Genomic DNA, 57,671 nt, shown 5'->3' with positions numbered 1-57,671 from the left:
CCCTTCGCTTTTAAAACTGCCGGCACAATTCAGCGGCTGTTCCAATTCAACGTAACGGCGGAGTTCAGCGTCGCTGAGATCGTCTCGGAAGTGCACGTAGAACGGCACACAGACTACATCGCAGCTGTCGTTGGCGGCATCATACACACACAAGCCCGTTAAAAAGGTCACCGTTTTACCGACGAAACGTTGTAGCTGTGCAACCGCGTTAGTTTCATTGTGTGGTTTACCCAGGATCTCGTTATCGCACAATGCCACCTGGTCAGAACCAATCACCACCGCGTCGGCAAATTGCGGCTGTCGTTGCACGACAGCTTTGGCTTTTTCAGTGGCCAGTCGCTTAACCAACTGTTCGGCGGTTTCCTGTGGTCGGGCTTGCTCATCAATTTCCGGTTTGCACACCTGGTAATTTAAATGCAGTTTGTCCAGTATCGCTCGGCGATACGGCGACGAGGAAGCCAACACGAGCGTTCTAGGCATATGATGCTCCTATGATATTCGGCAGTTCAGACAAACGACTGATCACGTGATCGGCGCCGGCTGCTTTTAATCGCTGCGCATCGTGTACGCCGAAATCGACACCAATGGCCCTGACGCCTGCCGCTTTAGCCATCTTAATGTCGTGCACGGAATCACCGACCATAACGGTTTGCTGAGGCAGGTAACCAAGTTCCGTCATCAATTCATGGAGCATTTGTGGGTCCGGCTTGCCTTTGGATTCATCAGCACAACGAGAGCCATCAAACAAATGACCGACTTGCGTTTCCAGCCAAACGCGATCAAGACCGCGACGCGCTTTTCCGGTCGCTACGGCCACACCATACTGCCGTTGACGGAGTTGTTCAATGACCTCAATCGCGTCATCAAATAACGGCGTCGGGGTGGTATTCAAATCAACGTACTCATCCCGATAGCGGGCCAAAAACTGTTGATGCTGTGCCGTTGGTAAGCGACCGAACAACAGTTCGATAGCGGGTTCTAAACTGAGTCCAATAATGTCTTTTACTGCCTGCTCGGTCGGTACCGATAAACGCAGGTGCTGCGCGGTCGCCCGCATTGCCGAAACAATGCGGCCAATGGAATCCATTAAGGTTCCGTCCCAGTCAAAAATCACCAGTTGTGAATGGGTCACCAGCTACTCCGTATTGCCATCATCAAATTGCAGTCAGTCGTTGCAGCACCTGCTTTAACGACTCTTCCAGCGGCGCTTCCAGATGCATGGACTGCTCGGTTTTCGGGTGTGTAAAGGTCAACTGCCAGGCGTGCAGGAACAAACGCTTCAGCCCGCACTGCTGCATCAGTTGATCAAATTCACTGTCCCCATACTTAGGGTCGCCGGCTATCGGGTGTCCTGCATGCAGCGTATGCACGCGAATTTGATGGGTGCGCCCGGTCACCGGCGAGGCTTCTATCAGGGTCGCCTGCTGATAACGTTGATTAATGCGAAAACGCGTATGCGACGGCTTGCCTTCAGCGTCTACGCGCACCATCCGTTCGCCCGACTGCAGCGTGTTCTTTTGCAGCGGTGCCTCGACATTACGGCAGCTCTTCTGCCACTGACCACGGACTAATGCCAGATACTGCTTATTGATGGTCTTTTCACGCAGTTGCTCATGCAGTGCTTTTAATACTGAGCGCTTTTTCGCAATCATCAATAACCCACTGGTATCGCGATCCAGTCGGTGCACCAACTCGAGGTGTTTATCATTAGGACGCAGTGACCGTAACGCCTCGATTAAACCAAATTTAAGGCCCGAGCCCCCGTGCACCGCCATCCCGGCCGGCTTGTTGACGACCATCAATGCGTCATCTTCAAAAATAATGGCCGCTTCTAATGCCTGCACCTGCTCCAGCTTTGCTGACGGTAAATCCGGTCGTTCCGACAGTTTCACCGGCGGAATCCGAATCACGTCACCCGCTTTGAGTTTGTAATCCGGTTTGATGCGTTTTTTGTTGGCGCGCACTTCGCCTTTGCGCACAATGCGGTACACCAACGACTTCGGTACTCCCTTCAATTTGGTCATGAGGAAGTTATCGACACGCTGGCCCTGCTCTTCTGTGCTCACCTCGTGAAAGGTGACTTCTTGTTGAATCATTTTCATGGCGCGGATTTTACCACTAAGCTCAACAACATGCATCGAAATTGTCGCTTGTATTGATGGTTGCACTTATGAAATAATGAACTGTCAAAAAATATCCTGCTGTGGGACAAGATGGTAGCGAAAGAGCCAGATGAGCTGGCCGCCCGACAGGTAAAAGAGACACAACGAATAGATACACGTGCAATTGAGGCATTTTGCTTGGATACTCCACGTCTTCATACGGTTCGCCGAGATGAAGAATGCACGGAGCGAACATTAGGAAAGCAAAATGACGATTCAGTTGCTGATTACGTTTAATCGCGACAGTATGACACGTAATATTGGCCATGCCGCCAAGTTACACGCACAGTCAAACCAATTTTTGTTACACGTTGCAGTTCAACGGGTAACGCAGAGGCAGGAAAACCCTATAATTTTCATGTCAATCTGCAAACAAACAATTTAACGATAGTGCATTGGCGCTGCCATTCAGCGTGTCATGCTGTGGCCTAAGCAAGATTGAGTCACAGTAATGAAAAGAATGTTAATTAATGCCACGCAACTGGAAGAGTTGCGTGTCGCACTGGTCGACGGCCAGCGCTTATACGACCTGGATATTGAAAGTCCTGGCCACGAACAAAAGAAAGCGAACATTTATAAGGGTAAAATCACACGGATTGAACCCAGCCTAGAAGCCGCTTTCGTTGACTATGGTGCAGAGCGCCACGGATTCCTCCCCCTTAAAGAAATTGCCAAAACTTACTTCCCAGAAGGTTATACGTTCCAAGGCCGCCCGAACATCAAGGACGTGGTTAAGGAAGGCCAGGAAGTTATCGTACAAATTGATAAAGAAGAACGCGGTCAAAAAGGCGCTGCGTTAACCACCTTTATCTCATTGGCCGGCAGCTACCTGGTACTGATGCCAAACAACCCGCGTGCTGGTGGCATTTCTCGTCGCATCGAAGGTGATGAGCGCTCGGCCTTAAAAGAGGCACTCAGCGACCTTAACGTTCCCAAGGAAATGGGTCTGATCGTACGTACCGCCGGCGTTGGTAAATCTAAAGAAGAGTTGGAGTGGGACCTTAATGTTCTGCTGCATCATTGGGAAGCCATCAGTAAAGCGGCCAACGAACGCCCTGCTCCGTTCCTGATCCATCAGGAAAGCAACGTTATTTTCCGGGCGTTACGTGATTACTTACGCCGTGATATCGGTGAAGTACTGATCGACAGCAAAAAAGTGTTCGAACAGGTTCGCAACCACATTCAGTTGATCCGCCCGGACTTCCTTAACCGCGTCAAGCTGTACGAAGGCGATGTGCCGCTGTTCAGTCATTATCAGATTGAAAGCCAAATTGAATCGGCATTCCAGCGCGAAGTGCGACTGCCGTCCGGTGGTTCCATCGTCATTGACCCGACTGAAGCACTGACGTCAATCGATATTAACTCATCGCGCGCCACCAAAGGCGGCGATATCGAAGAAACGGCCCTGCAAACCAACCTTGAAGCCGCGGAAGAAATTGCCCGTCAGTTACGTTTACGTGACCTCGGTGGTCTGGTGGTCATCGACTTTATCGACATGACTCCAGCTCGTCACCAGCGTGAAGTGGAAAACCGTCTGCGCGACAGCCTGGCACATGATCGCGCTCGCATTCAGGTGGCGCGCATTTCTCGCTTCGGCTTGTTGGAAATGTCCCGGCAGCGCCTGCGTCCATCGTTGGGTGAATCAGCTAACGGCGTTTGCCCTCGTTGTAATGGACAAGGCACCATTCGTTCCAGTGAATCGTTGGCATTGTCCATTTTGCGTTTGATCGAAGAAGAAGCGATCAAGGACAACACGGTACAGGTACAGGCTCAGGTGCCGGTATCCGTTGCCACCTATTTGCTGAACGAAAAGCGCTCGGCCGTTAATAAAATCGAAGAACGCCATGACGTTAAAGCGGTGATCATTCCGAATCACCACTTAGAAACACCACACTTCGAAGTTATCCGTATTCGCGACGACGAAGTGCCGGAAGCGGCCAGTTTCCAGTTGGTTTCTAAACCTGAACAAGATCAGTCTGTGGCGATTACACTGACTAAGGATCGCCAACAAATTGAAGAGCCGGCGTTAAAAGGCTTGCAAGCACCTACGGCACCACCTCCGGCAGCGCCTGCTGCTGCACCGGCTGCGGCTGCGGCGGCACCTGCAGCCGCGCCTTCGTTAATTCAACGACTGGGTAACTGGTTGGCCGGTTTGTTCGGCAGTTCGGAAGAAACGGATAAAGAAAGCAAGCAGGAACAGAATAACAAGCAGCAGCAACGCGGTAACCAGCGTCGCGGCGGACGTAATCAACGGGGCGGAAACCGTCGTTCACGGCAGCGCCCACGCAACGACGATAACCGCAACAAAGCGGCGCAGAGCGATGCGGAGGACAACACTGCAGCGGACAATAAACGTCAGGACGAACGTCAGGACAACCGTTCCGGTAATGGCCGCCGTAATAATCGTCGGGGTCGTGGCCGTGGTCGTAATCAAAATCAGTCTCAAGCACAAGGCCAGCCAAACAACCGTAAAGCTGAACAAGATCAGCAAACTGCTCCTGTTCCGGCTCCGGAACAACAGGCTACCGAGAAAGCACCGAAGCCAGACGCTGATCAGCAGCCGCGGACGCCGAAAAAGCGCCGCCCGCAGAAGAAACTTGAACGTTCTGTACGGGTAACTGATAAAACGACGGCGTCACAACCTGAAGTGCAACCAGAGGCTAAGCAGGAACCGCAGCAACAGGCTGGGCAAAAGCAGCCGGAAGCCGCTAAGCAACAGCCTTCTTCCGCACCTGAAAAGTCGGCAACGGGTGAGCGTGAACCACGTCAGCCTTCGCCTAAAGTACTGGCTTCAAAAGTGAATGATCCTCGTCTTCAGGCCGCCGCCGAACTGGTTGAAGCAGAGCAACATACAGCTGCTGCCCCGGCCGACGAACAGCCGGTAGCTGATGTGAACAAAGCAGAACCTGTTAACGCCGAGAAACCAGAAACGCAGCAACAGGAACAGCAACCGCAACAGCCGCAAGAAGCGGATTCGGAAGCTGCGGAAACGCCGGTAGCCTCTGAGCCGGGCACTGAAGCTGCTGAGCCGGTTAACGACGCACAGCAATCTCAAGCGGCCGACGCAGAAGCACAAACGCCTTCGGCTCCGGTCGAGCAAGAGCCTGCCGCAGCGAGCGAAGACGAGAAGCCGGCGAAGTCGGAGCGTAACCGTTCACGCCGCTCACCTCGCCATCAACGCGCAGCCGGACAAAAGCGTAAGCGCGATAAAGAAGCGGCAAATGCGATTGCCGTGCAGCCGGTTTATCCAAGCCGGGTGAAAAGTAAAGCATTTGCGGACATGACCAAAGCCAGCGCTATGCTGCGTGAAGGTGAATTCTCGCCGTTCCCGGTGGCTGCAGCGACCGCGCGCTCGGAATTTGTTAAGTCCGACAAGACCGCAGCAATTGAGCAGTCGACCTCGCGGGCGCAGGCTGACATGGCGAAATGTTCTCCGTCATCCTGAGTTAACGCGTAAGCGAATAAAAAGCCCCGTTTGCATCACTGCAACGGGGCTTTTTTTATCAGTTATCTAATCGAGCCGTATCAAGCCTTGGTTTTTTTCCAATGTTTTAAGGCCAATGCCTTTCACATCCAATAACTGCTCCAACTCGGTAAAACCACCCAACTGCTCCCGCAATTTGATGATTTGCTCAGCACGCTTTAGACCAACGCCAATCATCACCGCCGATAGCTCCTGAGCACTTGCCGTATTGATGTTTAACCGATTGGTTTTATCGGCATCCTCAGCATTGGCTTCCTGAGTCAGCGGCGCGATGGGCATGACCGGTGCAGCGACCGACGCCGTAGCCGTCATTGACGACAATAATGCAGCCATCAACGACGCGGTAAGACAGGTTTTCCGTAACGTCATAAGGTTTCCTTGTTGTTTCACTGTTTAACACAGCGCTACAAGCATAGATACCTTATGCCGTGGGTTTTAATGAATACGACATCAACCCTGTTGTAATTCGGCCAATATCTCAAGCACGGCTTGATGCGGATTGTCAGCCTGGGTCACCGGTCGGCCAATAACCATAAAATCAACGCCGGCCTGCTTCGCCTGCAACGGCGTCAGCGTGCGTTTCTGATCATCCTTTTGAGCACTGGCTGGTCGAATGCCCGGTGTCATGAGTTTGAACTCGTCATCCAATTCGCGTTTTAGCAGTGGCGCTTCCTGAGCTGAGCAAACAACTCCGTCTAAGCCAGCTTGCTGCGTCAGTTTTGCCAGTCTCAGTACCTGCTCTTCCACCGGCACGGTAATGCCGATATCAGCCAAATCCGACGCGTCCATCGATGTCAGTACGGTTACGGCAATCAACAGCGGAGGTCGTTCGAACGCCTCAAGCGCCTGGCGCGCTGCCTGCATCATTTTTAATCCGCCGCTGGCATGGACATTAACGACATCAACGTTCAGTCGTGCCGCTGCCGCTACCGCTTTAGCGACCGTGTTGGGAATGTCATGAAATTTGAGGTCGAGGAAAATCGAAAAGCCTTTTTCAACTTGTTCAGTAACCCAGTCCGGCCCCTCGGTAGTGAATAATTCTTTACCAATTTTTAATCCCACTTTCGTAGGATCCAATTGCGACACCATCGCGTCAGCTTGAATTCGATTGTGATAATCCAGTGCAATATAGATTTGAGGTAAGCTCATCGTGTTATTCACCATCCAGTCCGATAATGGGTTTTGTTGTGCTCCAGCTTTTGCAGCTTGGGCATTGCCAATATAACGTGTTGCCGGCAAAGCCGCAGTGGCGACAACTGTATCTTGGCCGTTGCTTAATATGCTCGGCGACCATCGCCTGCAAAATTTTAAGGCTCTCGCGGGCGTTGCCGACGTCCGCAGCGCGAATATGAAAATCCATCAGTTGATGAAAACCACGCATGGTTGGGTGATCTTCCATGGTGGCGCGAATGAACTGTTCAGCCGCGTCGCCACCCTGATGTTTGAAAATATACTCTGACAGCGCGATAACGGCACTGGTGCCGGCTCGGCGCTCAACACAAGCGTGTAAAAACTCGATGTAGGGCGTCGTGTCACCGAGTGCCTGGTAATTATGTTCAAGCTCAGTCAGTACTTCGCTGACAAACGCAGGGTCCTGTGCCAGCACCTGCTGAAAATAATCACAGGAGGTTTTTAACTGTTTCTGATCGCGGTATAAACGGCCCAATGCAATGCTGGCTCGTACGCAGTTTTCGTCGTGCTTAAGGGCTTTTTTATAATGTTTAATGGCTTCTGCGGCCGACTCCTGCTCAGCCAGTTCACAGTAGAGCTGTGCCACCACCCGTTCGATTTGAGCATCGTCTTTCGTCAACCGCAACGCCACTTTAATGGCTTTATCCCACTCATGGGTTGCCTGATAGAGTTCAAGCAGGTTTTTGCGGCTGCGTTCGCGGAAATTGCGTTGCCGCTGCAGACCGGAAAACATTTGTTCAGCCCGATCATAGATGCCCGCGGCAAGATAATCTTTGCCAAGTTCGTACATCGCCAGCATCCGGTCGTGCTCGGTAATGTTTGGCCGTGATGTGAGGTTCTGATGAATTTTTATCGCGCGTTCAACTTCGCCGCGACGGCGAAACAGCTTGCCCAGTGTCCAGTGGGTCTCGAGGGTGTCACTGTCAACATCAAGCAGTTCAACAAAAAGGTCGACCGCTTTATCGGGCTGATCGGACAGTAACAAATTGAGGCCGGTGGCATATTGCTTTGAAAACCGCTGTTGCTCTTTCCGTTCTTCACTGCGCACACTGTTACGCCCCATGAACCAACCATAGGCGGCGGCAACAGGCAGTAACAGAAACAACAGCTCAAGCATTACCGGCTATTCCTTCGTGTTCGATTCCGGCGCCCTGCTCTCAAGTGCGCTGAACTTTTTCGACAGCCGGCGGTAGCGGAGCTTCCAGCGCAGTGTCGACAGGAAATAAAAAATAACGGAGATAAAAAAACCAACCCCCAAAAAAATGCCGGCGACCGCAGCGACAGACAACTGCGCCTTAAACAGCAAAAAGTTTACCGTTACCTCGGTTGCGTTTTGCGCACCAAAGGCCAGAGCAATAAAAAAGATAACCAGTATGGGGACAATGATCAGTAGTTTTTTTAACATGTGTGTCCTTACCTGCCCAGAGTGACTGATTGACAGCCATAAAAAAACGGCATGCCAGTATAGCATGCCGTTTTTATCATTCGAGTACAAAGATCAACTAAAATTGTCAACGCGCTCTCGCAGTTCTTTACCCGCTTTAAAGTGAGGAACGTATTTCGCGTCCAACTCAACTTTTTCGCCCGTTTTCGGATTACGTCCGATCCGAGGCGCACGGTAATGCAATGAAAAGCTACCAAAGCCACGAATTTCAATACGTTTCCCGTGAGCCAGGCTCTGCACCATTTGCTCCAGGATATCTTTGACACTCGCCTCAACAACCGTAGGAGGTAAATCCTGATACTTTAAGGCTAACCGTTCAATCAATTCTGATTTGGTCATAATACCTCCAGTTTACGATGTCGCGTGCGCCAGAGGCGCACGCTACGTCATCGAACTATTAGTCGTCGGTTTTAGCCGCTTTAAAGGCGTCAGCCATTGCGCTGTTGATGCCAGAGCTGTCTTGCTGCTTGTTAACCTGCTCAACCGCTTCTTTCTCTTCCGCTTCGTCTTTACCACGAATAGACAAGCTCAGAGTACGGTTTTTGCGGTCAACGCCCATGAAGCGTGCTTCGATGGTATCACCAACAGACAGTTCAGTTGATGCATCTTCAACACGGTCACGAGAGATGTCTGCAGCACGAACGTAACCTTCTACGCTGTCAGCCAGTTCTACTTTTGCACCTTTCGCGTCAACTTCAGTAACGGTACCAGAAACAATAGAACCTTTTTTGTTGGCTGCCAAGTAGTTGTTAAACGGATCTTCTTCCAGTTGCTTGATGCCCAGAGAGATACGCTCACGCTCTGCGTCAACTTGCATGACAACAGCAGTCACTTCTTCGCCTTTCTTGTAATCACGAACGGCTTCTTCGCCTGTTGCGTTCCAGCTGATGTCTGACAAGTGAACCAGACCATCAATGCCGCCGTCCAAGCCGATGAAGATACCGAAGTCAGTGATTGACTTGATCTTACCAGTAACTTTCTCGCCCTTGTTGTGGTTCTTAGCGAACTCTTCCCAAGGGTTAGGTTTGCACTGCTTAAGACCCAGAGAAATACGACGACGTTCTTCGTCGATTTCCAGAACCATAACTTCAACGGTGTCGTCCAGGTTAACAACCTTAGATGGGTGAACGTTTTTGTTCGTCCAGTCCATTTCAGATACGTGTACCAGACCTTCAACGCCTTCTTCGATTTCAACGAAACAGCCGTAATCAGTCAGGTTCGTAACACGACCGGTCAGGCGAGTGCCTTCTGGATAACGGTTCGCGATATCTGCCCACGGATCTTCACCCAGTTGCTTAAGACCCAGTGATACACGAGTGCGCTCACGGTCGAACTTAAGTACTTTGACAGTAATTTCGTCGCCAACGTTAACGATTTCGCTTGGGTGCTTAACGCGTTTCCAAGCCATATCAGTGATGTGTAACAGACCGTCAACACCACCCAAATCAACGAATGCACCGTAATCAGTAAGGTTCTTAACGATACCTTGAACTTCTTGACCTTCCTGCAGGTTCTCAAGCAGTTCTTCGCGTTCTGCACTGTTTTCTTTCTCGATAACAGCACGACGAGAAACAACAACGTTGTTGCGCTTCTGATCCAGCTTGATAACTTTGAATTCGAGATCTTTGTTTTCCAGGTGAGCTGTTTCGCGTACTGGACGTACGTCAACCAATGAACCTGGCAAGAAGGCACGGACGCCGCCCAGATCCACGGTGAAGCCACCTTTAACTTTACCGGAGATAATACCGGTAACTGTTGCGTTGTCTTCGTAAGCTTTTTCCAGCTGCAGCCAAGCTTCATAACGCTTAGCTTTTTCGCGTGAAAGAATCGTTTCACCGAAGCCGTCTTCAACCGCGTCCAGTGCTACGTCGATTTCATCACCAACGCTCACTTCCAGTTCGCCGTCCGCATTACGGAACTGCTCTGCCGGGATAGCACTTTCAGACTTAAGGCCGGCATCGACTAAGACCAAGTCTTTTTCGATAGCAACGATAGTACCTTTAACGATCGAGCCCGGGCGAGTTTCTACTTCTTTCAGGCTTTCTTCAAACAGCTGTGCAAAATTTTCTGACATATTAAATATCTTCGCTTTTAGATGACGTCCACTGAACTTCCTGTACAGCGGGGTTATGAATAACGTCTGCGTGTATCCTTACGGCAGACACCTAAATAACTCGCGAAGCCACCGGGCTCAGCGAGTTAGCTAGTCCTTCGACAGTTTGCTGTGTGCAAACGTCAGAATTTCTTCCAGTACCTGATCGATGCTTAAATCGGTGCTGTCTACATACAGCGCATCATCGGCTGGTTTTAGCGGCGCCACGGAACGATTGGTATCGCGTTCGTCACGCTCTTCAATTTCGGTTATTAATTGGTCAATATTAGCATCAAAGCCCTTTTCGAGCAATTGCTTATAACGACGTTGCGCACGTTCTTCCGCCGACGCCGTTAAAAATACCTTAGCATCGGCATCAGTGAACACCACGGTGCCCATGTCGCGGCCATCGGCGACCAAGCCCGGCAGTTCTTTAAAACCCCGCTGGCGGCGCAATAAGGCTTCGCGAACCCGCGGCAATGCTGCAATTTTTGAGGCCATATTACCGACTTGTTCAGTGCGGATAGTCAGTGTCACATCCTCACCTTCGAGAATGATATGGGTAATACCATCGTCTTCCTCTGCCTCAAACTTAACGTCAAGATTCGCTGCCAGGGCAACCAAGCTCTCTTCGTCGTCGGCACTGAAGTCATGATGTAACGCCGCAAGCGCTAACACACGGTAAATCGCACCGCTGTCTAACAGATGCCATCCCAGCTTCTCAGCCAACAGCCGGCTGATGGTTCCTTTACCCGAGCCACTTGGTCCATCAATGGTGATAACGGGGGTATGTGTTGCCATAAAATCCTCAAATTGCCCTGCCTAATCGCAGTATTTAGCCGCGCAATTATACGCATTTGGTAAGTTTTTGCATCCTTAAATACGCCCCGGCCAACGCCGGGACGCGCTTAAGCTACTGGAGGTAAGTTACAGAGGCGTGAAAATTCACTAAAAAACTGCGGATACGTTTTTGCACAACAACCGGGGTCATTAATGGTGACGCCCGCCGTTGAGAAGCCTGCAAGGGCGAAGCACATGGCAATGCGGTGGTCGTCATAGGTATCGATGTGCGCGTGTTGCCAAATTTGAGGCGGATCAATAACCAGGTAATCTTTACCCTCTTTTACACTGGCGCCGGTTTTGCGTAACTCCGTCGCCATCGCTGCCAGCCGATCCGTTTCTTTAACGCGCCAATTTGCGACGTTCCGAATGATGGTGGTTCCGCGCGCAAACAATGCCAGCGGCGCAATGGTCATGGCGGCATCAGGTATTTGATTGCCGTCAAAATCAATGCCTTGCAATGCACCACGGCCACGAACCGTGACTTGATTGGTGCCCCAACTGACGTCTGCGCCCATGGCTTCAACCACCTCGGCGAAGGCAATGTCACCCTGAATCGATGACTGCCCGACACCGTGGATGGTAATCGGTCCGCCGCCCAGAGCGGCTGCCGCCATCCAGTAACTGGCGCCACTGGCGTCACCTTCAACAAAGTAATTCTGAGGCGAACGATAAGCCTGCTGACCCGGAATACGGAATTGATGATCGGTAACCGTAATGATGTCGATGCCAAAGTCACGCAGCATCGCCAGAGTCAGGTCAATATAGGGTCGTGACACCACCTCACCGCTCAATGTCAGCGTAGAGTCCGCAGGCAATAGCGGCAATGCCATCAACAGCGCGCTGATGTATTGACTGGAAACACTGCCGTCAATGACAAAATCACCGGGCTGCAGTCCGCCGGCGATGCCCAGCGGCGGATAGCCAGGGTCACCGAGGTAATCAATCGGCGCCTGCTGGGCACGAAGGCTTTCCACCAGATCTTTGATGGGTCGCTCGCGCATACGCGCATCGCCGTCCAGAACGATACGCTGGTGCGGCTCCAGTGTTGCTGCGAGCACCGCCACCAGCGGACGCATGGCGGTGCCGGCATTCCCCAGCATCAGTCGCTGGGTGGTGTTACGCCAGTGACCGCCGCAGCCATGCACCACCAGCGTGGTTGCATCCTGTTCGTTAATGCTGACGCCGAGTGCCGTCAGCGCCTCCAGCATACGCGCGGTATCATCACTGCGCAGTACATTGTGCAGCACTACCGGTTCCGCACACAATGCGGCAATCAGTAACGCGCGGTTGGCAATGCTCTTCGAGCCAGGCAGAGTAACCTCACCCTGACAGTGACTCAGGTCAGTTAATGTCAGTGTTGCAGGAAGACGACTCAACAACCCACTCCTTGTTTAACGAATGTTGCGCATGGCATCAATGAAGGCTTGGTTTTCTTCGGGCAGCCCAATACTGACGCGCAGATGATTTGGCAGCTCATAACCGGCGACAGGACGCACAATGACGCCTTCGTGCAACAAACGCTGATAAATGTCAGCGGCATTGGCTCCCACTTCGATGGTCAGGAAGTTGCCATGAGACGGGATGAAGTTGAAGCCTTCACTGCGGCAGAACTCGACCAGTTGTTGCATACCCTGCGCATTAACCTCGATTGCGCGTTGCAGATAATCGTGGTCATCCAGTACCACTTCGGCCGCCTTAAGCGATAACGAGTTGACGTTAAATGGCTGACGAATGCGGTTCAGCAGATTCGCGATATCGGCACTGCTGACTGCATAGCCGGCACGCAATCCGGCCAGTCCATAGGCTTTCGAGAACGTCCGTGAGACGACCAAATTAGGATAGTGCTGCAACCACTCTACCGATGGCGCGCGATCCGCCTCAGGAACGTACTCATAATAGGCTTCGTCGAGCACCACAATGACGTGTTCCGGCACCTTATCCAGAAACGCTTTAATCTCTGCCGTGCTGAGGAAGGTACCGGTCGGGTTGTTCGGGTTAGCAATAAACACCATCTTAGTGCGTTCATTGATGGCCGCTGCCATGGCGTCCAAATCGTGGCCATAGTCTTTGGCCGGCACCGACACACCCTTAGCGCCAATGGCCTGCGTTACCAACGGATAAACGACAAAGGCGTGTTGTGAGAACACCACTTCATGTTCTGCACTGACAAAGGTTCTTGCCAGAATTTCCAGCACATCATTAGAACCGTTGCCCAGAGTAATTTGGTCGCTGCCAACCTGATGCAACTCCGCCAGTTTGCTTTTTAAGTAAAAGCCGTTAGCGTCCGGATAACGGATCAAATCGGATAGCTCGCCCTGCAGCGCGGTGCGCACTTTTTCACTCAGGCCGAGCGGATTTTCGTTAGAAGCTAACTTAACCACATGCGACAACCCCAACTCCCGTTGCAGTTCGTCCATGGGCTTGCCTGCCTGATAAGGCTGTAACTTTCTGACTCCAGGATTTGCGGCTGCGGTTGCGTCGAAACTTGCCATGATAACTACCTTTTGTTGTTCTACGTCGTTATTTTTATTGTTATTTCGTGCTTATGCGTTGCGCTGGAACTCATCCATAAAATCGATCAGCGCATTCACCCCTTCCAGCGGCATCGCATTATAAATACTGGCTCGCATGCCACCGACAAAACGATGGCCTTTCAGCCCCATCAGACCAGCGTCCTTTGCCTGCAGCAGGAAGCGCTCATCAAGCCGTTCATCGGCTAGCTGAAACGGCACATTCATGATCGAACGATTGGCCGGGTGAACGCTGTTGCGATAAAAATCGGATTGATCAATATAGTCGTAAAGGGTTTTGGCTTTACGATGGTTCTGCTCACCCATCGCCGCTAAACCGCCCTGCTCTTTGATCCACTGAAACACCAGACCCGCCAAATACCAGGCGAAGGTATTGGGCGTGTTGTACATCGAGCCGTCTTTGGCCTGCAACTGGTAATCCATGATCGAGCTTAACTCGGGTTGGGGATGACCCAGCAGATCCTTGCGCACTATGGCAATGGCAAAGCCAGACGGGCCGATGTTTTTCTGCGCCCCGGCATAAATGACGCCAAAACGGCTGACATCAAGCGGCTCGGATAAAATGTTAGACGACATATCGGCGACAATCGGCGCCTGGATATCGGCGGGGATTTCATGCAACGCGATGCCATCCACCGTTTCGTTCGGGCAATAATGAAAATACGCCGCATTGTCGGACAACTGCCAGTCGCTGCGCGGGGCTATCGCCTTACCATTGCCGGTTTCTACCGTTCCAGCAGCAACATTGACCTCGCGCACGTATTTCTGAGCTTCGCGGATGGCGTAGCCGGACCAGATACCGGTGTCGAGGTAGTCAACCGTAGCCGTCTTCGCCGCAATATTTTGCGGGACGGCCGAGAACTGACCCCGGCCTCCACCTTGCAGAAACAATACTTCGTAGTCGTCCGGCACCGCCAACAAATCGCGTAAATCCTGCTCGGCTTGACGGGCCATTTTGACGTACGCCGGATCCCGGTGAGAAAATTCCATCACCGAGACGCCGGTATTGTTCCAGTTCAACAGCTCTTCCTGAGCCTGCCGCATCACCGCCTTCGGTAACATTGCAGGCCCCGCAGAAAAGTTAAACGGTGCGTTACTCATTGCTTTCGCCTTCATTGGTTTCGCTGCTTGCACTGTTTTCAGCGTCAAGCTCGCCGTCCAGTTCGTCGTCAACGTCCATCTCATCAATGCGTTGCAAACCGACCACCTGCTCATCATCACCGGTACGGATCAAGCGCACACCCTGAGTATTACGGCCAACCACTGATACTTCGTTAACACGGGTGCGCACCAGCGTACCCTTGTTACTGATCAGCATGATTTCGTTGCCGTCGATCACTTCCATAGCGCCGACCACACTGCCGTTACGCTCACTGACTTTGATCGAAACAACGCCCTTGGTTGCCCGGGATTTGGTTGGGTAATCGCCCACCGGAGTACGTTTACCATAGCCATTTTCGGTGACAGTCAGGATAGCGGCTTCCTGATCTTCGTAGCTACGCGGTACAATCAGAGACACCACGCGTTGCCCTTCTTCCAGGCGTATACCACGTACACCGGTGGCGGTACGACCCATTGAACGGACCTGATCCTCTCTAAAGCGAACCACTTTGCCGGCGTCTGAGAACAGCATAATTTCCTGTTCACCGTCGGTAATATCAACACCGATCAGCTCATCACCTTCGTTCAGATTAAGCGCGATGATACCGCCGTTACGTGGGCGTGAATACTCAGGTAACGGGGTTTTCTTAACGGTGCCGTTTTTGGTCGCCATAATGACGAACTTGTCTTCCGGATAGTCTCGTGTCGGCAAAATCGCGGTAATGCGTTCATCGGACTCCAGCGGCAGCAAGTTTACAATGGGCTTACCACGGGACGCACGGCTGGCCAGCGGCAACTGATAAACCTTCATCCAGTAAATTCGGCCATACGTTGAGAAACAGAGGATGGTGTCGTGGGTATTCGCCACCCACAGTCGCTCTATAAAGTCCTCGTCCTTCATCTTCGTGGCCGCCTTGCCTTTACCGCCACGACGCTGCGCTTCATACTCGGTTAACGGCTGGTATTTCACATAGCCTTCGTGCGACAGTGTCAACACCACGTCTTCTTCATTAATCAGGTCTTCCATGCTGATGTCATGCGTGGCTGCGGTGATTTCGGTACGACGTTCGTCACCGAAATTATTGCGAATCTCAATCAGCTCCTCACAAATCACTTCCATCAGACGCTCAGATGAACGCAAAATATGAAGCAATTCAGCGATTTGATCGAGAATGCCTTTATATTCTTCCAGAATTTTTTCGTGTTCGAGGCCAGTCAGCTTATGCAGGCGCAAATCCAGGATCGCCTGGGCCTGCTCTTCGGTCAGGTAATAGTTGCCGTCACGAATACCATACTCTTCCGGCAAGTGATCCGGACGTGCTGCATCAACACCAGTGGCTTCCAGCATTGACGCGACATTGCCCAACTGCCAACTGCGTGAGGTAAGTCCCGCTTTTGCCTCAGCCGGTGTTGGCGAGCGGCGGATCAGTTCGATCACTTCGTCGATATTGGCCAGCGCAATCGCCAGGCCTTCTAAGATGTGTGCACGCTCACGCGCTTTACGCAATTCATACACCGAGCGACGGGTTACCACTTCGCGACGGTGACGAACAAACGCGTTGAGCATGTCATATAAGTTGAACAGGCGCGGCTGACCTTTATCCAGCGCCACCATGTTAATACCGAACACCACCTGCATCTGGGTGTTGGCGTATAAGTGGTTTAATACCACTTCAGCGACATCGCCGCGGCGGATTTCAATCACAATCCGCATGCCGTCTTTGTCCGACTCATCGCGCAATCCGCTGATGCCCTCAAGGCGTTTTTCTTTGACCAGCTCGGCAATTTTTTCGATCAGCCGTGCTTTATTCACCTGGTAAGGAATTTCCGTCACAATGATGCTTTCACGGCCGGATTTTTCATCCACCTCAACTTCGGCTTTAGCGCGCAAGTGAATACGCCCACGACCGGTTTTATAAGCTTCTATGATGCCCGAACGACCAGAAATGCTTGCTGCCGTCGGGAAATCAGGCCCCGGAATGTACTCCATCAGTTCATCGATGGTGATGTCCGGGTTTTCGATCAACGCCAGGGTACCGTTGATGACTTCGTTCAGGTTGTGCGGCGGAATGTTGGTCGCCATACCGACGGCGATACCGGACGAGCCATTGACCAGCAAGTTCGGTACACGGGTTGGTAACACGTCCGGAATACGCTCGGTGCCGTCGTAGTTATCGACAAAATCGACGGTTTCCTTATCCAAATCGGCCAGCAACTGGTGGGCGATTTTTTCCATGCGGATTTCGGTGTAACGCATAGCGGCTGCGGAATCACCGTCCACAGAACCAAAGTTACCCTGACCATCAACCAGGGTGTAACGTAATGAGAATGGCTGCGCCATACGGACGATGGTGTCGTAAACAGCAGAATCACCGTGTGGGTGATATTTACCGATAACGTCACCGACCACACGCGCTGATTTTTTATATGGTTTGTTAAAGTCGTTGCGCAATTCGTTCATCGCGAACAACACGCGACGGTGAACCGGTTTTAAGCCGTCGCGTACATCCGGTAACGCACGGCCGACAATCACACTCATCGCGTAGTCAAGGTAGGAGCTCTTAAGCTCATCCTCAATATTGACGGGTGATACTTCTCTGGCAAGATCGCTCATAGTTAGATCCCTAAATCCCTAACACATTGCCCAACGGTCATTTTTTGATGCACATCGATGCGGCATCAAAAAACTACGCTAGTTCGTTGTTATAATGATCTGGTCATTGTACCCATACCAATTCATTCTCGCACCCTCTTTTTAACAATCCAGCGCTGCGGTATGCTATGCACCATGATTCGATGCATAAGGTAGCGCTCAGCGCTTGCACTCATGACCCAAAACGACCATTTTTCAAACACTCAGAATGTTGACCCTGGCGAAATCGATAAGTTTTCTGCGCTTGCATCGCGCTGGTGGGATCCGGAGGGTGAATTTAAACCACTGCATAAAATCAACCCGTTACGGTTGGACTTTATCGAGCAGCACGTCAACGGGCTGTTTGCTAAGAAGGTCGTCGACGTTGGCTGTGGCGGTGGCTTACTGACCGAGGGCATGGCGCAACGCGGTGCTAACGCCCAGGGCATTGACCTGGCTGAGCAATCACTGGAAGTAGCACGCCTGCATGCGCTTGAGAGTCAATTAAACATAGACTATCAATGCATTTCAGCAGAGCAATTCGCCAGCCAGCATCCCCAGCACTTTGACGTTGTCACCTGTCTGGAAATGCTTGAACACGTGCCCGACCCGGGCTCGATTGTGAAAGCCTGTGCAGCCATGGTAAAACCGGGGGGCACGGTGTTTTTCTCAACCCTAAACCGTAACGTAAAAAGCTGGTTGCTGGGTATTGTAGCTGCCGAGCATATACTGCGCTGGGTGCCAAAAGGCACCCATGATCATCAACGCTTTATTAAGCCGTCGGAACTCCTGGCAATGACCGATGCAGCAGGACTGCAGGCGCAGGCCATGAACGGTATCGTCTATCATCCGTTACAAGGTTTTAAACTCAGTGCTCAGGATGTTGATGTCAACTACATTATTGCCTTAACAAAACCTACGCTGACGGTGGGCAACCATGCGTAACCAGGACAACAAACCGGTAGCCGCGGTATTATTCGACCTCGACGGTACGCTGCTGGATACAGCACCAGATCTCGGTGCGGCGTTAAATCATGTCTGTCATTTGCATCAACGTCCGGCGGTGCCGGCTGAGCGGTTTACGCCGTATGCCTCGCACGGCTCCCGCGGGCTGCTGAATTTAGTCTTTGCCGACGACATTGCCGCCTCGCAGGAGCAGTTGCTGCCGCAACTACGGCAACAGTTTTTAAGCTATTATCACGACAACATTGCCACCCATACCCGCCCTTACGACGGTATTGCGGAACTGCTGGCCGCCCTGCAGGAGGCCGATATTAAAGTGGCGATAGTCACCAACAAGCCGATTGCACTAACCCACAGGTTGCTGCCTCACTACCCGGAATTCGCTCACATTGAGGTGGTGGTCGGCGGCGATACGTTACCGGTAGCCAAGCCTTCTCCGGAACCCCTGCTGCATGCGGCCGAACAATTAGGTGTTCATGCTCACAGTTGCCTGTACGTCGGCGACGCCGAACGTGACATTCAAGCAGGCGTAAATGCGGGCATGGCAACGGTACTTGCTGCCTATGGTTACATCAGTGATGAAGACCAACCGCAGCGTTGGGGTGCCGATTACACCATTGAAACGCCGCAGCAGTTATTACGCATACTTTCCGTCGCTGACGCATTGACACAATCGCTATAGAATTGCTGCGACTAAGAAAGCAAATTTACAGACAAAAAAATTATATGCCACTGTCCCCGGCGCAAACGCAAGTAGCTTAAGCGTTGTGAGAATCTATCGCATTTTGCAACATAAATTTCTTATTATTTTGACGTAAATTGACTTGATCACAGGGGACGTTACTTCTAGCATACTGAGTAATCCTTCACCCCTAGATATTGTGTTCATTCGTTAATCAGAAGGTTTTTTACACAATATCTTGTGGCTACACTTATATAACAAATAGATAAGAGTCGGCGCTAAAATGAACGATCAACTATTCGTCACCAAACGCAGTGGTCAACGCGAACCTTTAAACCTCGATAAGATCCACCGTGTCATCATGTGGGCAGCAGAAGGCCTTCATAATGTGTCTGCATCTCAAGTCGAAATTAAGTCCCATATTCAGTTTTACGACGGCATCAAGACTGAGGACATTCACGAAACTATCATTAAAGCAGCGGCGGATTTGATCTCCGAAGAGGCGCCGGACTACCAATATATGGCGGCTCGGCTGGCCATCTTCCACCTGCGTAAACGTGCGTATGGCAAATTTGAGCCACCGCGCCTGTATGATCACGTCAAAAAAATGGTTGCGGAACACCGCTATGACGAGCACTTGCTGGATGATTACAGCGAGCAGGAGTTCGACCAGATGGATGAGATCATTGATCACTGGCGTGACATGAACTTTTCCTACGCCGCGGTGAAGCAGTTGGAAAACAAGTACCTGGTGCAGAACCGTGTTACCGGTGACATCTACGAGAGCGCTCAGTTCCTCTATATTCTGGTCGCCGCATGCTTGTTTGCCAACTACCCTAAAGCAACGCGGATGGAGTACATCAAGCGTTTTTACGACGCTACGTCGACCTTTAAGATTTCGTTACCGACGCCCATCATGTCAGGTGTTCGTACTCCAACACGGCAATTTTCATCGTGCGTTCTGATTGAAACCGGCGACAGCCTCGACTCCATTAACGCGACGGCCAGTGCCATCGTTAAATACGTTTCACAGCGCGCCGGTATTGGTATTAACGCCGGTCGTATCCGCGCTCTGGGTAGCCCAATTCGCAATGGCGAAGCCTTTCACACCGGTTGTATTCCGTTTTATAAGTACTTCCAGACAGCGGTTAAAAGCTGCTCTCAAGGCGGTGTTCGCGGTGGTGCCGCCACCCTGTTCTACCCACTTTGGCACCTCGAAGTGGAAAGTCTGCTGGTACTGAAAAACAACCGTGGTGTTGAAGAAAACCGTGTTCGTCACCTGGACTATGGCGTACAGTTTAACCGTCTGATGTATCAGCGCTTGATCAAAGACGATTACATCACGCTGTTCAGCCCATCCGATGTTCCGGGTCTGTACGATGCCTTCTTCGAAGATCAGGATCAGTTTGAGCGCCTGTACGTGCAATATGAGCAGGACGAAAGCATTCGTAAGAAGCGCATTAAAGCGATTGAGTTATTCAGTCTCTTTATGCAGGAGCGCGCCAGTACCGGCCGCATTTACGTGCAAAACGTTGACCACTGCAACACGCACAGTCCATTCGACTCGAAAGTGGCGCCGGTGCGTCAAAGCAATTTATGCCTGGAAATCGCACTGCCGACTAAGCCTTTACGTCACGTTAATGACGAAGAAGGTGAAATCGCACTGTGTACCCTGTCTGCCTTTAACCTGGGTAAGATCGAAAAGCTCGAAGATTTTGAAGAGCTGGCTGACCTCGCCGTACGAGCTCTCGACAGCCTGTTGGACTATCAGGAATACCCGGTGCCGGCAGCCTACAATGCCACCATGAACCGTCGTACGCTGGGTATTGGTGTCATTAACTTCGCCTACTACCTCGCCAAGCACGGTGTCAGATATTCCGACGGTTCAGCCAACGCGCTGGTGCACAGAACCTTTGAAGCGATGCAGTTCTACTTGATGAAGGCGTCGATGAACCTGGCAAAAGAAAAAGGTCAGTGTCCGAAGTTCAACGAAACCACCTATGCAAAAGGCATTATGCCGATCGATACCTATAAAAAGGATCTCGACGCCATATGCAACGAGCCGCTACAGCTGGACTGGGCGCAATTGCGCAAAGACATTCAGCAGTACGGTATGCGTAACTCAACCTTGTCGGCGCTGATGCCGTCGGAGACCTCTTCGCAGATTTCCAACGCCACTAACGGTATTGAACCACCGCGTGGGTTCGTCAGCGTGAAAGCGTCAAAAGACGGTGTTACCAAGCAGGTGGTTCCGGATTACGAGAATCTGAAAGATAAATACGAGCTGTTGTGGCAAATCCCGAATAACAAAGGCTATCTGCAACTGGTCGGTATCATGCAGAAATTTATCGACCAGACCATTTCGGCCAACACCAACTATGACCCGAGCAAGTTTGACGCCGGTCGTGTACCGATGAAGCAACTGCTGCAGGATCTACTGACGGCTTACAAGATGGGTGTTAAAACGCTTTATTATCACAACACTCGCGATGGTGCAGCCGACAATCAGGCCGATATTGGCGAGGCGCGCAAACAGGCGAATAAACCGCAGGCACAAAGCCCGGCAGAAGTTGTTATCGAAGAAGATGACGATTGCGCCGGCGGTGCTTGTAAGATTTAAGCGAAGGAGTTTGCTCAGTGTCTTATTCAACGTTTAACCAAACGCAGACTAACCCGTTAGCCGAGCCCATGTTTTTTGGTAACTCGGTTAACGTGGCGCGTTATGATCAACAAAAACACAGTATTTTCGAAAAGCTGATCGAAAAGCAGATCAGCTTCTTCTGGCGCCCGGAAGAAGTTGACGTCAGCCGCGACCGTGTTGACTTTAACAAGCTAACCGCCAGCGAGAAGCACGTCTTTATTTCGAACCTGAAATACCAGACGCTGCTCGACTCCATCCAGGGCCGTAGCCCGAATATCGCATTGCTACCGATTGTGTCTATTCCTGAGCTCGAGACCTGGATCGAAACCTGGTCGTTCTTTGAAACCATCCACTCGCGCTCCTACACGCACATTCTGCGTAATTTATTCAGCGATCCGAGTGAAGTATTTGAAGACATCGTCATTAACGAGCAAATTAAAATGCGCGCTAATGACATTTCTCAATACTATGACGACCTGATTTTCTACACACAGTTGTGGCAAACCCACGGCGAAGGCGAAGTCGAAGTGGATGGCAAAGTTCATAATGTCACCATGCGCGAACTGAAAAAGAAATTGTTCCTGTGCATTAACTCAGTCAATGCCCTTGAAGCGGTTCGTTTCTATGTCAGCTTTGCCTGTACGTTCGCCTTTGCAGAACGCGAATTAATGGAAGGTAATGCTAAGATCATCCGCTTGATTGCCCGGGACGAAAACGTTCACCTGACGTCAACCCAGCACATGATTAACCTGTGGCAGTACGGTGAAGACGATCCGGAGATGCAGGAAATTGCGGAAGAACTGCGCGACGATGCCTACAACATTTTCATGACCGCGGTGAAGCAAGAAAAGCAATGGGCGCATTACTTATTTAAAGACGGTTCCATGATCGGTCTTAACGAAAGTATGCTATGCCAGTACGTTGAGTACATTGCCAATCTGCGCATGCAAGCCATTGGTTTTGACGCCCCTTTCCCTGAACAGCGCTCTAACCCGCTGCCATGGATGAACAAATACCTGGTGTCAGACAACGTTCAAGTCGCGCCGCAGGAAGCCGAAATCAGTTCTTATCTGGTGGGTCAAATAGACAGCAGCGTGGATGCCTCCGATCTGGGTGATTTTGATCTCTAGCGCCTATGAGCCAAACGGTCTTTAAGGTGACAGTGAACGGTGAGCATGAGCTCACCGTTGACGCATCTGAAGGAACACTTCTGGAAGCGCTTGAAGCTCATCAGCTCGAGGTGCACTACCACTGTAAAAGTGGTTTTTGTGGTGCCTGCCGCTCGACCTTAAAAAGCGGCAGCGTGCGCTACATTAATGAGCCGCTGGCCTATGTGCGCAAAGGCGATATTCTGCCCTGCTGCTGCGTCCCGACCAGTGATCTGGATCTTGACCACTGACCCGATTTGTTTTTTCGATAACCCTTATCGTATCCATTTATTGTTAATCTGACATAAAAAATGGATAATATGACCAAGTTTTGAACATTCTCAACCGTTTTAAATTCTAACTATTGCAGTAAAGAGGGATTACTATGTTTACCGTTATTTTCGGCCGTCCTGGCTGCCCATTCTGTGTCCGTGCTAAAGACGTTGCTGACCAGTTAAAAGCAGACCGTGACGACTTTGACTACCGTTATGTTGATATTCAAGCGGAAGGCATTACCAAAGCGGATTTGGAAAAAACCGTCGGCAAACCGGTACACACCGTACCGCAAATCTTTGTTGATGAAACACACGTCGGTGGCTTCACAGAATTCGAAGCCTACGCGAAAGAGCATTTAGGTCTTTACGCCGCTTAATGAGTTGAGGTAACTCGCGCCTCAGGCGCGGGTTACCTCATCCATAGCACTCCTTACCCGCTTCTCTGACACCGGATACTTAGTACCCAACGTCTGCGCAAACAACGATACCCGTAACTCCTGCAGCATCCAGTAGATTTCAGCAACTTGCTGCGGTACCACTTTGGTATACTTTTTCAGTAGCTTTTTATAATCCTGTTCAAGCTTGTCCAGCGTCAAGGTGTGTAATCGATCCTTGTTCGGATCAACCGGCAGCTTCTCCAGGCGCTTTTGCAGTGCTTTTAAATAACGCTCCACATCCGCTAACCGCGCCGCCCCAAGCTGACTGACAAACCCCTTAAAAATGAGTTCATCCAACTGCTTTTGCACATCGCCGCGGGACTGTATCTGATCCAATGGTATCTTGCCTTTCAGTTGTTTACGCAGTTGTTGACTGAGCAGCAGACAGCGCTCAACCAAACCGGCTATTACTTCAACCCGCTCATTCAACTCGCCGCGCACCTGTTCTTTCAAGGCCTGAAACGCCTGTTCATCGCGAATCGAGTTACCCTGCTGGCGGTGCTCAGCAATGATTTCATCAACAGCCGCTGCAATACAGTCCTGGATCAGGCTGTCGACCTTACCCCAGGGGTTAAAGTACATTGCCAGCTTGGCTTTATTGGAAAGGCTTTTTTGCAAGTGCTTGACCGGTGACGGCACCTGTTTCAACACCAACTCACGAACGCCGCGCAAGTGCTTAGCTTCGGCTTCGTCGGCGTTGTCATACATTTGTACCGACAGTTTGCCATTATCAGCAGTCAGCGCCGGATAAGCCTTAATCTCAAATCCGTGTTGTTTTTCCGTGACCACCTGCGGTAACACATCAAAATCCCAGTCTTCGACTTCGCTACGCTTGACCTCGTCACCGGCTGATTTGTCCAGGCGCTGTTGCACCCGTCCGGACAACTGTTGCTTTAACACCGACAAATCCCGCCCCTGCTGCACCGTTTTTTTGCCATCCAGAATTTTGAAGTTGATGCGCAGATGAGCCGGTACCGCCTCCTCGTTCCAGGCATCGGGGTCTACGGTTACGCCACTCATGCGACGCAATTTATCCGTCATCGCCTCTAATAAGGAGCCTTGCATGGGCTCAATGTCCGCCATCACCGCACTGGCGTAATTGGGTGCCGGTACAAAATTGCGGCGTATCGGCTTCGGCAGAGACTTAATTAACGCCGCAATACGTTCTTCCCGCAATGCCGGAATGTGCCAGTCGAAACCCTCTTCGGACACCTGATTGAGAATGGCCAGCTGAATATTAACACTGACACCATCGTCCTCCGCGGTCGGTTCAAAGTGATAAGTTAACGGCAGCCGCAGATTGCCCTGACGCCAAAACTCCGGGTACTCCTGTTCGGTAATGTGCGAGGTATCCGCACCGATCAGATCCTCGCGTTCAAAGAACAACAGCTTGGGGTCTTTTTTACTGGCTTTATGCCACCAGCCCGCCAACAGTTTTTCCGTAAAAATACCGGCCGGAATATGACGGTCGTAGGCGTCGAACAGTTCTTCTTCATCCACCAAAATATCGCGCCGGCGCGATTTTGCTTCCAGCTCCTGCACGCTCTCAATTAACTTAATATTATGCTTAATAAACGGTAACTGACGTTTAATCTGTCCCTGCACCAGCGCCTCGCGAATAAACAACTCGCGCGCTTTAACCGGTGCCACCGGGCCATATTGAACACGGCGACGACCCACCAGAATCAAACCGAGTAACGTGACTTGCTCGTCGGCAACAACTGATCCCTGTTTGGCCTCGAAGTGCGGCTCCAGATACTGACGTTTCACCAGATGTTGCGCCGCATCTTCGATCCACTCCGGTTCCACCGCGGCATTTACCCGGCCAAACAGGCGTGAGGTTTCAACCAACTCGGCACTGACCACCCACTTAGGCGGTTTGCCAAATAAATGAGAGCCGGGGAAGATATGAAAGCGCGTTTGCCGAGTACCCTGATATTCGTGTTTTTGATCTTTCAAGCCAACCTGCGATACCAGTCCGCTCAGGATCGCGCGATGCACTTGTTCGAATGTTGCCGCTTCATCATTAATGCGCAGTCCCATCTCGCGAACGCTTTGACGACTCTGGGTGTAAATGTCCTGCCATTCACGAATGCGCATAAAATGCAAAAATTCGCGGCTAATTTGCTTTCGGAATTGATTGCCGCTCAGCGCTTTCTGCTTTTCCTGCACATAGTTCCAGAGGTTCAGGTACGCATTAAAATCAGAGCTTTTATCGGCAAAGCGTTGATGCCATTCATCGGCTTTTTGTTTCGCTTCATGGGGACGCTCGCGGGGATCCTGAATACTCAGTGCGGCGGTGATGATCAGCATTTCGCGCACGCAACCATGCTGCTGCCCTGCCAGCACCATGCGTGCTAAACGCGGGTCGAGCGGCAGTCGCGAAAGCTGTCGACCAATCTCGGTCAGACGTGGCTGTTGCTGTTTACGCCCGGCGTCAATGGCATGAATTTCTTCCAATAAGTTTAGACCGTCTTTGACAAAACGTTCGTCGGGCTTTTGTACAAACGGAAACTCGCGAATATCGCCCAGCCGCAGTGCGGACATCTGCAGAATGACGGCGGCCAGATTCGTGCGTAAGATTTCCGGGTCGGTATATTCCGGCCGGCTCATAAAATCTTCTTCACTGTACAGACGAATGCAAATGCCCGGCCCAATTCGGCCACAGCGACCTTTACGTTGGTTGGCGCTGGCCTGCGATATCGGTTCAATCGGCAGCCGTTGCACCTTGGTACGGTAGGAATAACGGCTGATGCGCACCGTACCCGGATCAATCACATAACGAATGCCCGGAACCGTCAGCGAGGTTTCAGCAACATTGGTGGCGATCACAATACGACGGCCGCCGTGGGGATGAAACACGCGGTTTTGTTCGTGCGACGACAGTCGTGCGTACAACGGCAACACCTCAGTGTCGCGCAGCTGCAAATCGTTTATGGCATCGGCGTAATCACGTATTTCACGTTCACCGCTGGCAAAAATCAGGATATCACCCGGCCCTTCTGCCTGTAATTCCTGTACCGCGTCCAACAGCCCCTGCAAAACATCGGTTTCCGAGCTTTTGCCATCAGTCGGCGGCCGGTAACGTACTTCAACGGGATAGGTTCGGCCACTAACGGTAAGCACCGGCGCATCATTAAAGTGTTTGGAAAAACGTTCAGTTTCGATGGTCGCCGAGGTAATGATGACCTTAAGATCCCGGCGTTTGGGCAGTAACTGATGCAGTACCCCCAACAAAAAGTCGATATTAAGACTACGTTCATGGGCCTCGTCAATCACGATGGCGTCGTACTGCAGCAGTAACGGATCATTTTGTAACTCTGACAACAGCATACCATCGGTCATCAGCTTTATTGCCGTGGTTTCTGCGGTTTTATCCTGAAACCGGATTTTATAACCGACCTGCTGATTTTGCGTATCCTTCAACTCTTCACCGATACGCGCGGCGACGCTGCGCGCGGCTAGCCTGCGCGGTTGCGTGTGCCCAATCACACCACGCCGGCCGTACCCCAACTCCAGCAACATTTTTGGCAGCTGTGTGGTTTTGCCCGAACCTGTTTCACCCGCAACCACCACGACCTGATGCTCGCGAATGGCTTTTTTGATGTCGTCCCGTTGCTGTGCGACCGGTAATTGGTCCGGGTACTCAATATGAAAACGTTGCTCGCTGCGGGCCAGATAAGCCAGTTGAGCCGCTTCGATATCCGCTTTGATTTTGTCCAGGATCTGTTGTTGACGTTCTGGCTTTTTGACTTTGTGCAGTCCACGTAAACGGCCGCGCAGTTGCGCGGCCTGTTGAAGTGTGCATTGTTCCAGTTCGGTCTGATACTGCTTAATCAGCGCTTTAGGATCCATAAACTCCCGACTTAGTTATCCTCGCGGTATATCGCAATATGCGCTTTGCCGTCACCTTTCATGTACCCGCGGTACATGCCTTCGGTATTAAATGGCATCGCAACATTGCCGTCCGCATCTATAATGATGACACCACCGGTGCCCCCGGCCTTTTCAAGCACACCGTGAATCACTTCATCGCCGGCTTCAGCCACGGTCTTACCCTGATATTTCACCCGTGAGCAAATATCAGCTGCAACGTGATAACGAATAAAGTATTCACCATGGCCCGTCGCTGATACCGCACAGCTGTCATTATCAGCCCAGGTACCGGCTCCGATGATTGGTGAGTCACCTATTCTACCATAACGTTTCGCGGTCATGCCGCCCGTAGACGTCCCCGCACTGATGTTACCGTCTTTATCAACCGCTACCGCACCAACGGTGCCGTATTTATAGTCTAAATCCAGGTACTCCCACGCTTGTTGTTCCGGCTGTTCACTGGCTTTGATCGTTTCTTTTGCCCGTAACAGCTGCTGATAACGGCGATCGGTATTAAAATAACTGTTATCGACCAGTTCCAGGCCCTGCTTCTTAGCAAAGGTTTCAGCGCCCGCACCACTTAACATCACGTGTACCGACTGCTCCATAACCTCGCGCGCTAATGCAATTGGGCTTTTCACCGTTTTAACCCCGGCTACCGCACCGGCATTGCCGTTCTTACCTTCCATCAGTGACGCATCCAACTCATGCTCACCATCCCACGTGTAAACCGCGCCAACACCGGAATTAAATAACGGTGACGCTTCCATGATCTGAATGGCCGCAATCACCGCACTGGTGCTGTCACCGCCCTCGTTAAGTACCTCATAGCCCGCCTGCAGCGCTTCCTCGAGTTTATCTTTGTAGGCTTGCTCCTGTTCGGCGGTTAAATTCGCGCGGGTAATGGTACCGGCACCACCATGAATGGCAATCGCGATATCGTTCATTTTATGGTCATCAGCCAACGCCGGCGCTGATCCCATCACCGCTGCGGCGAGTACCGATAATAAGAGTTTTGATTTCATTATAAGAATCCCCTGTGTTTTGCTGTCATTGTTCTAACCTTATTAGAGGGGATAAACGCGCATTTAGCAATGCGACTTATGGAGGGATTATGCCTACTTATCGTGTAACCTACGAGCACATTGGCTCTAAAGCGGACATCACGGTGGAAGTCCCCACCGATGCCGCAGCAGGCGACCAACGTCAACTGGAAGACGCCATCGTCCGGCGCGTCGGCGAACGTGTCCTGCCCCACGCCGAGCTGGCCTTTCGCCACGAGGACAACCGTACCCTGACCGAAAAATTAGCGAAGGCTTATGATCTGGTCATCGAAGACTACCAGCGTTTGTAATCCTGGTACGGGCAGCGTGGCTAAAAGGCCGGCGATAAGGTGATGGCTTCAGTTGCTTTTCAAGAGTGTCTGGCGCCATGGATGGGTTTACGGGCGTCTCTTGAAAAGCAACTGTCAATCACCCAGCCGGCTTTCTTAGCCACGCTACCCGCCTGCCCCAAAGATTCGCTGACGTGTTATACTCGAGCGAAAATAATGATGACGGAATGCTATGGACGCTTCAACGCCGACCTTCTACTTTCACGATTACGAAACCTGGGGTGCGAATCCGCACATTGATCGCCCGGCACAGTTTGCCGGTATCCGCACCGATGCGGAGTTAAATCCGGTTGGACGTGCACTTAAGCTGTACGCACAGCCTACCCCCGACTTTCTGCCCAATCCTGAGGCGGTACTGGTTACTGGCATTACGCCCCAGTTAGCGTTGAATCAGGGCGTGAACGAAGCCGATTTTGCCCGCGCTATTCATCAGGAATTTGCCCAGCCAAACACAACGGTGATCGGGTATAACAATGTTCGCTTTGACGATGAAGTATCCCGCACGCTGTTTTATCGCAATTTTTATGACCCTTACGAATACGCCTGGCAAAACGGTAATTCCCGCTGGGACCTGATTGATGTGACGCGAGCCTGCTATGCGCTTCGACCCGACGGTATTGAATGGCCGAATAACGACGACGGCCGGGTGAGTCTTAAGCTGGAGCACCTCTCCAAAGCCAATGGCATCGATCACGGACAGGCTCACGATGCCATGTCTGACGTGTATGCGACCATTGGTCTGGCGAAGCTGATTAAAGAGCAACAGCCGAAATTGTGGCAGTGGGCGTTTAAAATTCGGCGCAAAGCCGCACTGCTGGATCTGTTCAATTGGCAGCAGCCTCAACCGCTGGCTCATGTCAGTGGTTTTTATGGCAGCGATAACCGTTATTTAAGTGCCGTGCTGCCAATTGCCTTTCATCCGCGCCAGAACAATGCGGTCATCGTATGGGATTTACGCTGTGACCCCGCCGTACTGGATGGTTTGACGACGGAGCAAATCATCGAACACACCTACGCCAGCAAGCAGCAACGCGAGGCTCAGGGGTTACCAAAACTTGGGCTACAACTGATTAACCTGAGCCGCTGTCCGTTCCTGGCGCCGATAAACACCATTTCCTCCGCGGCAGCGGCCGCGGCGGATTTGGATGTTGATGCCATCAATCAGCGGGTGCAGTATTTGAGTTCGGCGGCGGATCAACGTGACCAATTGGTTGCGGTGTACGAACAAGAACGTCCGTTTGTTACGGCGGACGACGTCGACTTGCAAATTTATCAGGGCTTTTTCAGTGATCAGGATCGCAATAACATGGCCATGATCCGGGACGCCAGCCCGCAGCAACTGGCGGGGCTGGAGCTGAATACCGCCGACAAACGTTTACCGGAGTTATTGTTCCGTTATCGCGCGCGTAATTTCCCGGCAACCCTGACCGACAAAGAGCTCGAGCGTTGGCGTCAGTTTTGTCAGCAGCGGATGCTGGCACCGCCGGCAGGCTTTTTATCCGCTGAAGCCTTTATGCAGCGACTGGAGCAACTCGCCCAGGTGCACAACGAAAATACCCATAACTTACGGCTGTTAAAATCGTTGTACGACTATGCGGCTTCGCTGTGATGTGATACAAAATTGTTATGGTTAAAATAACATCATAACAACATGACCTCTGCCTATCGCCAGCATCATTACGACTACATTATTGTCGGTGCTGGCTCTGCCGGTTGCGTACTGGCAAACCGTTTATCCGCTGATGGCCGACACCGCGTGCTGCTGCTGGAAGCAGGCCCCGGTGCTGGTGGCTTTTTTTCGTCCATGCCATCGGGTTTCGCACGCTTTATGCATTCGCGTAAGTTCAACTGGTTGTATCGCAGTCATCCTGATCGTGCATTACGCGACGGCCAGGGACTCTATACACCGCGCGGAAAAATGCTCGGTGGCAGCAGCGGCATCAACGCGATGATCTACACTCGTGGGCTGGCCTCGGATTATGACCGGTGGGCGGCCAATGGCTGTAGCGGTTGGTCCTACAATGACCTCTTGCCCTATTTTAAAAAAGCCGAGGGTAATCAGCGCGGCAAGGACTGTTATCACAATGATGAAGGCCCGTTACGAGTGTCTGATGTGGCTCCCTGGTACCCGGTTTCTAAGCAGTTTCTGGGGGCCTGTGGCGAATACGGGTTGCCTTACAATGCGGATTTTAACGGCGCGCAACTGGAAGGCTATGGTGCTTATCAGTTTACCATCGCCGACGGCAAACGTTGTGGTGCCTATGATGCGTATTTAAAGCCGGCACTCAAGCGCGCTAATCTGGTGGTACTGAATGAATGCCTGACCGAACGTGTGCTGTTTTCCAAACGCACCGCTAACGGTGTCTGCTATCGGCGCGGTGGCCATCGCTATGTGGCCACCGCCGGTAAAGAAGTGATTTTAGCCAGCGGTGCCTTTAATTCTCCGCAGATCCTCCTGCGCTCGGGGATTGGCCCCGCGGCCGAGTTGCAACAATCAGGGATTGAGCTAATCGCAGACAGTCCCGATGTCGGCAATAACTTGCAGGAACACGTCGACATATCCATTCACGTTAAAAACGCTCGTCGCGACGGCATGACACTCACCCCCTTTGGGCTACTAAAGCTAACCCCGGCGCTGATTCGTTACTTGCTGACAAAAGATGGGCAACTGGCACATTCACTGGCCGAAGTGGGTGCCTTTTACCGATCCTCGGCGGCGGTGGCTGAACCGGACATCCAATTGCACCTTCTACCGGTGATGTTTAATGACAGCGGTTACGACTGGTGGCCAACGTTAAAACACGGGTTCACCTGTCATGTCTGTCTACTGCGTCCCCGCTCGCGCGGTAAGGTCAGGTTAAATCCCCAGGATCCTTTAGGTTCACCACGCATTGATTACGGCTTTTTAACCGACTCGGCGGATCAGCAGGATTTACTCAACGGCATTCGCAAAGCCTTAGACATTCTGCAACAACCGAGTCTGCAACATCATAACGGCGGTATTTTATTTCCACGCCCGGCCGATGATGACGCCGAGTTACTTGCTCAGGTTCGGCAACAATGTGGATTGATCTATCATCCAACCAGCACCTGTCGTATGGGCGCTGACAGCCGTTCGGTTGTGGATGAATGTTTGCGAGTTCGGGGAGTGAGTCAGTTGCGAGTGATTGATGCATCGATTATGCCGACGGTCATCAGTGGCAATACCAATGCGCCTACCATCGCTATTGCTGAAAAAGGCGCCGACCTGATTAAGGCCGACGCCTAACACGCTAAGGTTTCGTGATTAGGATTGGTGCACGTTACCCACGCGCAGCAGCCGTGCAAACGCCGGGATCAGGATCAACGCGCCCAACATATTCCACAGGAACATGAAGGTTAGCAGGATGCCCATATCAGCCTGGAACTTAATCGGAGAGAAGATCCAGGTGGCGACACCGATGGCCAACGTAATACCCGTAAAGGCTACCGCCTTGCCGGTGTTTTCCAGTGCATAGTGATAGGTTTGTTGCAGATTCATACCCTGCTCCAGACCTTCTTTCACCTTACTGTAGATGTAAATACCGTAATCAACACCGATACCGACACCCAACGCGATCACCGGCAGTGTGGCTACTTTGATACCAATGCCAAGCACGGCCATCAAGCCCTGACTCATGATGGTTGTTAACATCAACGGCAGTACGATACACGCTACCGTGCGCAAGCTGCGGAAGGTAATCAGACACAAGGCGATAACCACACCGTAAACCCACAGCAACATCTTCGTCTGCGCACCCTCAATAACCGAGTTGGTTGCCGCTTCGATGCCGGAGTTACCCGCTGCCATCAATAAGTCCAGCCCCTCCTGCTGATACTGGCTGTTGAACTCATTCACAGAGGCAACCACATTTTTCAGCGTTTCCGCTTTATGGTCATCAAGGTAAATGATGATCGGCGCCATCGAACAGTCGTTATTGATCAAACCATCAGGAATACGGCTTAGCGACGCATTGGTGACAAACTGATTGCGGTTCAGACTGAACCATTTCAGATTACCCTCGTTGATCGCAAACATACCCATCTTGGATACATACACGATGGACTTAACGTCCTGCACGCCGGCGGTATTTTCCATGTGCCAGCTAAAGCGTTCCATCAACTCCAGGTTCTGATAAGCAATACACTGCTGAGGTTCTGTGGCCGCCATCACCACAAAGATGTCGGTGCTGGAACTGTAGTTATCAACGATGTAGGCGTTGTCTTTATTGTAGCGGCTGTCGGGACGCAGTTCCGGTGCTCCTTTATCAAGGTCACCGATTTGCAATTGCTGGCCTTGATACAGCCCCCAGCTCAGCATCACTAACGCCACCACCAGCGCCGTGTAAGCCCATTTCGGACGAGCAAACTGCTCAAAGAAGTGGACAATCGGATGTTTGGTTTGTTGCGCCTTTTTCTGGTAAGCAATGCCGTTGTCCGACACGCCGAAATAAGACATTAGGATCGGCAACAGACCAAGGTTAGTCAGTACCACGACCGCGACACCGATACTGGCAGCAATCGCCAGCTCTTTGATGACCTCAATGTCGATGACCATCAACGTGGTGAAACCGATCGCATCGCTGGCCAGCGCCGTTAAACCTGCAATGTACAAACCGCGGAACGCCAGTCGTGCAGACTCCATTTTATCAAAGCCATGGGTGCGGTTATAACTAATGGCATTGATGATTTGTACACCGTGTGAAACGCCGATGGCAAACACCAAAAACGGCACCAGCATCGAGTAAGGGTTAATGCCACTACCGATAAGGTCAATGATGCCCAACTGCCAGATAACGGCAATGATAGAGCACGCCAATACCGTAAACGTACTTCGCCAGCAGCGGCTGTAGACGTACAACATCACCAAGGTAATGGCTATCGCCAGCAGGAAGAACAAGCCAACCTGATAGGCACCTTCAATCAAATCACCGATCAACTTGGCAAAGCCGGTGATATGGATTTTGACCGAATCGGACTGGTATTTGTCGCGTACTAACTCTTCGAGCTTTTGTGAAAAGTCGGCGTAATCCAGTTTCTCGCCGGTGTCCGGGTTAACTTCATCCAACGGCACGTAAATAATCGTCGATTCAAAGTTATTGGCCACCAGGTTACCAACTTCGCCGGAGCGCAACACGTTTTCCCGCAGTTGCGCAATCGACTCGTCGGAGCCGTCGTACCCATCCGGTATCACCGGGCCACCGACAAAGCCCTCTTCGGTAACTTCCATCCAGCGTACATTTGGCGTCCACAGGCTGCGCAGCCCGGAACGGTTTACGCCCGGAATAAAGAAAACTTCATCGGTAATATTTTTGACGGTTTCCTGAAATTCAGCGTCGAAAATATCGCCTTCAGTATGTTCAACCGCAACACGCACCACGTTACCCAAACTGGACAAATCGCGTTGATAGTCAAAATAATTTTGAATAAACGGATGCTGGGTCGGGATCATCTTGGTAAACGATGCATCCGGGCGCACTTGTGCCGCGCTGTACCCTAAAAATACCGTTAGTAAGGCAAAAATAATCAGCCACGGCAGGCGAAAGTTAAACAGGAACTTTTCCAGCCAGGCTGGTTTTTTCTCATAAACTTTTTTATCCACGTTACTGCGCTCCCTGTGCGGCTAACTCGGCACTGTCTTCACTGATACGGGCTGGCCAATACATCAAACCACTGCGGCCGGTAAGAATTTTCTCATCACCATCGGCGATGATGTCCGTTATCACTGAGTTACTGGGGTGCGAATGTTGCTTGGTGTTTAACTGCGGATCAATTTCGACAATGGCTCCGGAGTTACCTACCAACCATTGATGACCATTTGCGTCACTGAAACCACCGGAAAGGTTATCGTTTGCCGGACTGTCGATCGCTTGATAACGGTCGCCAAGATCATCGGAATAATAAATATTGCCACGCAAACCATACAGCCACACGCGGCCGTTAGCGTCAAAGTGCGTGCCAAAAAATGAACCCGGGTATGGCGGCGGTACCGCTTGCCAGGTTTCACCTAAATCGGTGCTTCGGTACGCGGTACCGGCTTCACCGGCAATAAACAGCGCATCGCCGAACTGACTGATGGCGTTCAAATGGAAGCCGTCAGGGTTATCGAGCCGGTCGTTCAGTAACTGCCAAGTTGCACCGCCATCTTCCGTTTTTACCAAGGTGCCATAGGCGCCGATGGCAAACGCTGTCTCCGCATCCAGCGCGACCAGATCGAGAAAAGGCTTGCTCGGGCCGCTTTCCTGCAGCGCTTGTTGTGCGTTTTCGAGCTGAAACTTTGCCGTGTCCAGATCCCATTCCAGGTCACCGACATCGGCGCTATCGGCCGTTTCAATGGCCGCTTCCAGTTCAGCAACCTGTTGTTGATAAAAGGCAATTTCCCGCTCCAGTAGCGTAAAACCGTCCAGTACGGTTTGCCAACGCTTACCGCCATCGGTGGTTTTAATGATGACGCCATGATGACCGGTCGCCCAGCCTGTCTGTGCGTCACTGAAATCAATACTGGTTAGCAACACGCTGGTCGGAACAGCTGCCTGCTGCCATGTGTTATCATCGCCAGACTGGTAAATAATGTTACCGTGCGCGCCAACCGCAACAAGGCGGTCGCCTGCCCGGGCCACTTCGATCAGTACCGAATCTTTAATTTTATTTGATGTTATTGCCGGTGCTTCAATCACTTCGTACTCGGCGGCAGCTGTTGAGTCCGTACTGCCTTCCTGTGCGATTGCATTCATGCTCAGCGTGCCTGCGAGCAACAACCCGACATGGGTTGGGGACAAACGCATGGAACCTCCTGCTTACCTAAAATGTCCTAGGATTGTATAAGGTTAAGATTATTTGAAAACCTTTTTTGTCCATTTTCCTGCTTTTTTTAACGAAACTATTGCCTGACAGGTCTAACCTCTGGCAAAGTGGTGAACGAAAGTAGAACAACAAGGAAAAATACAATGAACAAACTGATGCTCAAAGCTGGTGTTTTTGCCCTATCGGTCATTTCCGCTAGCGTTGCCGCAAAGGTGAGTCCGGAACAAGCAGCTCGTTTAGGCCAAGACCTAACGCCAATTGGCGCAGAAAAAGCGGGTAATGCTGACGGCTCGATTCCGGCATGGAGTGGTGGCTTTTCAGATAAAAGCGTTGACGAGGTTCGTGGTACTAACCCATTCGCTGACGATGAAATCCTCTTCACCATCACCAGCGAAAACCTGAACGAGTACCGCGACAACCTGACGCCTGGGCAAGTCGCGATGTTCGAAAAGTACCCTGACTACAAAATGAACGTTTACCAAACACGTCGTACCGCCACCTATCCGGATTCGTTGTGGCCGCAAATTCAGAAAAACGCGGAAAACGCGGAGCTGGTTGCCGGCGGTAATGGTATTCAAAACTATGAAACCACGACCATTCCGTTCCCAATCCCGCAAAACGGTGTGGAAGCGGTATGGAACCACATCACTCGTTTCCGGGGTGGCGCGGTGACCCGTAATGTGGCCCAGTTCCCGGTGTTGTCAAATGGTGACTATGTTCCAGTGGAACTGAAAGAAACCTTGGTATTCCCGGAATACCTGGCAACGGGTCGTGAAGAAGCGGACGATAACGTTCTGTTTTACTTCCTACAGGAAGTTGAGGCGCCGGCTCGCTTGACCGGTACGGTACTGTTGGTTCACGAAACCATCAACCAGGTTAAAGAAGGCCGTCGTGCATGGATTTATAACGCCGGTCAGCGTCGTGTCCGTCGCGCGCCGAACGTTGCCTATGATGGCCCGGGTACGGCAGCTGATGGCCTGCGTACGTCCGATAACCTGGACATGTACAACGGTGCGCCGGATAAGTACAACTGGGAGCTGAAAGGCAAAAAAGAAATTTATATCCCTTACAACAACTACGAAATCATGAATCCGGAACTGGATTATGATGACATCATCAAAGCCGGTCATATGAATCAAGACTTGATTCGTTATGAAAAACACCGTGTTTGGGTTGTTGAAGGTACCCTAAAAGACGGCGAGCGTCATATCTACTCTAAGCGTACTATGTACCTGGACGAAGATACCTGGACGGCGTCGCTGGTTGACCACTACGATGGTCGTGGCGAACTGTGGCGTGTCGGTGAAGCACTGAACACTCAGTTCTACCACGTTGATGTGCCGTGGATGGCCGCTGAAGCTCTGTATGACCTGGATTCCGGTCGCTACATTTCACTGGGCCTCGGTAACGAAGAAAGTGAATACATGGACTGGGATATTAAGCCAGAACGTGAAGACTTCAGCACCAACGCTCTGCGTCGTGCGGGTATTCGTTAACCGTCATACCCTTAGCATTAGACCAAAAAAGGCCTCTTTCGAGGCCTTTTTTCTTGCGCCAAAGGCGCAAGCTACACGTAGGTCGCGCCTTTGGCGCGACGTTTTACAGTTAATCCTTCCAATCACCCGCAAGCTTATCCAGTCGTGCCATTAAGCTGGAGGTGTCCCAACGGCCACCACCCATGGCCTGTACTTCTCCGTAAAACTGGTCAAGTAAAGCGGTTACCGGCAGTGCCGCACCACGGCGCTGCGCCTCATTCAAGGCAATGCCTAAATCCTTACGCATCCAGTCGACGGCAAAGCCATGCTCGTACTCCTGATCCCACATGGTGCGGTAGCGATTCACCAACTGCCACGAGCCGGCCGAACCGGCACTGACCGCTTCAACCAATTTATCGGGGTCAAGCCCGACTTTACGCGCCAGGTGCAAGCCCTCGGCGACCCCCTGTACAGCATTAGCGATACAAATCTGATTCACCATCTTCGCCAATTGACCACTGCCGGCCGGCCCCATCAACACACGAGTTTTGGCATAACATTCAAGCACCTGTTGCGCTTTATCAAAGGTTTCCTGCTCACCGCCAACCATCGTCGTCATGATGCCCTTCTCGGCTCCCGCCTGACCGCCGGAAACTGGTGCATCCAGGAAAGCGCCGCCGTTAGCCCGAACCGCTTCATCCAGCTCCTTGGCCAGCTCCGCCGATGCGGTGGTGTGATCAATCACCACGGCACCGGGTTTTAATTGCGCCAACAAACCGTCGTCACCATAAAATACGCTACGTACATCATCGTCATTGCCGACACAGACCATGACAAAATCACTGTCTTTACTTGCTTCAGCCGGGGTACTGCCATAGCGTCCCTGATACTCGCTTACCCAACGCTCCGCTTTGCTGGCGGTGCGGTTATAAACACAAACGTCAAAGCCGGCGTGTTTTAAGTGGCGTGCCATCGGGTAGCCCATCACGCCAAGACCAATAAATGTGCATTTCATACTGTTGACTCCTTTATTGACCGTCCGCAGACGGTATTCGCTCGTTATCGTCGTGCAACTCTTACTGTAATAAAGCCCCGTAATACATTAGCGGCTCCAGCGATGGGGTCCGCATAATATTCACCATCAATTTCCAGCGCTGAAGCCTGGAGCAAGAATTCTTGCTGTTGTTCAATTCGCACCAACGGATGAGCTGCGTGCCGACCACGCAACACAGCCCATAACACGCCCAACAACTGACGTCGCGGTGCAGCACTGACAGTAACCCGTGTCAGCAACCCATGACGCCGATCAGCCTGTGGTGCCAGACACAAACCACCACCCAGAAAGCGCCCGACCAGCAGTGACTGTAACACCGGCGTATTCGCTTGGTGCGGCTGATACTGATATCGCATCCACCAGGCCAATACCCCCAACACATAGCTGACGCGCCCGAACCAAAGCTTACTCCGCACGCCTTGTCGCTGCACCAAATCCGCAGCCAAACCACGGCTCGCGGCATTCACAAAGCGAGTGCCGTGCAACTCGCCAATATCAACGGACGCCAACGTCAGTTGCTCGTCCTCCCGCATACGCCAGTCCGCTCGCAGCAGACCCAGATCGCGCGCAAAGTCGTTGCCGGTACCACAAGGAATGGGCGATAGGATCAGCCGTTGCGCCTGCGCTTCAGTCAGTTGATTCACGAGCCAGTGCAAGGTGCCGTCACCGGCCAATATCAGTACTTCGTTGGCCCGTTCCAGATAGCGGTGCAGGGTAAGAATATCGTTATCCTGTGTCGCGCCCGTAGTGAGTTGCAACACCGTTTGTCGGCGCTTCTCAAACCAGCGCTGATAACGATCTCTCCAGCGTTGTGCCGTTGCGCTTGCGCCATGGGTAATAAGCAATACCGTCATAACCGCGCTGCTAATCCTTTGGTTTTTCGATAAGCCAGTGCTGATAGCGCCCCAGCTCGCGGAACGGCGACGTACGGTTATACTGCAGTTCCAGCTCCAATAACTCATCAAAACGTTGTTGGTCAGAGACATCGCGCAGATAGTCGTGGAAGCAGCGGACGCCGGTCTGTTGTTTGATGTGCAGACCGCAGTCGCTCAGCCACTGGCTGACGGCCGCAGGATCATGGGGGGTCTGTGGGCTAAGTCGCACGGTTTTCTTAACTTTAAGGCCACGCGCAATGTAATCAAAGTTACCGTACACCGCATTCGCCATTAACTTGGCGTTACGGTTGTAAAACATCAGCGACAGCGTGCCGCCGGGCTTTAATAACTGGCCCAGTTGCTCAATCGCAGCTTTGCCATCATCCACCCACTCCAGCATCGCATGACATAAAATCAGACTAAACTGTTGGTCAGGCAGTTGCTCCGGCAATTGCGCCAACGGCGCCACCAGATATTGTGCAAACCGGTTCAACCCAAGCTGTTGATGACGTTGCTGGGCTTCCTCAACCATTTCGGCAGACACGTCCGAGTGAATCACGTGGTGACCCTTAGCAAGAAACCATTCGTTAACCTGACCCAGACCGGCACCGACATCCAGTACTGTGCGCTTGTTGCCGTTGATAAACGGCTCCAGATCACGCTTCAGCACCGCCATGCGCAACCGACCTTTGGTGCTGTCGTAGATGTTACGGGCAAATTTCTTACTGATACCGGTAAAATCGCCGCGCGGCGCACGCTGCTGCTTCACGCGGGATTATCCATGTCAACAAATTGCACATCCAGCCCAAACTGCTGTTGTAGATGTTCGCCAAGCGCTTTGGCACCATAACGTTCGGTGGCGTGATGTCCGGCAGCGAAGAAAGCAATGTCCTGTTCACGCGCACTGTGTACGGTCTGCTCTGACACTTCACCGGTGATAAAGGCATCCACACCCAACGCGGCCGCCTGGTCAATAAAGCCCTGACCACCGCCGGTGCACCAGGCCAGTCGTTTAATCGGTCGTTGCACCGGGACATAACAGCTAAGCTCACGTTCAAGCCGTTGTTGCAGTCGCTGTGCCAGCTCGTCACTGGCGATCGCATCGCAATGGCCAAGCATCAACGCACAGGCAGGATCGTGCGGTTCTGCGGGACCGGCTACCTGCCAGTTCATTAGCGCCGCTAACTGGGCGTTGTTGCCCCAACGCGGATGAACATCCAGCGGCAAATGATAAGCAAACAAATTAACATCGTTAGCCAGTAGCGCTTTGATACGCCGCTGTTTCATGCCCACAATCGGCGCCGCCTCGTTTTTCCAGAAATAGCCATGATGCACCAGCAAAGCATCCGCCTGCTGCTCAATGGCATTATCAATCAAGGCCTGGCTGGCGGTAACCCCGGTCACCACTTTTTGGATCGATGCTTTACCCTGCACCTGGAGGCCGTTGGGACAAAAATCACGAATGTTTGCAACATTAAGTTGTTCGTTCAGATAGGCTAAAAGCTCATCACGTGAGACTGTCATGCGGTTACTCCATACAATTGATTGTCGTTATTATCAGGATTCTACCCGAAATTAGACAATAATCCGAAAAAACGGTATAAACAGAAATGTAGCGTAAATTTTGCACGAAAATGTTAGTTAATCTGATACCGAATAGGAATCGTTGAATGAGCAAACTGGACAAAGAAAAAGTACTTGCTGAGTACGAACAGGCTTACCAAAAAGCACACGGCAAAAAACCGACCATCGAAGCCAGCAACGGTTGGTACAGTGTTGACGGCGGCAAGAATGTACGTCTGGCACAATTGGCAGAAGAAGCCGAAGCGCTAGGTTCAGCGGCCGCAGGTTCGTCCAAGCCTAAAGCGGAGAAAAAGCCGGCAGCGAAAACCTCGGCGGCCAAAAAACCCGCGGCGAAAAAAAGCACCACGAAAAAAGCCAGTTCGGCAAGCGCTGGCGGCCTTACTGCGAAAGAATTGTGGCGTAAAAAGCTGGAACAGGATGCGACCCAGTGTCGCCTGCCCCGCGGCTCATTTTAACCGCATAAATAGCAAAAAAGCCGTCTGTTGCAGCAACAGACGGCTTTTTTATTATGAGTCCGGTTATAACATTTCTGGATTTTTACCCGCGACCTTATCAATGGGTACGCGTATTTTGCGGTAACGATAGACCAAAAACTCACTGCGCTTTAGCGTCACTTTCTCATCGCCAAAGTCTGCTTGCGATACCACAAAACGTTCACCGTCCAGGGTCTGCTTGACGATGCCCAATTTGCCGGCGTGCTCGCCACGCTTAACAAAAATGGTTTGGCCATTGATTCTGGGGTTGTTATAAGAAAACGTTGGACCGTTCATCATCACTGCTAAATCCTCACTGCACAGACTGCCGCATTATACGCAGGTTATCGGCGGATAACAGAGAATCTTAATGGTACAGGGCGTTTTGTTGTATTACTCCGGACGCTTACCGATGTACAAGGTGATCTCGCCTACCGGAATGCCAAATTTATACATACTGGTACGATTAATCATGTTGTCGCTGTCTATCAGGTACATCCAGTCATCCAAACTCAACGCCATGGTACTGCCGTCGTCCATTTTTACGTTCAGCACGTATTGCCAGTTCAAAGCATTGCCGGCGGTGGTTCCCACGGCCGTGCCTTCGACATCACTGGCGCGTCCCTCGTAGGTATTCGGACCCGTTTTGGTGAGATACCAGATACGCTCCTGAGTACTGCCGTCGGCATAGTAAAACTGTTCTTCCAGCTTACCTTCGTTGCCGTCCCAGCGACCAACCATTTCCACCCGGAAACGCTGAATCACATCATCGGAATAATCCTGTACGGTGCCGTACGCGACCAGTTTGCCATTGAAAAATTCTTCCAATTTAAGGGCCGGTTCACGTCCTTCATAGTCCTCGATACTTGTCGAACAGGCGGCCAAAAACAGCACGCTGACCAGCGCCAGCAACCCCGCTTTAATCCATTGCATCATGATGACTCTCCAACCAGTTCTTCACGCTCATAGTCAAAACGCGACTCGGGCGATAACCAAATGGCCAGAAAATACTCGGTGAAGGTTTTATCCTTTATCGTTCCGAGTAATTTTTCGCCCTGATAAAACTCAGCATAACCTTCTTTGGTTTCGACCAGCGCCAAACAATCACCTTCGTTAATGTCCGGCCACATAGCTTGCAGTTGCTCCAACCACTGCTGTTGATCGGCATGATCAAATTTCAGTCGTTGCCATTCTTCACCCGTCGTCTCAACCAAATCTTTCGCCTTGATATCGCGCAGGTAATCCAGTACCAGAACTTTATTCAGGGACGCTTTACGCGACCATTCAAATTCACCGGAGTCAGTAAACAGTCGGGCATCATACACGTCCCAAAACATCACGCTGAGACGGGTTTTGCCGACTAATTGGTGTTGTTGCGGTACTGCTGCGTCACACTGAGACGCGGCGGCAGCAGGCGCTACTAAGGCGGCTGCCAGCAGTGCACCAGCAACGCCTGACATTAAGCGATGTTTCATAGGATTAACCTCTCGTCCTGACGCGCCTTAAAAGCGCGGCAGAAAAACAACATAAACAATGCCCAGACAATGGCATAGGTAACCACCAGTTGCAGCACCGACCCACTCTCACCGGCTCCCAGACCAATCCCTACCCAGTAACTGAACGGCCCGGAGATAGCACCGGCCAGCGCCGCAATGGTGGGCTTTTCAGTAAGCCAGTCCAGTGCCACCGGCGCCATTGCTGCAAAGCCGATCCATAACAAAGCCAGCCACAACGGGAACAAGCCGCCGGTAAAGTCGATGGTGCCAAGACCGGTTGCGATGGCTTCCAGTAATAGCCCAACAGCCAGCAATTGCAGGATCAGACGCAGCTTAATTTTAGCCACCCAAAGACTATAGCCGACCTGGGCAACGACCAGCGCCAGGGTCAACCAGATGTACTGTTCACGCCCTGCAACGGCGGACAGCCACAAAACGTTAAACAGCACAAAACTGGCAATCTTGTGTTTTACCGAATCACTCATAACGCGCTTTGGTCGCGGTCAGTTGAACCACCGACACAGACTCCTCTAAAAAGCCACCCTGGCAGTAACTAAAGTAATAATTCCATAAGCGGGAAAAACGTTCGTCATAACCCAGTGGCTCAAGCTCTTCACGCTTAGCATTGAAAGCCTGTTGCCAGCGCTTCAGGGTTTCTGCATAGCTTTTACCCATATCATGGATGTTACGAACCACCATCTGCGTTTTCGATTTGTACAGCTCGGTCATTGAATGAACCGATGGTAGAAACCCGCCCGGGAAAATGTGCTTCTGTATGAAGTCGACCGACCGTGCATAACTACTGTAACGTTGATCGGCAATGGTGATGGCCTGTAACGCCATGACACCGCCTGGTTTTAAACGGTCATTACAGGTTTTAAAGAAGGTGGGCAAATACTGTTTACCAACCGCTTCAATCATCTCCACCGAAACCAATTTATCGTACTGTCCGGTCAGATCCCGATAATCCTCTTTCAACAGCGTAATCCGGTCTTCCAGACCTTCCGTTTTAATGCGCTGCTCGGCGTAGCGGTATTGCTCTTCGGAGATGGTCGTGGTGGTAACATGGCAACCATAATGTTTGGCTGCGTAGACCGCGAGACCACCCCAGCCGGTACCAATTTCCAGCAGATGGTCAGTTGGTTTCAAATCGAGCTGCTGACACAGACGATCCATCTTATTGACCTGCGCTTGCTCTAATGATTCCGTTGCCGAGTGAAATAATGCACTGGAGTATTGCATGTGCGGGTCGAGGAAGCGTGAATACAGCTCATTACCCAGGTCGTAGTGCGCTGAGATATTGCGCTTTGCCTGTTGTTTATGATTTCGATTAGCCCAGTGATTGTATTTATTGATCGGAAAGGTAAGCCAGGCGACCCGCGACTCCAGTTTATCCAGCGCGGGCAGATTACGGGCAAAGATTTGTATCACCGCGGTCAGGTCGTTGGTTTCCCATACCTTGTCAATGTACAGTTCTGCTGCACCGATACTGCCACCGACCAGCAGGCCGCGATAAAAGTTAGGCTTTTTAACATCAATATCCGCTCGCAGTTCACTGCTTTTGTCACCGAACTGGCCAACCAGACGTCCTTGTTCTGTTAAGGTCAGGCAGCCGTGTTGCAAGTGATCCAACAGTTTCATCGCCAACGACCGAAACATCTTATCGAGTCCTTTAAACTCGAACGGTGCCGCTAACGCACTTTCACCATTTGCCATGGTACTTTTCCCTCTTGTATAACTGTTATTTTTTTATGGATGACCGTAAAAAGGTGTGCGTTTTACAAACAACTTCAACGCCTGCCAATAAATACCACCGATGATTTTTAGGGCCATCACTGGTGTTGTTTTTAATACGCGCCAAATGCCCGCTCGGTTTAACGGTCCCCGGGATAATTTCATCCCGGCGATAAAGTCTTTTTTTTCCGTTGCGGCGGCAAGTTGTATAAAGACGTCATCGGACGGCACCTTAATGCTCCAATGGTAAGTCATATCGAGCGGATTAAAGGGAGAGACATGAAAGGCTTTTTGCGTCGTTGGGTGTGGTTCGGCCAAATCAATCAGATAATAGTGGCGCTCCAACCAAGGCGTGTTACTCACTTCGGCCAGCATATGGGTATACTGCCCCTGCTGTTGCAGGAAGTAAAAGTTTACCGGACTGAAAAACAGCCCAAAGGTGCGGAGGTTGCCCATAAAGAACACCCGCCCCTCGAGCCTTTCGCCAGCCAACTCTGACATTTTTGCTAACGCGGCCTGCTGCAAGTTGCCGCTGTGCTCCCGCAGATAGTCTTTGCGGCGAAACCAAAGCGGTGCAAAACCTTTGGTGGAAAACCAACGGGAGGTTTTATGCAGCGTTTCCAGTTCGTCCAATGCAATAAACCACTGCATAAAACGATAGCTGAAGCTATGTTGCGTTGGCCGCAGTCGACGGTGATAGACCTCTCCCCAATACAGTGCGCTGTCATGTGGTGTTTGCATAACGACTACTCGTTCGGCACGTTAAGCGTTGGGTCGATGCGATTAACTACATCAATAGCGCTACGCACACCGTCTTCGTGGAAGCCGTTATACCAATAGGCTCCACAGTAATGGGTGCTGAGGTTGCCACAGATGCGGTCGCGTTGCTGACGTGCCCGCAACGACGGAATAGAATACTGCGGGTGGTCGTAACGAAAGCGCTGAATCACTTTAGCCGGATCGATAGCCGCGGTGTTGTTTAATGTGACGCAAAGAGGCTGCTCAGTGCGCAAACCCTGCAAAATGTTCATGTTGTAGGTGACCGAACTTGGTTTCGACTCCGCATCGCCCTCTTTGCGCAACAGATAGTTCCAGCTTGCCCAGGCCCGGCGGCTTTTTGGTAACAGCCCGGCGTCGGTGTGCAGAACCACGTCGTTCGGCTGGTATTCAATCGCCCCCAGAATCTCACGTTCGTCGTCAGTGGCATCACCCAGCAGTTGCAGTGCCTGGTCACTGTGTGTCGCGATAATGACTTCGTCAAAGTACTCGATTTTGCCGTCGCTGAAGTGCAACTGAACCTGATCCTGCTGGCGTCGTAATTCGGTAATTTCACTGTTCAAATACAGGCGTTCCTGAAACGGCCTTACCAACGGTGGAATATAGGATTTTGAACCACCGTTAATGGTGTGCCATTGCGGCCGATCGGCGATGTTTAGCAAGCCATGGTTTTCAAAGAAGCGCAGAAAGAAACCCAGTGGGAACTGCTCAGCATCGGCGATACTCGACGACCAAATGGCCGAAATCATCGGCAACAAATACAGCCGTGCGACATCGTCTGATAACTGAAGCTCACCGAGAAATTCGCCTAACGTCTTCTGATCAACGTCTTCGCCATTGGTTAACGCCGCTTTCGCGGCATTGTTGAATTTTACGATGCCGTTTAACAGGCGATAAAATTTGGGTCGAAACAGATTGCTCCGCTGCGCAAATAAGGTATTCAGGGTATGACCGTTATATTCTAATCCGGAAATCGGGTCGGTCACACTGAAGCTCATTTCGGTATCGCGCCAGTTAACTTGTAATTCGCGCAACAGACGCTTAAACCGTGGGTAGGTTTTGTCGTTAAAAACGATAAAGCCGGTGTCTACGGCCAGCGTCTGATTACCCAGTTTTACGTCGACCGTTGCGGTATGTCCGCCAATGTAGTCGTTTTTTTCGAACACCGATACCTGGTGTTTTTTACTTAAATAATAAGCGGCCGTCAGGCCAGAGATACCACTACCAATTACCGCAATTTTCATTCTTTATGAGTTCCTTGCCATACGTCGCGATAAAGCAACCTGCATTCCCTGCGGCAGTAACGACATCACGCGTAACATACCACTGAATAATTTTGGAAAACCAATATCCCGCCGACCTTTCGAGATACCCTTGCGAATGGCCTGCGAAGCAAACTCCACCGACACCCGCATCGGCATTTCAAAATCGTTCGCATCGGTCATGGGTGTTTTAACAAACCCAGGCGATACCGCCAATACATCGATGCCATAAGTTTCTTTCAGATCAACTTCTAACGAACGGGTGATGTAGTGGATGGCGGCTTTGGAGCCGCCATAGGCCTGCGCTTTGGTAAAGGGTAATAAGCGCGCAAGACTACCGACAATCACCAGTTTGCTACCGCGATTCAGGTTTGGCAACAACGCCTCGACCGTGTTCATCGTGCCGAACACATTCACCCGGAATACGCGTTCGAACATGTCGGCGTCAAAATGTTTTACGTCCAGATATTCGCACACACCAGCGCTTAAAATCGCGATATCAATCGGCTCCTGTGTAGCCAGTGCAGACAGAGTTTCACTCTTATCCGTAATATCAAACCGCAGCGTTTTAATCTGATCCGGATAGGCACTGGCTAAGGTGTCCAGGGCGTCCTGTTTGCGCCCACAGGCGACCACCCTGTGACCATCTTTGGCGTAATCCAGGGCCAATTGATGACCAATACCCGACGTCGCGCCGGTAATAAGAACGTTCATGAGTCTGCCACCAAACGTTGTTTGATTTTATCGATTACATAACCGACCAAAGGAACATGTTCATAGAGCATGGCCCCCAGGTCATAATGATCCTGCTGTTCGCGGATCTTGCCATCCTCAAAACTGAGGTAGGTAACCCCCGGCAGCACAATCTCCATACCATTACCCAGCTTAGGATGAGAAAAGCGCATCTGCCACATTAAAAAGGCTTTATCGTCGCCGACCAGCTCGTGATCAAAGGCGAAGTGGCAGTATTCAACATTTTCCATGGTATGTTTGAAATAAGCTTGTAAATCTTTTAAGCCGACGACCTGATGAATTGGATCAGTAAAACTCACGTCCTCGTGATACATTTCTTCCAGTTGATCAAGATTGTCGGCTTTAAACTCGTCATAGAACGATTTAAGCGCATCGACCAATTCTTGGTTATCCATTTTTCACCTGCTTGAATGTTGTTAAAAACCGCTCGCGTGCGACGCTGTGATCAACCATGGGTTTGGCATAATTGTTGTCACCCCGCTGCTTCAACCACGCGTGCGGCCAGTGAATGTGTTTTGTCGGAACATCCTTCAACTCATTAACCCATTTACGAATATAGCTGCCTTCGGGATCAAACTTTTCACTCTGCCGAATCGGGTTGAAAACGCGGAAGTACGGCACCGCGTCAGTGCCGACCGATGCGCTCCATTGCCAACCCCCGTTGTTGGCCGGAAAACTGCCATCGATCAGGTTTTCCATGAAATAGCGCTCACCCTTACGCCAGTCGATCAACAAATCCTTAACCAGAAAGTTGGCGGTAATCATACGCAGCCGGTTATGCATCCAACCGGTTTCATTCAGCTCGCGCATACCGGCATCAACAATCGGATAACCGGTACGTCCTTCGCACCAACGCTGAAACCCTTCTTCATCGTCTCGCCACGGCAAGCCCTGAGTTTGTTGTTGGTAATTCTCACCGCGGCTGAGGCGCGGTTCGTGATACATCAGGTGCTGATAAAACTCACGCCAGGCCAGTTCAGTCAACCAGGTATCCGACCCCTGTTCCAGGCCATGGGGGAACGACGGTGACAATGACTGTAAATTGCGCGCCAACGTTTTAGGGGCAACCACCCCGAGCTCAAGATAGGCGGATAACTTCGATGTACCGGCCACCGCAGGCAGGTCACGAAGTCGCTGATAATCCTTTAGGCTGTGTCCAACGAACTGGCCAAATTTACTCAATACTGCCTGCTCACCGACTGGCCAGTCAGCACTGGTATCGATCCGTGGAAGAGGACATTCCGGTAACGGCTGCGGCTCTTGAGTCACCGGTTTTCTCACCTCAACCGCCGTTGGCTGCCACGACGTTTGCTGAGCCAACTGCTGCCGCCAGGCTTTGTTGAACGGCGTGAAAACTTTATAGTAATCACCCTGTTGAGTCTTCACCTGATCCGGCGCGACCAACAACAAGCCGTGGTACACACGGCTGTCGATATCGTGCTGCCTAAGGGCAGACCGTACCGCCCCGTCGCGTTTACTTTCGTGTACCGGATATTCTGCGTTAAAATAAACGCAATCAGCACTTACCTCTTTTGCAACCCCTGAAATAATTGCGCCAGATTCAGCAAAGGTGTCATGCACCTTAACCTTTAGTAATATACCTTTAGCGTGTAAATCCGCCTGAAATTCGCTCAGGTGACGCCACAATAGGTCGGCCTTACGCGGTGACCAGAAGTGCGCGTCCGCAAAGGTCTGCTGCGGCAACAAATACACCGCATGGACTTCATCGTGTTCAGCACAGGCGCTTGCCAATGCCGGGTTATCCTGAATTCGTAAATCGTGCCGAAACCAAACCAACGCCGTCATTATTGATGTCCTTGTATCATGCTCTATAAGCCATAACGCAGTTTTAAATCTTCGGGGTACGGTTGGATGTACCACTGCTTAGCCAGATAACTGTTCGGGAACTGTCGCAAATAGTGGCGAACCAGTGTTAGCGGTGCCATCAGTGGCAGAATGCCATCATGGTATTGCATGATCATGTCACTGAATTCTTGTTTCTGATCGGCACTCAACTGCCCTTTAAAGTACCCTTGAATGTGCTGCAACACGTTGGTGTTATTGCGACGCGACGCGGGCTCTGATAACGCATCCATCAAGTCGATGATGTAGCTTTTAGCAAACGCATCATCGATGGTATTGACGTCTGCGAGCCGTTTACCCAGCGTTCGATAGATGGGCTGGTTGTGAGCCAACAACAACAATTTGCAGCGTGTATGAAATTCCAGTACCGCCGCTTTTGTCAGCGGCCGTGGCAGTTGCTGCCAATGGCCATACACCCATACTCGTAGAATAAAGTTTTCGCGCAGATGCGGGTCGTTCAAGCGACCATCCTCTTCCAGCGGCAACGCTGGGTTGAGCTCCTGCAAACGGCGTGCAAAAATCCCCATCGCCTCCTTGCGCGCATGGCCGGTCTTGGCATCATACAACTTTACCCTTTCCATGCCGCAGCTGGGTGACTTGGCACACAACACATAACCGCTCAGTTGCTCTGCTTTTATCTGTATTTTGTCGGCAAAGTCGCTTAACTCGCGGGTGACGTCACCACCTGTCTTTGGAATCACCGCACGTATTTGTTCGCCGTGTTGTTCCAGCCGAATGGTCGGCCGTGGAATCGGCAGGCCAATACCAACTTCCGGGCAAAAGCGAACGAATTCGACGTGTCTGGATAACTCGTTATCACAAAATGTCGAGCGTTTATGACCACCGTCAAAACGCACTTCATCACCGAGTAAACAGGCGCTGATCCCAACTTTCAATTGTTTCGATTCCATTGATTCGTTACCACTCCGTTTTAGTTGTTACTTATAACGTACAACAACGCATAAAAGTTTGCTGTCAAACAAATTTTTCAGATCCATCTTTTGCCGCTCTGCGTAATCATCAACAACTCAATCAATAACAACGGCAGTTAGGTGATATGACGCAGTACGAAGAACTTCCGCTATTTCCTTTGACAGCTCATGTGCTGCCCGAAGGTCGTTTACGTTTGCGCATTTTCGAGCCACGCTACACACGGCTGGTCAAGCATTGTATGTCTGCGCAGACCGACTTTGTCATTTGTATGTTTGATCCCAACGAAAGTAAAGATTCAAACAACTACATACTGCCTTTCGGCACTGCGGTTAGCATTATTGATTTCGAAATGCTCGATGATGGTTTTTTGGGTATCACTGTGGAAGGTAAAGACCGTGTTCAAATTCACGCTCATCACTGTGAACGCGACGGACTCAACATGGGGCGCATCGAACGTCTGCCCCCGTGGCCGGATAAATCGCTGTCGTCGGATAAAATCATTTTACGAGAGCGCTTACAGGAAATTTTTCAGGTTTATCCAGAGCTTGGCAACTTGTATGAGGATGAACGTTTTGACGAGTTAAGCTGGTTATGCCAACGCTGGCTGGAAATTCTGCCGTTGGATGTGCACGCAAAACAGCAGTTGATCAAGCAAGATAATCCTCTTGAGGTTTCTGAATATCTGCTACAATTAGTGTCGTAGTTAACACTTTTTTCTGGCAACTGTGATCCACTGACTACAGGATCACGTTCATAGTAAGACAACGAGCAATAAAGCAGGTCTAATTATGCAAGTGACGTCAGAGAGAACTTCGCAACGGGGAGTTATGAATACAACCCAGCAAGACACTGCCGATAAGGCAGCTGAGCTTCTCGCTAAGATAGCAGAGTCGCGCAGTAGAGCTGCGTTCAGCGAGTTGTTCAGTCATTTTGCTCCTAAATTGCAAGCTTATGGCACACGGCAATTTGGTAATGAGCAAACAGCAATGGATTTGGTTCAGGAGACCATGACCAACGTTTGGCACAAGGCGCACTTGTTTAAGCCCGATCGTGGTTCACCGTCAACCTGGATCTTTACGATTGCGCGTAATATTCGCTTTGACTTATTGCGCAAAAACAAAAAACGCAAGGATGACATCAGCGCCGACGAGCTCTGGCCGATCCTGGCGGAACAAAATGATAATCTTGATGACGGTTATGCCTTAGATAATGACGTACTAATGCAAGAAATCGCTCATTACTACGGTCAACTGCCGGACGCTCAGCGTGAGGTGGTTGAAAAAATTTACATTGAAGGCAAATCACAGCAAGAAGTATCGGATTCCCTCGGTATTCCGTTAGGTACTGTGAAGTCTCGTACCCGACTGGCATTAAAGAAGTTAAAAGAGTTGATAGTTGAGCATGATTAAATCACATCCTAGCGAAGCCATCCTGTATCAATACGCGGCAGGCGATCTCAGTGCGTCAATGACGTTGGTTGTTGGCACGCACATTGATATGTGCCCTGTTTGTCAGCAGACAGTGTGTGACATCGAATCGGACTTGTGCCAAAAGCACCTGGACACGGTTGTTGAAACCTTAACGACGCCGACAGCAGCTTTCAGCGGCATGAGCAAAGCCACCTGCGATAAAATGCTGGAGGAAATTTTCTCCTCCGAAGCCAAGCCGTCCATTCAGCCCGAAGAGCTGATATGCCTCGAGGGTCGCCGCTTTGTGCTACCGCGTACGCTGGCCTGTAATCACAGTCGCATTGGTGAATGGACCAATTTGGTCGGCAAGCTTTGGCGCGCCCCGGTTAATGTTGGTGAGCGTGGTCACACCAATCTGATTTACATGGAGCCGGGCACTCAGGTTCCTGAGCATACGCACAAGGGACAGGAAGCAACGTTAGTCATTGATGGCGTGTTTAACGATGAAAACGATGTCTATTACGATGGCGACTTTATCTTATTGGACGCCGATCGTACCCACACGCCGCAGACGTCTGAAAACGATTGTTTAACGTTGGCGACGCTGGATGCACCACTCTATTTTACTTCCGGTATCAGCCGGTTACTGAACCCGTTTAGTAGCTTGTTTTTCCGAGTATAGAGTCACTCAACGCTCAATCATGATAAAAAAACCCGAGGTTAATCCTCGGGTTTTGCGTTTTCAACTCGGCTTTTAAATTTCTGGCCGGGTTTAAAGGTAACCACCCGGCGAGCTTTGATAGGAATATCCTCACCGGTTTTAGGATTGCGGCCGGGGCGCTGATTTTTAGTTCGCAACTCAAAATTACCAAAGCCTGATAATTTCACCTGCTCGCCAGTTTCTAAAACAGCTCGGATCTCCTCGAAAAAATCTTCTACCAAAGTTTTTGCATCCTGCTTGTTGATGCCGTGCTTCTCAAAGAGCATTTCCGCTAATTCTGCTTTAGTCAGCGCCATGGTTTAATCCCTCAAGGTTGCATTAAACTCGTCTTTTAGCTTACTTACGAAGCGGTCCATCAACTCGTTGACTTCGGCTTCTTCCAGCGTCTTATCGGTATCCTGTAAGGTGATACTTAACGCCAGGCTGCGTTTGCCGGCAGGCAAATTTTCGCCTTGGTAAACATCAAACAAGTTTAGGCCAACTAACTGTTTTACGCCAACATTTTCCAGTTCAGCCAACACTTCACCAGCGGCAATTGACTCGTCCAGAACCAGCGCTAAGTCACGGCGAATGCTGGGGTAACGGGATATTGGCTGAGCCACAGGAATGCGACGAACAGCAATCGCATCAAGCTCAATCTCAAACACAAACGCCCGTTGGTTTAACCCCAATGCTTTTTCGTGCTGAGGATGTAAGGCGCCAATGAAGCCGACTTTGCGTTCACCTTTATAAATCGCCGCCGACTGCCCCGGATGTAAGGCATCGTGCTGGTCCGCAACAAAGCGGAACAAATGCGCTTCGCCGGTTTTCTCCAACAACGCCTCGACATCACCTTTAACGTCATAAAAATCAATCGCACGATCGCCTTCTGACCAATGCTCAACGTGTGCTTTACCCGCACGGATACCGCCCAACACCGGCTCCTGACGAACGCCGTTCTCAGCTTTTTCATCCGGAATAAAGCGCAAACCCGTTTCAACGAAAGCCAGCACCGCCTGCTGACGCTTTTGGTTGTGCGCAACGGCTCCGGCAAGACCGGGCCATAGGCTCACGCGCATCGATGACATTTCGATCGAAATCGGGTGCGGTAAGGTCAACGCGGCGGCCTCGTTAAACAACATGGCTTGATGCTTCGGATCAACAAAGCTGTAGGTAATGGCTTCCTGATACCCGCGCTCCACCAGCGCATTTACCAGCGTGTGACGACTGATTTGTGCTTCTTTGCGGTCGGTCATGCGCAACTGTGCAGCCGGGGCTACGGCTTGGATCGCGTTATAACCGTATACCCGTGCCACTTCTTCGATAAGATCTTCTTCAATGGCAATGTCAAAACGATACGACGGCACCTGAACCTGCCATGCGCCGTTCGCAAAGCTGACTTCAAGCCCCAGACGCTGCAGGATTTCGGTTACCTCATTATCGGCAATCTGTACGCCCAGGACCTTGGCCAAACGCGAGCTGCGTAAGGTTACACTGGCGCGCGCGGGTAAATGCTGCTCGGATACCGCTTCGGTAATGGGACCCGCTTCACCACCGCAAATCGCCAACAGTAATTCCGTTGCGCGCTCCATCGCCGTGCGTTGCAACTGTGGGTCAACACCGCGCTCATAACGGTGTGACGCGTCGGTGTGCAGACCATAGCGACGGGCTTTACCCAAAATCGCATCCGGTGCAAAAAACGCGCTTTCTAAGAAAATGTTTTTGCTGTCTAATGTCACGCCACTGTCTTTACCGCCATAAACGCCGGCCATAGCCAGTGCTTTTTGATCATCGGCAATCACCAGGACATCGTCATCCAGCGTGACTTCCTCACCGTCCAGTAACGTCAGCTTTTCCTGCTTCGCCGCAAGACGAACAGTAATGTCACCCTGCAGGGTGTCCAGGTCGAACGCGTGCATCGGATGACCGAGCTCTAACAACACATAATTCGTTACGTCAACGACCGGATCGATGCTGCGAATACCACTACGGCGTAATTTTTCGCTCATCCAGATCGGCGTTGGGCGGCTGACGTCAATGCCTTTAATCACCCGACCCAAGTAGCGAGGACACTGCTCAGGGGCGGCCAAGGTAATCGCTTTTTGATCGCTGATGGAGGCTTCAACGGCGCTGATTTGCGGTTGCTTAACATCCATACGATTGAGCACACCCACCTCACGGGCGATACCGCGAATGCTTAAACAATCACCACGGTTCGGGGTCAAATCAATATCAATGCTGTTGTCGTCAAGGCCAAGGTATTCGCGGTAGTCCTTACCGACCGGTGCATCCGCCGGTAACTCAATGATGCCTTCGTGATCATCAATCAAGCCCAGCTCTTTGAATGAGCACAACATACCGTGCGACGGCTGGCCACGCAGTTTCGCTTTTTTAATCTTGAAATCACCCGGCAACACCGCGCCAACTTTGGCTACCACAACTTTTAAGCCCTGCCGGCAATTGGGTGCGCCACAAACAATATCCAGCAACTCGCCGTCGTTAGTATCGACTTTTGTCACCTGCAACTTATCGGCGTCCGGATGCGGACCGCACTCGACCACCTCGCCGACCACCACCGTATGGAAGTCGGCTGCAACCGGCTCAACACCGTCAACCTCAAGGCCAGCCATGCTCAGCTGTTCGCTAAGCTCATTGCTGTCGATGGCCGGGTTAACCCACTCACGTAACCACTGTTCGCTAAATTTCATAGTGCCACTGCCCTTTTGGTTGAATTAGTTGAATTGTTTTAAGAAACGCAGGTCGTTTTCGAAAAACGCGCGTAAGTCGGTTACGCCGTAGCGCAACATGGTCAGGCGCTCAACGCCCATCCCAAAGGCAAAACCGGTGTACTTCTCCGGGTCAATACCTACGGCTTTCAACACGTTCGGGTGGACCATGCCACAACCCAACACTTCCAACCATTTGCCGTCTTTACCCATAACATCGACTTCTGCCGATGGCTCTGTGAACGGGAAATACGACGGGCGGAAGCGCACTTGCAATGACTCTTCAAAAAAGTGCGTCAGGAAATCTTCTAAAATGCCTTTTAACTGGGTAAAAGACACATCGGTGTCAACCATCAGGCCTTCGACCTGGTGGAACATCGGCGTATGGGTCTGATCGTAGTCGTTACGATAGACGCGTCCCGGGGAAATAATCCGCAACGGCGGTTGTTCAACTTCCATGGTACGGATCTGTACACCCGATGTTTGCGTACGCAGCATCGTTGAGGGAGTAAAATAAAAGGTGTCGTGATCCGCACGTGCCGGGTGATTAGCCGGAATATTCAGCGCATCAAAGTTATGAAAGCCGTCCTCGACTTCGGGACCTTCTTTAACGCTAAAACCGAGGTCACCAAAAAACTGTTCAATACGACGAATGGTCTGGGTCACCGGATGTACACCACCCACCGCGGCATTACGACCCGGCAGGGTAACATCAAGTCGCTCGGCTTCAAGTTTCGCTTTCAGCTCTTCAGCTTTCAGCAACTCTTTGCGGGCATTGATGCTGGTCTGTACCTGCTGCTTTGCTTCGTTGATCTGCTGCCCCGCTTCGCGGCGCTCAGACGGATCCAGCTTACCTAAGCCTTTCAGCAATTCGGTCAACTGACCCTTTTTACCCATGTATTGAACCCGAACATCGTCCAACGCTTGCGGATTATCCGCATTGGCGATGGCCGCTTCGGCTTGTGCGACGATTTCCTGTAATTGCATTGTTTCCCTCAACACTGACAATAGGCTGTTATAGCGTAATTTTTAAAGCCGCTATTCTAGCAGAAAATGGATCAAAAAAGGGAGCCAATTGGCTCCCTTTGAAATCTGTTTTAACAAACCGAAACGGCCGTTATTTACAGTGCGCCTTTCGCTTTCTCAACCAAAGCAGCAAAGCCGTTTTGATCGTGAACTGCGATATCAGCAAGGATCTTGCGATCGATTTCTACTGATGCTTTTTTCAGGCCGTTGATAAAGCGGCTGTATGACAGACCGTTTTGACGTGCCGCAGCGTTGATACGAACAATCCACAGTTGACGGAATTGACGTTTCTTGTTGCGACGGTCACGGTATGCGTATTGACCCGCTTTAGTGACTGCCTGTACCGCAACGCGATAAACGCGACTACGGGCACCATAATAACCTTTCGCCTGCTTCAGGACTTTCTTGTGACGCGCTCTCGCGATTACACCACGTTTTACTCGTGCCATTTGCTAATCTCCCCTTATGCGTACGGTAACATACGATCGACTAATTTAATGTCCGCTTCGTGGACCATGCTCTTAGCACGCAGCTGACGCTTACGCTTAGGAGTTTTCTTAGTCAGAATGTGACGCAAGTGAGATTGCTTGCACTTGTAACCGCCTGAAGCAGTCTTTTTAAAGCGCTTTGAAGCGCCTTTGTTTGATTTCATTTTTGGCATGAAATTAAACTCCGCATTGTTGATTAAAAGTGTGAAAGGGTGAGACAGCTACGCTGCCTACTTGTGTACCACGATCACTTCTTAGATGGCGCCAGAACCATAATCATCTGACGACCTTCAGCCCTTCTAGGGAACGACTCAACAGTTGAAACATCTTCTAAATCGTTTTTAACGCGATTCAGCAATTCGATGCCCAACTCCTGGTGTGCCATTTCCCGGCCACGGAAACGAATAGTGACTTTAGTTTTGTCACCTCCCTCGAGGAAACGACGCAGGTTGCGCAGTTTTACCTGGTAGTCGCCCTCATCAGTGCCAGGTCGGAACTTAACTTCCTTAACCTGAATCTGTTTCTGCTTTTTCTTCTGTTCTTTCTGTTCTTTACTCTTCTCGAAGAGGAACTTACCGTAATCCATCAAGCGGCAGACCGGTGGCTCCGCATTAGGGCTCATCTCCACCAAATCGACACCAGCTTCCGCTGCTGCGTCAAGAGCCTCGTTTATACTGACGACACCAATTTGTTCACCATCGGTTCCGATTAAGCGAACTTCATCAACGTTGGTAATCTGTTCGTTGATACGGTTTTTATCTGCAGCTTTCTGAGTTCTTTTTCCGCCTTTAATGGTTTATTCCTCCATCCAATTATTAAATCTTGCGAGTCCGTACTTCGTCTTCGATGCGTGCAACGAAATCTTCCAGCGGGAACTTACCTAAGTCTTCACCGCCACGGGTACGAACCGCAACCTCGCCTGCTTCGACTTCTTTATCGCCGACAACAAGCAAATAAGGGACTCGTTTAAGAGTATGCTCTCGGATTTTAAAGCCAATCTTCTCATTTCTCAAGTCGGCTGTTGCTCGAATTCCCTTTTCATTCAAAGATTTTACCACCTTTTTGACATAATCGCTCTGATTATCGGTGATATTCATCAAAACAACCTGCGTTGGCGCTAACCAAACCGGGAAGTGACCGGCGTATTCTTCGATCAGAATACCCATAAAGCGCTCCAGCGAGCCCAGAATCGCACGGTGGATCATCACCGGCGTATGACGGTCATTGTCTTCACCGACATAGGTCGCACCCAGACGTCCCGGTAACGCAAAGTCTAACTGAATAGTACCGCACTGCCAGGCACGGCCAAGACAGTCAAACAGGGTA

The 57,671-nt window shown here is 51.2% G+C and carries 55 protein-coding genes (2 of these 55 only partly in view); 15 read left to right on the top strand and 40 right to left on the bottom strand.

The annotated features are described in order from the left end of the window. The 3 genes in view from CWE23_RS09015 to rluC are tightly spaced (at most 22 nt apart) and all read right to left on the bottom strand, a layout consistent with a single transcriptional unit that may run on beyond the window. Positions 1-480 carry the 5' portion of a Maf family protein gene (locus CWE23_RS09015; protein WP_105306457.1) on the bottom strand. 135 nt of this gene lie to the left of the window's left edge, so 480 of the gene's 615 nt are visible here — the first part of the coding sequence; its start codon is at positions 478-480; its stop codon lies off the left edge, out of view. Next, positions 473-1,132 carry an HAD family hydrolase gene (locus CWE23_RS09010; RefSeq protein ID WP_241970597.1) on the bottom strand — a complete coding sequence of 220 codons (660 nt, stop codon included), beginning with the start codon at positions 1,130-1,132 and terminating at the stop codon, positions 473-475. The genes CWE23_RS09015 and CWE23_RS09010 overlap by 8 nt, the downstream gene beginning before the upstream one ends. Positions 1,133-1,154: 22 nt before the next feature. Next, positions 1,155-2,102, bottom strand: a complete 948-nt coding sequence (gene rluC / locus CWE23_RS09005) for a 23S rRNA pseudouridine(955/2504/2580) synthase RluC (RefSeq protein WP_126820052.1) — start codon at positions 2,100-2,102, stop codon at positions 1,155-1,157. Between the two features lie 511 nt (positions 2,103-2,613). On the opposite strand from rluC, the gene rne reads away from it, so the two are divergent. Beyond that, positions 2,614-5,607 (top strand): ribonuclease E, encoded by a 2,994-nt coding sequence (gene rne / locus CWE23_RS09000; protein ID WP_126820051.1) that lies wholly within the window; start codon positions 2,614-2,616, stop codon positions 5,605-5,607. Positions 5,608-5,673: 66 nt separating this feature from the next. On the opposite strand, the gene CWE23_RS08995 is transcribed toward rne, so the two are convergent. From CWE23_RS08995 to gyrA, 11 genes are all read right to left on the bottom strand, one after another. After that, positions 5,674-6,015, bottom strand: coding sequence for a ComEA family DNA-binding protein (locus CWE23_RS08995; RefSeq protein WP_241970596.1), 342 nt, complete (start codon positions 6,013-6,015; stop codon positions 5,674-5,676). Positions 6,016-6,096: 81 nt separating this feature from the next. Further along, a complete protein-coding gene (gene pyrF, locus CWE23_RS08990) occupies positions 6,097-6,795 on the bottom strand; it encodes an orotidine-5'-phosphate decarboxylase (protein WP_126820050.1) in 699 nt (232 codons plus the stop codon). A 4-nt stretch (positions 6,796-6,799) separates the two neighbouring features. Next, positions 6,800-7,954 carry a lipopolysaccharide assembly protein LapB gene (gene lapB, locus CWE23_RS08985; RefSeq protein WP_105306460.1) on the bottom strand — a complete coding sequence of 385 codons (1,155 nt, stop codon included), beginning with the start codon at positions 7,952-7,954 and terminating at the stop codon, positions 6,800-6,802. Positions 7,955-7,960: 6 nt separating this feature from the next. Continuing rightward, positions 7,961-8,242, bottom strand: coding sequence for a lipopolysaccharide assembly protein LapA domain-containing protein (locus CWE23_RS08980; protein WP_105306461.1), 282 nt, complete (start codon positions 8,240-8,242; stop codon positions 7,961-7,963). A gap of 93 nt (positions 8,243-8,335) precedes the next feature. Further along, positions 8,336-8,620, bottom strand: coding sequence for an integration host factor subunit beta (locus tag CWE23_RS08975; RefSeq protein WP_105306462.1), 285 nt, complete (start codon positions 8,618-8,620; stop codon positions 8,336-8,338). Positions 8,621-8,678: 58 nt separating this feature from the next. Next, positions 8,679-10,355, bottom strand: coding sequence for a 30S ribosomal protein S1 (gene rpsA / locus CWE23_RS08970; protein ID WP_105306463.1), 1,677 nt, complete (start codon positions 10,353-10,355; stop codon positions 8,679-8,681). A 129-nt stretch (positions 10,356-10,484) separates the two neighbouring features. Continuing rightward, positions 10,485-11,174, bottom strand: a complete 690-nt coding sequence (gene cmk / locus CWE23_RS08965) for a (d)CMP kinase (protein ID WP_105306464.1) — start codon at positions 11,172-11,174, stop codon at positions 10,485-10,487. 107 nt (positions 11,175-11,281) lie between these two features. Beyond that, a complete protein-coding gene (aroA, locus tag CWE23_RS08960) occupies positions 11,282-12,592 on the bottom strand; it encodes a 3-phosphoshikimate 1-carboxyvinyltransferase (RefSeq protein ID WP_105307732.1) in 1,311 nt (436 codons plus the stop codon). A gap of 15 nt (positions 12,593-12,607) precedes the next feature. Continuing rightward, positions 12,608-13,708 carry a histidinol-phosphate transaminase gene (gene hisC, locus CWE23_RS08955; RefSeq protein WP_105306465.1) on the bottom strand — a complete coding sequence of 367 codons (1,101 nt, stop codon included), beginning with the start codon at positions 13,706-13,708 and terminating at the stop codon, positions 12,608-12,610. Positions 13,709-13,759: 51 nt separating this feature from the next. Beyond that, positions 13,760-14,848 (bottom strand): 3-phosphoserine/phosphohydroxythreonine transaminase, encoded by a 1,089-nt coding sequence (serC, locus tag CWE23_RS08950; RefSeq protein ID WP_105307733.1) that lies wholly within the window; start codon positions 14,846-14,848, stop codon positions 13,760-13,762. After that, positions 14,841-17,462, bottom strand: a complete 2,622-nt coding sequence (gene gyrA, locus CWE23_RS08945) for a DNA gyrase subunit A (RefSeq protein WP_105306466.1) — start codon at positions 17,460-17,462, stop codon at positions 14,841-14,843. The genes serC and gyrA overlap by 8 nt, the downstream gene beginning before the upstream one ends. 213 nt (positions 17,463-17,675) lie before the next feature. Here gyrA and ubiG point away from each other — a divergent pair, with 213 nt between their 5' ends. The 6 genes from ubiG (at position 17,676) to CWE23_RS08915 (ending at position 23,566) form a co-directional block, all read left to right on the top strand. After that, positions 17,676-18,425, top strand: coding sequence for a bifunctional 2-polyprenyl-6-hydroxyphenol methylase/3-demethylubiquinol 3-O-methyltransferase UbiG (gene ubiG / locus CWE23_RS08940; RefSeq protein ID WP_105306467.1), 750 nt, complete (start codon positions 17,676-17,678; stop codon positions 18,423-18,425). Then, positions 18,418-19,125 (top strand): HAD family hydrolase, encoded by a 708-nt coding sequence (locus tag CWE23_RS08935; protein WP_105306468.1) that lies wholly within the window; start codon positions 18,418-18,420, stop codon positions 19,123-19,125. The genes ubiG and CWE23_RS08935 overlap by 8 nt, the downstream gene beginning before the upstream one ends. Positions 19,126-19,408: 283 nt before the next feature. Then, positions 19,409-21,745 (top strand): class 1a ribonucleoside-diphosphate reductase subunit alpha, encoded by a 2,337-nt coding sequence (gene nrdA / locus CWE23_RS08930; protein ID WP_105306469.1) that lies wholly within the window; start codon positions 19,409-19,411, stop codon positions 21,743-21,745. Positions 21,746-21,762: 17 nt separating this feature from the next. Next, entirely contained in the window at positions 21,763-22,896 is a 1,134-nt protein-coding gene (nrdB, locus tag CWE23_RS08925) for a class Ia ribonucleoside-diphosphate reductase subunit beta (RefSeq protein ID WP_105306470.1), read from the top strand. A 5-nt stretch (positions 22,897-22,901) separates the two neighbouring features. After that, positions 22,902-23,165 carry a class I ribonucleotide reductase maintenance protein YfaE gene (gene yfaE, locus CWE23_RS08920; protein ID WP_105306471.1) on the top strand — a complete coding sequence of 88 codons (264 nt, stop codon included), beginning with the start codon at positions 22,902-22,904 and terminating at the stop codon, positions 23,163-23,165. 134 nt (positions 23,166-23,299) lie between these two features. After that, a complete protein-coding gene (locus CWE23_RS08915; protein ID WP_105306472.1) occupies positions 23,300-23,566 on the top strand; it encodes a GrxA family glutaredoxin in 267 nt (88 codons plus the stop codon). A 21-nt stretch (positions 23,567-23,587) separates the two neighbouring features. Here the strand turns inward: CWE23_RS08915 and hrpA are convergent, their stop codons facing one another. Together hrpA and CWE23_RS08905 are read right to left on the bottom strand one after the other, a co-directional pair. After that, complete coding sequence (gene hrpA, locus CWE23_RS08910) at positions 23,588-27,481, bottom strand: ATP-dependent RNA helicase HrpA (RefSeq protein ID WP_105306473.1); 3,894 nt, start codon at positions 27,479-27,481, stop codon at positions 23,588-23,590. A gap of 11 nt (positions 27,482-27,492) precedes the next feature. Continuing rightward, on the bottom strand, positions 27,493-28,527 hold the full coding sequence (locus CWE23_RS08905) for an isoaspartyl peptidase/L-asparaginase family protein (RefSeq protein WP_105306474.1): 1,035 nt from the start codon (positions 28,525-28,527) through the stop codon (positions 27,493-27,495). An 89-nt stretch (positions 28,528-28,616) separates the two neighbouring features. Here CWE23_RS08905 and CWE23_RS08900 point away from each other — a divergent pair, with 89 nt between their 5' ends. The 3 genes from CWE23_RS08900 to CWE23_RS08890 all read left to right on the top strand — a co-directional run bounded on the left by CWE23_RS08900 (position 28,617) and on the right by CWE23_RS08890 (position 32,163). Beyond that, complete coding sequence (locus CWE23_RS08900; protein WP_126820049.1) at positions 28,617-28,856, top strand: hypothetical protein; 240 nt, start codon at positions 28,617-28,619, stop codon at positions 28,854-28,856. Positions 28,857-29,067: 211 nt separating this feature from the next. Beyond that, positions 29,068-30,504 (top strand): exodeoxyribonuclease I, encoded by a 1,437-nt coding sequence (gene sbcB, locus CWE23_RS08895; RefSeq protein ID WP_105306476.1) that lies wholly within the window; start codon positions 29,068-29,070, stop codon positions 30,502-30,504. Positions 30,505-30,546: 42 nt separating this feature from the next. Continuing rightward, complete coding sequence (locus CWE23_RS08890) at positions 30,547-32,163, top strand: GMC family oxidoreductase (protein WP_126820048.1); 1,617 nt, start codon at positions 30,547-30,549, stop codon at positions 32,161-32,163. Between the two features lie 18 nt (positions 32,164-32,181). On the opposite strand, the gene CWE23_RS08885 is transcribed toward CWE23_RS08890, so the two are convergent. Beyond that, positions 32,182-34,515, bottom strand: a complete 2,334-nt coding sequence (locus CWE23_RS08885) for an efflux RND transporter permease subunit (RefSeq protein WP_126820047.1) — start codon at positions 34,513-34,515, stop codon at positions 32,182-32,184. A 1-nt stretch (position 34,516) separates the two neighbouring features. After that, on the bottom strand, positions 34,517-35,698 hold the full coding sequence (locus CWE23_RS08880; RefSeq protein ID WP_105306479.1) for a WD40/YVTN/BNR-like repeat-containing protein: 1,182 nt from the start codon (positions 35,696-35,698) through the stop codon (positions 34,517-34,519). Between the two features lie 162 nt (positions 35,699-35,860). On the opposite strand from CWE23_RS08880, the gene CWE23_RS08875 reads away from it, so the two are divergent. Next, entirely contained in the window at positions 35,861-37,213 is a 1,353-nt protein-coding gene (locus CWE23_RS08875; protein ID WP_105306480.1) for a DUF1329 domain-containing protein, read from the top strand. 109 nt (positions 37,214-37,322) lie between these two features. Here the strand turns inward: CWE23_RS08875 and CWE23_RS08870 are convergent, their stop codons facing one another. The 4 genes from CWE23_RS08870 to CWE23_RS08855 are packed head-to-tail and all read right to left on the bottom strand — an operon-like array spanning position 37,323 to position 40,645. Further along, positions 37,323-38,237, bottom strand: a complete 915-nt coding sequence (locus CWE23_RS08870; RefSeq protein WP_275046268.1) for an NAD(P)-dependent oxidoreductase — start codon at positions 38,235-38,237, stop codon at positions 37,323-37,325. Between the two features lie 14 nt (positions 38,238-38,251). Then, positions 38,252-39,100 (bottom strand): diacylglycerol/lipid kinase family protein, encoded by an 849-nt coding sequence (locus CWE23_RS08865; protein ID WP_157982923.1) that lies wholly within the window; start codon positions 39,098-39,100, stop codon positions 38,252-38,254. Between the two features lie 10 nt (positions 39,101-39,110). Next, positions 39,111-39,890 carry a methyltransferase domain-containing protein gene (locus CWE23_RS08860; protein WP_105306483.1) on the bottom strand — a complete coding sequence of 260 codons (780 nt, stop codon included), beginning with the start codon at positions 39,888-39,890 and terminating at the stop codon, positions 39,111-39,113. Then, positions 39,887-40,645, bottom strand: a complete 759-nt coding sequence (locus CWE23_RS08855) for a Nif3-like dinuclear metal center hexameric protein (protein ID WP_126820045.1) — start codon at positions 40,643-40,645, stop codon at positions 39,887-39,889. The genes CWE23_RS08860 and CWE23_RS08855 overlap by 4 nt, the downstream gene beginning before the upstream one ends. Positions 40,646-40,791: 146 nt before the next feature. Between CWE23_RS08855 and CWE23_RS08850 the strand changes: the two genes are divergently transcribed. Then, a complete protein-coding gene (locus CWE23_RS08850) occupies positions 40,792-41,160 on the top strand; it encodes a hypothetical protein (RefSeq protein ID WP_105306485.1) in 369 nt (122 codons plus the stop codon). Positions 41,161-41,223: 63 nt separating this feature from the next. Here CWE23_RS08850 and CWE23_RS08845 read toward each other — a convergent pair whose 3' ends face one another. The 11 genes from CWE23_RS08845 to CWE23_RS08795 all read right to left on the bottom strand — a co-directional run bounded on the left by CWE23_RS08845 (position 41,224) and on the right by CWE23_RS08795 (position 49,974). After that, positions 41,224-41,478 (bottom strand): DUF3912 family protein, encoded by a 255-nt coding sequence (locus CWE23_RS08845; protein WP_241970610.1) that lies wholly within the window; start codon positions 41,476-41,478, stop codon positions 41,224-41,226. 93 nt (positions 41,479-41,571) lie between these two features. Next, positions 41,572-42,114: a DUF3833 domain-containing protein gene (locus tag CWE23_RS08840; protein WP_241970595.1), complete on the bottom strand. Its 543-nt coding sequence runs from the start codon at positions 42,112-42,114 to the stop codon at positions 41,572-41,574. Continuing rightward, positions 42,111-42,653 (bottom strand): chalcone isomerase family protein, encoded by a 543-nt coding sequence (locus tag CWE23_RS08835; RefSeq protein WP_126820044.1) that lies wholly within the window; start codon positions 42,651-42,653, stop codon positions 42,111-42,113. Before CWE23_RS08835 ends, CWE23_RS08840 begins: the two co-directional genes overlap by 4 nt. Continuing rightward, complete coding sequence (locus tag CWE23_RS08830; RefSeq protein WP_105306488.1) at positions 42,650-43,159, bottom strand: DUF2878 domain-containing protein; 510 nt, start codon at positions 43,157-43,159, stop codon at positions 42,650-42,652. Before CWE23_RS08830 ends, CWE23_RS08835 begins: the two co-directional genes overlap by 4 nt. Further along, positions 43,152-44,390, bottom strand: coding sequence for an SAM-dependent methyltransferase (locus CWE23_RS08825; protein ID WP_105306489.1), 1,239 nt, complete (start codon positions 44,388-44,390; stop codon positions 43,152-43,154). Before CWE23_RS08825 ends, CWE23_RS08830 begins: the two co-directional genes overlap by 8 nt. A gap of 33 nt (positions 44,391-44,423) precedes the next feature. After that, on the bottom strand, positions 44,424-45,149 hold the full coding sequence (locus CWE23_RS08820) for a DUF1365 domain-containing protein (RefSeq protein WP_126820043.1): 726 nt from the start codon (positions 45,147-45,149) through the stop codon (positions 44,424-44,426). A 5-nt stretch (positions 45,150-45,154) separates the two neighbouring features. Beyond that, positions 45,155-46,429 carry an NAD(P)/FAD-dependent oxidoreductase gene (locus tag CWE23_RS08815; RefSeq protein ID WP_126820042.1) on the bottom strand — a complete coding sequence of 425 codons (1,275 nt, stop codon included), beginning with the start codon at positions 46,427-46,429 and terminating at the stop codon, positions 45,155-45,157. A gap of 3 nt (positions 46,430-46,432) precedes the next feature. Then, positions 46,433-47,161 (bottom strand): SDR family NAD(P)-dependent oxidoreductase, encoded by a 729-nt coding sequence (locus CWE23_RS08810; RefSeq protein WP_126820041.1) that lies wholly within the window; start codon positions 47,159-47,161, stop codon positions 46,433-46,435. Further along, a complete protein-coding gene (locus tag CWE23_RS08805; RefSeq protein ID WP_105306493.1) occupies positions 47,158-47,595 on the bottom strand; it encodes a nuclear transport factor 2 family protein in 438 nt (145 codons plus the stop codon). The genes CWE23_RS08810 and CWE23_RS08805 overlap by 4 nt, the downstream gene beginning before the upstream one ends. Then, the gene (gene phrB, locus CWE23_RS08800; protein WP_126820040.1) at positions 47,588-49,006 is read right to left on the bottom strand and encodes a deoxyribodipyrimidine photo-lyase; all 1,419 of its coding nucleotides are present in this window, start codon (positions 49,004-49,006) and stop codon (positions 47,588-47,590) included. The genes CWE23_RS08805 and phrB overlap by 8 nt, the downstream gene beginning before the upstream one ends. Positions 49,007-49,029: 23 nt before the next feature. Next, on the bottom strand, positions 49,030-49,974 hold the full coding sequence (locus CWE23_RS08795; protein ID WP_126820039.1) for a YbgA family protein: 945 nt from the start codon (positions 49,972-49,974) through the stop codon (positions 49,030-49,032). Positions 49,975-50,120: 146 nt separating this feature from the next. Between CWE23_RS08795 and CWE23_RS08790 the strand changes: the two genes are divergently transcribed. From CWE23_RS08790 to CWE23_RS08780, 3 genes are all read left to right on the top strand, one after another. Beyond that, a complete protein-coding gene (locus tag CWE23_RS08790) occupies positions 50,121-50,699 on the top strand; it encodes an LON peptidase substrate-binding domain-containing protein (RefSeq protein ID WP_105306496.1) in 579 nt (192 codons plus the stop codon). Between the two features lie 124 nt (positions 50,700-50,823). Then, positions 50,824-51,405 (top strand): sigma-70 family RNA polymerase sigma factor, encoded by a 582-nt coding sequence (locus CWE23_RS08785; protein WP_241970594.1) that lies wholly within the window; start codon positions 50,824-50,826, stop codon positions 51,403-51,405. Further along, positions 51,398-52,087, top strand: a complete 690-nt coding sequence (locus CWE23_RS08780; protein ID WP_126820038.1) for a ChrR family anti-sigma-E factor — start codon at positions 51,398-51,400, stop codon at positions 52,085-52,087. The genes CWE23_RS08785 and CWE23_RS08780 overlap by 8 nt, the downstream gene beginning before the upstream one ends. Positions 52,088-52,125: 38 nt before the next feature. Here CWE23_RS08780 and CWE23_RS08775 read toward each other — a convergent pair whose 3' ends face one another. The 7 genes from CWE23_RS08775 to thrS all read right to left on the bottom strand — a co-directional run. Then, entirely contained in the window at positions 52,126-52,422 is a 297-nt protein-coding gene (locus CWE23_RS08775; protein ID WP_105306499.1) for an integration host factor subunit alpha, read from the bottom strand. A gap of 3 nt (positions 52,423-52,425) precedes the next feature. Beyond that, positions 52,426-54,813, bottom strand: coding sequence for a phenylalanine--tRNA ligase subunit beta (pheT, locus tag CWE23_RS08770; RefSeq protein ID WP_126820037.1), 2,388 nt, complete (start codon positions 54,811-54,813; stop codon positions 52,426-52,428). Positions 54,814-54,837: 24 nt separating this feature from the next. After that, positions 54,838-55,818, bottom strand: coding sequence for a phenylalanine--tRNA ligase subunit alpha (gene pheS, locus CWE23_RS08765; RefSeq protein ID WP_126820036.1), 981 nt, complete (start codon positions 55,816-55,818; stop codon positions 54,838-54,840). A gap of 134 nt (positions 55,819-55,952) precedes the next feature. After that, on the bottom strand, positions 55,953-56,306 hold the full coding sequence (gene rplT, locus CWE23_RS08760; protein WP_053953835.1) for a 50S ribosomal protein L20: 354 nt from the start codon (positions 56,304-56,306) through the stop codon (positions 55,953-55,955). A 14-nt stretch (positions 56,307-56,320) separates the two neighbouring features. Beyond that, positions 56,321-56,518, bottom strand: coding sequence for a 50S ribosomal protein L35 (gene rpmI / locus CWE23_RS08755; protein WP_053953836.1), 198 nt, complete (start codon positions 56,516-56,518; stop codon positions 56,321-56,323). 74 nt (positions 56,519-56,592) lie between these two features. Next, positions 56,593-57,138 carry a translation initiation factor IF-3 gene (gene infC / locus CWE23_RS08750; protein ID WP_105306502.1) on the bottom strand — a complete coding sequence of 182 codons (546 nt, stop codon included), beginning with the start codon at positions 57,136-57,138 and terminating at the stop codon, positions 56,593-56,595. A gap of 22 nt (positions 57,139-57,160) precedes the next feature. Beyond that, a protein-coding gene (gene thrS / locus CWE23_RS08745) for a threonine--tRNA ligase (RefSeq protein WP_126820035.1) crosses the window boundary here: on the bottom strand, positions 57,161-57,671 show its final stretch. Its footprint extends 1,403 nt past the window's final position; 511 of the gene's 1,914 nt are visible here — the last part of the coding sequence; the start codon falls outside the window, past its right edge; the stop codon is at positions 57,161-57,163.

The sequence above is a fragment of the Idiomarina aquatica genome, from assembly GCF_003987185.1.
Taxonomy (GTDB): domain Bacteria; phylum Pseudomonadota; class Gammaproteobacteria; order Enterobacterales; family Alteromonadaceae; genus Idiomarina; species Idiomarina aquatica.
Note: the sequence above shows the minus strand (reverse complement) of the source record. Positions and strands in the feature narration are given on the sequence as shown.

Coding starts and splice junctions, on each gene's coding strand:
- pheT (WP_126820037.1), bottom strand. CDS start 54,813: ATGAAATTTAGCGAACAGTGGTTACGTGAGTGGGTTAACCCGGCCATC.
- CWE23_RS08845 (WP_241970610.1), bottom strand. CDS start 41,478: ATGATGAACGGTCCAACGTTTTCTTATAACAACCCCAGAATCAATGGC.
- rluC (WP_126820052.1), bottom strand. CDS start 2,102: ATGAAAATGATTCAACAAGAAGTCACCTTTCACGAGGTGAGCACAGAA.
- CWE23_RS08810 (WP_126820041.1), bottom strand. CDS start 47,161: ATGAACGTTCTTATTACCGGCGCGACGTCGGGTATTGGTCATCAATTG.
- CWE23_RS08785 (WP_241970594.1), top strand. CDS start 50,824: ATGAATACAACCCAGCAAGACACTGCCGATAAGGCAGCTGAGCTTCTC.
- nrdA (WP_105306469.1), top strand. CDS start 19,409: ATGAACGATCAACTATTCGTCACCAAACGCAGTGGTCAACGCGAACCT.
- hrpA (WP_105306473.1), bottom strand. CDS start 27,481: ATGGATCCTAAAGCGCTGATTAAGCAGTATCAGACCGAACTGGAACAA.
- cmk (WP_105306464.1), bottom strand. CDS start 11,174: ATGGCAACACATACCCCCGTTATCACCATTGATGGACCAAGTGGCTCG.
- phrB (WP_126820040.1), bottom strand. CDS start 49,006: ATGACGGCGTTGGTTTGGTTTCGGCACGATTTACGAATTCAGGATAAC.
- CWE23_RS08805 (WP_105306493.1), bottom strand. CDS start 47,595: ATGGATAACCAAGAATTGGTCGATGCGCTTAAATCGTTCTATGACGAG.
- serC (WP_105307733.1), bottom strand. CDS start 14,848: ATGAGTAACGCACCGTTTAACTTTTCTGCGGGGCCTGCAATGTTACCG.
- CWE23_RS08780 (WP_126820038.1), top strand. CDS start 51,398: ATGATTAAATCACATCCTAGCGAAGCCATCCTGTATCAATACGCGGCA.
- CWE23_RS08815 (WP_126820042.1), bottom strand. CDS start 46,429: ATGAAAATTGCGGTAATTGGTAGTGGTATCTCTGGCCTGACGGCCGCT.
- CWE23_RS08850 (WP_105306485.1), top strand. CDS start 40,792: ATGAGCAAACTGGACAAAGAAAAAGTACTTGCTGAGTACGAACAGGCT.
- CWE23_RS08935 (WP_105306468.1), top strand. CDS start 18,418: ATGCGTAACCAGGACAACAAACCGGTAGCCGCGGTATTATTCGACCTC.
- yfaE (WP_105306471.1), top strand. CDS start 22,902: ATGAGCCAAACGGTCTTTAAGGTGACAGTGAACGGTGAGCATGAGCTC.
- CWE23_RS08775 (WP_105306499.1), bottom strand. CDS start 52,422: ATGGCGCTGACTAAAGCAGAATTAGCGGAAATGCTCTTTGAGAAGCAC.
- CWE23_RS08900 (WP_126820049.1), top strand. CDS start 28,617: ATGCCTACTTATCGTGTAACCTACGAGCACATTGGCTCTAAAGCGGAC.
- CWE23_RS08855 (WP_126820045.1), bottom strand. CDS start 40,645: ATGACAGTCTCACGTGATGAGCTTTTAGCCTATCTGAACGAACAACTT.
- sbcB (WP_105306476.1), top strand. CDS start 29,068: ATGGACGCTTCAACGCCGACCTTCTACTTTCACGATTACGAAACCTGG.
- CWE23_RS08820 (WP_126820043.1), bottom strand. CDS start 45,149: ATGCAAACACCACATGACAGCGCACTGTATTGGGGAGAGGTCTATCAC.
- hisC (WP_105306465.1), bottom strand. CDS start 13,708: ATGGCAAGTTTCGACGCAACCGCAGCCGCAAATCCTGGAGTCAGAAAG.
- CWE23_RS08795 (WP_126820039.1), bottom strand. CDS start 49,974: ATGGAATCGAAACAATTGAAAGTTGGGATCAGCGCCTGTTTACTCGGT.
- gyrA (WP_105306466.1), bottom strand. CDS start 17,462: ATGAGCGATCTTGCCAGAGAAGTATCACCCGTCAATATTGAGGATGAG.
- CWE23_RS08975 (WP_105306462.1), bottom strand. CDS start 8,620: ATGACCAAATCAGAATTGATTGAACGGTTAGCCTTAAAGTATCAGGAT.
- pheS (WP_126820036.1), bottom strand. CDS start 55,818: ATGCAATTACAGGAAATCGTCGCACAAGCCGAAGCGGCCATCGCCAAT.
- rne (WP_126820051.1), top strand. CDS start 2,614: ATGAAAAGAATGTTAATTAATGCCACGCAACTGGAAGAGTTGCGTGTC.
- CWE23_RS08880 (WP_105306479.1), bottom strand. CDS start 35,698: ATGCGTTTGTCCCCAACCCATGTCGGGTTGTTGCTCGCAGGCACGCTG.
- CWE23_RS08830 (WP_105306488.1), bottom strand. CDS start 43,159: ATGAGTGATTCGGTAAAACACAAGATTGCCAGTTTTGTGCTGTTTAAC.
- CWE23_RS08890 (WP_126820048.1), top strand. CDS start 30,547: ATGACCTCTGCCTATCGCCAGCATCATTACGACTACATTATTGTCGGT.
- CWE23_RS08875 (WP_105306480.1), top strand. CDS start 35,861: ATGAACAAACTGATGCTCAAAGCTGGTGTTTTTGCCCTATCGGTCATT.
- CWE23_RS08835 (WP_126820044.1), bottom strand. CDS start 42,653: ATGAAACATCGCTTAATGTCAGGCGTTGCTGGTGCACTGCTGGCAGCC.
- lapB (WP_105306460.1), bottom strand. CDS start 7,954: ATGCTTGAGCTGTTGTTTCTGTTACTGCCTGTTGCCGCCGCCTATGGT.
- pyrF (WP_126820050.1), bottom strand. CDS start 6,795: ATGAGCTTACCTCAAATCTATATTGCACTGGATTATCACAATCGAATT.
- rpsA (WP_105306463.1), bottom strand. CDS start 10,355: ATGTCAGAAAATTTTGCACAGCTGTTTGAAGAAAGCCTGAAAGAAGTA.
- rpmI (WP_053953836.1), bottom strand. CDS start 56,518: ATGCCAAAAATGAAATCAAACAAAGGCGCTTCAAAGCGCTTTAAAAAG.
- CWE23_RS08790 (WP_105306496.1), top strand. CDS start 50,121: ATGACGCAGTACGAAGAACTTCCGCTATTTCCTTTGACAGCTCATGTG.
- CWE23_RS08915 (WP_105306472.1), top strand. CDS start 23,300: ATGTTTACCGTTATTTTCGGCCGTCCTGGCTGCCCATTCTGTGTCCGT.
- CWE23_RS08825 (WP_105306489.1), bottom strand. CDS start 44,390: ATGGCAAATGGTGAAAGTGCGTTAGCGGCACCGTTCGAGTTTAAAGGA.
- rplT (WP_053953835.1), bottom strand. CDS start 56,306: ATGGCACGAGTAAAACGTGGTGTAATCGCGAGAGCGCGTCACAAGAAA.
- CWE23_RS08980 (WP_105306461.1), bottom strand. CDS start 8,242: ATGTTAAAAAAACTACTGATCATTGTCCCCATACTGGTTATCTTTTTT.
- CWE23_RS08865 (WP_157982923.1), bottom strand. CDS start 39,100: ATGACGGTATTGCTTATTACCCATGGCGCAAGCGCAACGGCACAACGC.
- ubiG (WP_105306467.1), top strand. CDS start 17,676: ATGACCCAAAACGACCATTTTTCAAACACTCAGAATGTTGACCCTGGC.
- CWE23_RS08995 (WP_241970596.1), bottom strand. CDS start 6,015: ATGACGTTACGGAAAACCTGTCTTACCGCGTCGTTGATGGCTGCATTA.
- CWE23_RS08840 (WP_241970595.1), bottom strand. CDS start 42,114: ATGATGCAATGGATTAAAGCGGGGTTGCTGGCGCTGGTCAGCGTGCTG.
- CWE23_RS08905 (WP_105306474.1), bottom strand. CDS start 28,527: ATGAAATCAAAACTCTTATTATCGGTACTCGCCGCAGCGGTGATGGGA.